The sequence below is a fragment of the Actinomadura sp. NPDC023710 genome, assembly GCF_040639875.1.
In the GTDB taxonomy this organism is placed as follows: Bacteria; Actinomycetota; Actinomycetes; order Streptosporangiales; family Streptosporangiaceae; genus Spirillospora; species Spirillospora citrea.
On sequence record NZ_JBFAGB010000007.1, the window covers coordinates 230,687 to 272,532 of the forward strand.

Below are 41,846 nucleotides of genomic sequence, written 5' to 3' on the forward strand. Positions count from 1 at the left end.
GAAGATCCAGCGGCACCGCCCGTCGTAGTGGACGGCGAGGTCGTAGGTCTCCGGGCGCGGCCCGACGAGGGTCATCTGGCCGCGCAGGACGTTCACCAGCTGGGGCAGCTCGTCCAGCGACCACCGGCGCAGGATCTTTCCGGTCCTCGTCAGGCGCGGGTCGCAGTTGGCGGTGACGGTGAGGCCGCCGACGCCCTGCCGCATCGTCCGGAACTTGTACATGGTGAACGGCCGCCCGCCCTGCCCGACCCGCGTCTGCCGGAACACGCCCGGCCCCGGGCTGGACAGCCGTACCAGCAGGTAGATGCCCAACAGCGGGACGCTGAGGAGCAGCAGCCCGGCGACCGCGCCTACGACGTCCAGCACACGGCGCGCGGTGGACGGGGGTACGCCGTCGGACGTGTCGACGGGACGGCTCGCGAACTCGGACATGATCACCCCTTGTCTTCGGGTGCGGGGGTCACGGGCACGGTCTTCCTGGCGCGCCGGAACCAGACCAGCAGCGCCGCCGTGGTGGCGACGAAGGAGACGGACGTGGCGACCGCGGCGCCGATCGCGCCGTGCGCGGGGATCAGGACCGCGCCGAGGACGACGACGACCGCGAGCCCGATGCCCTGCCCCGCGGACGCGGCGCCCGGCCGTCCGACCCCGTACAGGTAGGCCATGACGAGCCCGGTGACCCCGAACGTCACGACGCCGGCGAGCCGGATGTAGGTGGGCACGACCGCGTCGTCGAACACGTCGCCGAAGATCCAGGGCAGCGCGGTCCCGGCGATGAGGGCGAGCGGCAGCGCGGCCAGGGCCGACACGCCGAGCGCGGGCAGGATCAGGCGGGACGTCCGCCTGGTCGCGGTGTCCCGGTCGTCCTTGGCGAAGTCCGGATACAGGATGTAGTTGACCGCGAGCCCGGGAAGCTGCACGAGCTCGGCGAACTTGCTCGCGACCGTGTACACGCCGAGGACCTTCGGCCCGGCCAGCGCGCCGAGCAGCGCCATGTCGAACCGCAGTTGCAGGAGGTCGATGAGCTGGCCGAGGTAGCCGCGGAGCCCGTACCCGGCGATGGACCTGCCGAGCCGCCGGTCGGGACGTCCCCACCCGGCGAAGAAGCCGCGCCGCGCCAGCCGCCGCGCGATCCAGGCGGCGGCGGCGACGTCGGCGAGCACCAGACCGCTGATCAGCGCGCCGGGCCCGTACCAGCCGGTGAGGAGCATGAGGTAGATCGGCAGGAACACGAACTCCTCGACGGCGATGGCGAGGCTCGCGCCGGGCTGGTCGTCGGTCCCCTGCAGCAGGCCCTTGCCGACCGACACGAAGCCCTGCGTGAAGGACGGCGCGGCGGCGGCGACCGCGACCCAGAGTCCGAACGACTTGAAGAACACCAGGTAGACCAGCGGGCTGAGCGCCAGCCAGCCGACGGCGGAGATGGTCGCGCCGATCACGGTCAGCCACGCCAGCGTGGGCCGCACCCGGCTCTGGTCGTAGTCGCTCCGGGCGAGGAAGAACGGCGCGGCGCCCGGCAGCCCGGCGCTGGACAGCTGGCACAGCAGCCCCGGCAGGATCCGGACGAGCGTGAAGGCGCCGACGAGTTCGGGCCCGCCGATCCGCGCCACCAGGATCGTCGCCACGCCGAGCGAGGCGAGTGCGCCGACCCGCCCCGCCACGTTCCCCGCGACCAGTGCCAGCAGCCTGCGCCGCGCGCTCCTCGTCCTGCCTTCGGCCTCGGGCTCCGGTAGGCCGGCTCCGGAGGGCGGCGCGATGACCGCCGCGCCGTTCCGTTTCGCCAGGGGGCGCCGCACGGCCGATGGAACGGCGGACGCGGTCGCCTGCGGGCGGACGCGACGGCGGATGCGGGAGTCACCGCCGCGTCCGAAGAGTTCGAGCGCGGCGATCAGGCCGAAGATCGCCCAGCCGTGGCGGTAGTGCAGCGTCTCGTAGAAGAGGCCGGAGACGAGGAAGACGGCGACGAGCGCGCCGAACAGTTCGGGATGCGGGACGAGCCGCGCGTACTCGCCGGTCAGCGCGTTCCGGCGGGCGATCCGCACGCACTTCAGCAGGAGGACGAAGACCAGCACGACGAGCGCGACGCCCCCGAGGAAACCGCGCTCCAGGACAGCGGCGACGTAGTCGTTGTGCGCCTCCCGGACGTAGGTCTCCTGCCGCACCAGCATCTGCCGCTCGGTCTGGCCGGGCCCGATGCCCCACGGGTGCGTCTGGTCGCCGGTCATCTGGAGGGTGGTGGAGAGGACCGTGCCGCGCGAGTTCGTGCTCTCCCCGGTCGTCCGCCCGATGGAGTCGCGCAGGATCGGGGACGCCTGGCTCGCCTGGTCCAGGAACGGCTGGACGTCGACCTGGGTGACGACCGCGACGCCGGTCCCGCCCACGAACACGGCGAACAGGCCGACGGCGATCGCGTGGTGCGCCCTGCCCTCGCGGAACAGTCGGAACAGGTGGCCGAGCAGGACCCCGACGCAGAGCGCGAGCAGACCGCCGTTCGAGCCGGTGAGGAGCTCGGCCGCGAGCAGGATCCCGCAGACCGCCCACCGCTTCCCCCGGGCCTCCGGGTGACGGGTCGCGCGGGCGACGAAGAAGACGCAGATGAACCAGTTGGACGCGTAGTTCGCGTCGCCGAACGTGAACATCGCGCGCTCGCCGTCGATCTGCTTGCCGGACAGCGCCTCGATGCCGAGCACGAAGCCGACGATCATGACGGCGGCGTAGCACGTCCCGATCCGGACGAACGCGCGGAGCGCGACCCTCAGCAGCGCCGGGTCACGGCCGAGGTTGGCGATCCCCACCGCCCACAGCAGCACGAACATGTCCTTGATCAGGGTCAGCGCGCCGGCCTCGTTGACGACGGCGGCGATCCCGCCCGCGATGATCGTCATCAGGGTCGGGACGAGGAACGGCCACCGGACCGGGAGCCCGCGGGTGCCCGCCCACACCAGCGTCGTCGCGATGAGGCCGACCAGCGCGAGGTCGGGCGGCCCGGTGTTGCCGGGGCCCGGCGCGAGGCCGGCCGGCATCAGCATCGGCAGCGAGGCGATGCCCGCGACCAGCACGATGGCCGCCGGCCTCGGGCGGCGCCTCAGCGGCGGCGGCGCGGCGGGCGGGGCCTCGATCACCGTGGTCATGGGCGGCTGGAGTCGCCTCGGTAGGTCTCGTCCAGGACGGTCCCGAGGTACCCGGGCGAGAACCATGCGCCGACCCGGGCCCGGGCCCGCTCCGCCATCCGCGCGGCGGCGGACGGGTCGTTCAGCAGCGCCGACACAGCGGCGGCGAGCCCGTCCGGCTCCTCGGGCGGGACGAGCATGCCGGTCTCTCCGGCGAGCACGAGGTCCTGGTTGGACGGGACGGCCGTCGCGACCAGCGGGATCCCCGCCCCGATCGCCTCGACCAGCACGCAGGGGAGCCCCTCCCAGCGGCTCGCCATCGCCATGACGTCGAAGGCGGGCAGCACGTCGGCGACGTCGCCCCGGTGGCCGAGCCAGCGCATCCGCTCGCCGATGCCGAGCCTGGCGGTGAGCCTGTCCACCTCGTCCGCCATCGGGCCGCCGCCGACCCACAGGCCGAACACGTCGTCCGGCAGCCGGGCGATCGCCCTCGCGAAGATCTCCGGCCCCTTCTGGAACGTCAGCCGCCCGACCGACCCGACGACCTTCACGCCGAGCGGCAGGCCGAGGCGGCGGCGGGCCTGCGCGCGGGAGCCGGGCGCGGTCGCGTAGGCGTCCACGTCCACGGCCGGCCAGGACAGCCGGACCCGCTCCGGCGTGGTCAGCCCGAGCCGCAGCGCCGTCGTCACCGTCTCCGACCCGATCGCGAGGAACGCGTCGGTGCGCCTGGCCGCGATCCGTTCGAGGCCTATGTAGAGGTGTCGCCGCGCCCGCGACTGGAACTCGTTGAACGGGAATCCGTGCCAGGTGTGGACGATGCGGGGGACGCCCGCGCGGGCCGCCGCGATCCGTCCGAGCACGCCGCCCTTCGCGCTGTGGGTGTGGACGACGTCGTACCGTCCCTCCGCCAGGACCCGGGTCAGCGTCCGCAGCGCGGCGAGGTCGTCGCGCGGCGACACCTGCGGCACCAGCGGCCCCACCTGGACGATCTCCATTCCGGCCGCGTGGGCCTGCCGGGTGAGGTCACCGGCGGCGGCGTTGGCGACGGCCTCGTCCCCGCAGAGGACGCCGTTGCCGGTGGAGGAGGCCGTGCTGTCCATGCCGACGCCGCCGGTGACGATCGTGCGCTCGTAGCCGCCGTCCGGCAGCGCCAGCGCGCCGTTCAGCGCGACCTGGCCGGCGCCCCCGTTGAACCGGGTGATCACCGTGGCGACTCTGAGCTTGCGTGGGGTGCTCACGCGCACCTCGCAGACCGATGGGGACGGGGCCTCGCCCCGCGTCGTCGCGACAGGAGTCCTCGCACGGTCAGCTCCGGTTCCGCAGCGCCGCGGAGAGGGCGGCGACGACGCGTTCGACGCCGTCGGCCGACAGCCCCGGATAGAGCGGCAGCGACAGCAGCTCCTCGCCGACCCGGTCGGTCACCGGCACGCGCCCGCATTCTTCAGTGCCCAGGATCCGCTGGTAGGCCGTCATCTGGTTCGCCGGGATGAAGTGCACGGACGTCGCGACGCCCGCCGCCTCCAGCTCCGCGCTGATCGCGTCCCGGTCCGGCACCCGGACCTGGTAGAGGTGCCAGGCGTGCCCGATGCCGTCCAGGTTCCGCTGGGGCAGGACGAGGCCGGGCAGGGCCCCGAGCGCGGCGTCGTAGCGTGCCGCGATCTCGGCGCGGTCCCGCTGCCAGCCCGGCAGCGCCGCGAGCTGCGCCCGCCCGATCGCCGCCTGGACGTCGGTCATGTTGGCCTTCAGCCCGACCGTCTTCACGTCGTACCGCCAGCTGCCGCCGGGCAGGTACCGCTTCCACGAGTCCTTGCTCATCCCGTGCATCCGCATCGCGCGGACCCGGTCGGCGAACTCCCCGTCGCTGGACGCCACCGCGCCGCCCTCGCCGATCGGCATGTTCTTGGTGGCGTAGAAGGAGAAGCACGCCGCGAACGACTCCGACCCCACCGGTCTGCCGCCGCGTCCGGCACCGGGGCCGTGCGCCGCGTCCTCGACGACCTTCGTCCGGTCGAGGCCCGCCGCCGCGGCGAGCGCCGCGACGTCCACCGGGTAGCCGCCCTGGTTCTGAACGATCATCGCCGCGGGAACGGTGCGGCCGGCCGCCGCCCCGACCGTCCCGGGGCTCGGGACCAGCGTGTCCTCGTCGATGTCGACCAGCACGGGCCGGTGCCCCGCGTGCAGGATCGCGTTGATCGCACCGCAGAACGTCAGGCTCGGCGTCAGCACCGCCGAACCCGGGGGGAGGTCCAGTGCGCGCAGGCACAGCTCCAGCGCGGCCGTGCACGAGGAGACCGCGACGACGTGCGCGGCCCCCAGGTGGTCGGCGAACTCCTGCTCGAACGCGGCCGTCTGCGGCCCCGTCGTGATCCAGCCCGAGTCGAGCACCTTGACGACGGCGTCGGCCACCTCACCGGACACCGACGGAACCGTGAACGGAACGGACGAACTCATCTGGTCACCCCTTGATCTTCCGGGACGCGGCGACGACGCCGAGCAGCGGCCAGCCGGACGCGGCGACCAGGTCGCGGACGGTCTCCAGGCCCGCGGCCCTCGTCACCGGACCGACCACCACGACCACGCCGACCGCGTCGTCCGAACCCGGATCGATCTCCTCGAACGCGTGCACGTGGCAGAGCCGGTGCGCCGGGACCGCCTGACCGATCTCCGAAGGCGATATCTCGGACTTCTTCGTCATCACGGCGGTGCCGCCGCCGGCACGGGCCACCGCCGTGCCGCTCTTCCTTCCGCCGGACCCGCTGCTGTTGGGCGGCGGGCCGCCCTTGCCGTCGCCGTCGCCGTCCGGGTCGTCGTTTCCAGGGCGGGCCGTGACGACCTTCGTGCCGTCCCCGTACACGGCGGACGCGATCGAGGACACCACGCCGGGGGGCAGCGGGCCGGGCGCACCGACCACCGCGACCCGTCCGACCCCCTCCTTCTTCACGGCGAGCTGGACGCGCCGCCCGAGGTCCGCGAGCTGTTCGGGGCCCCGGTCGACCCAGCCGAGCAACGGCACCCCGAGCCGCCGCGCGACCCGCCGCTGCCCCGGGATCGTGGGACGCGCCGTCTCCGTCACCACCGCGATCAGGATCCCGCCGACCAGCCCGACCAGGCCCGCGATGGCCGCCGTCATCACGACCGGGTTCGTGCGGGGCGCCTGCACCGCCGGCTGCACCACCGACGCCGTCCCGGCCGACGACAGCTGCGTCTGCAGGTCCGACCGGTTGGACCTCAGGTCCGTGAGCTCCGCCTGCACCCGCTCGCGCTCGTTGGCGGCGCCGATGTCGGGGTTCGGCTGCGCGCCCGCCCGCCGCGACAGCGGGCCGAGACGCTTCTCCAGAGTCCGGACCCGCTTGTCGATGTCGTCCATCTGCTGCCGGATCGAGCCCTGGTTGGACTCGTTGATCTCCGTGACGACAGCGGCGCCGATCGCGTCGGCCAGCCGCCGCGCCACGTCCGGGTCGCGGTCCTTCACCGAGAGCTCCACCACGGTGGACGTCCCGAGCCCGGTCACCCCGATCGCCTTCGCCGTCTTCACCGTCGACCGGTCGAGGTGCTGCTGCCGCAGGACCCCGCCCAGGAGGTTCTCGCTGGTCGCGAACGCCTTCACCTGGCTGACCACGATGGACACGCCCGCGTCCCCGGGCGCCGCGTCGGTCGCCCTGCTGCTCGCCTGCAACCGCGTCCCGGCCGTGTACGGCGGCTCCCGCCCGCTCATGGCCAGGCCCACCAGCACCAGGGGGAGAACCGTCATGACCAGCAGGAGCGCCCAGTAGCTCCGGACCACCCGCGCTGCGACCTCGTCGATCTCCACGATCTTCCCTCCGGCTCCGTCATGGCGAGCGTAGGAAGCCGTTCCGCCGGAGGAATCACCCAAAAGACGACCCCGCTCTACGCCGTTTGCACCAGAGGGCGCTCCACGCTCAGTAGTCGTCCGAGGTGGGCCGCATGCCGGCGCGCATCGCGAGGGTGATCGCCTCAAGGGCGGAGTGCAGGTCGAGCTTGGCCAGCAGGTTCTGCGTGTGGGTGCGGACGGTGTTCGCCGACAGGCCCAGCCGCTCGGCGATCTCCGCGCGGCCGAGACCGTCCACCATGCACTGCAGGACCTCGCGCTCCCGCGGCGTCAGCTCGGCGATCCGCCCGCCGCCGCCGCCCTCCGTCAGCCTCCGCAGCACCTCGCCGAGCACGTCCGGGGGGATCCAGCCGCCCTGCCGCGCCGCGGACCGGATCACCCGGGCGACGAGGTCGGCGCTCTCGGTCTTCTCCACCCAGCCCACGGCACCGGTCCGGACCGCCCGCACCATCGCGTCCACGTCGCTCATCGCGGTCAGCATGACGACCCGGACGTGGGGGTACCGCTTGCGGACCCGCTCCAGGACGTCCAACCCGCTCTCGGTGTCCAGCGTCAGGTCGAGGACGAGCACCCGCGGGCGCTCGGCGGCGGTCAGCGCCAGTGCGCGCCGCACGTCGGCGGCGATCGGGAGGATCACCAGATCGGGTTCGCGCCCCAGCCGTGCCGCGAGGGCCTCGGCGAAGAGCGCGTGATCGTCCACGATGAGGACACGGATCGGTTCCATGGACCGACGATGACCGCTGCGCGGGCCCGGCGGATCCTGCAAACGCTGTACTTCGTTTCGGCCGTCCGATTGCCGGGGGCCCGATTCGCGGCCTCGCGGGACGACGGCTCCGGGGAAGGCTCGTGCGCGGACGCGGCCGGGCCCGGCCGGTTCACGCGCGTCCGGACCCGGTCAGCGCGAGCGCGAGACGTTGACCGCCCGCGGCGGCCTGCCCATCCTGTGGCTGGAACTTCAGGGGACGCACTGGCCTGCAGGGATGCCACATGAAAGTGCTGATCACAGGGGGAGCCGGCTTCATCGGCAGCACGATCGCCTCCGCCTTCGCCGAACGCGGGGACACCCCCGTGGTGCTCGACAGCCTCATCACCGGACAGCGGGACTTCACCGCCGGCAAGGTCTTCTACCAGGGCGACATCGGGGACGGGGACCTGGTCGACGAGATCTTCCGCGACCACCCCGACATCGCCCTGACCGTGCACTGCGCCGCGCTGATCGTGGTGCCCGACTCGATGACGGACCCGCTGCGCTACTACCGGGTCAACCTGTCCAAGACCCTCGATCTCGCCGGCCACCTGGTCCGCAACGGCTGTGATCGGATGATCTTCGCGTCCACCGCGGGGATGTACCGGCCCGAGGCCGACCTGTCGGTGACCGAGACGTCCGAGCTCGAACCGCAGAACCCCTACACCCGCTCGAAGATGATGGCGGAGCTGCTCCTGCAGGACTTCTGCAAGGCCTACGGGCTGCGCGTCATCTCGCTGCGGTACCTCAACCCGATCGGCGCCGACCCGCGGCTCCGCACCGGCCTGCAGAACAGCAAGCCCACCCACGCCCTCGGCAAGATGATCGAGTGCTACTCGCTGGGCGTCCCCTTCAAGATCACCGGGGTGGACTGGGAGACCCGCGACGGCACCGCGATCCGCGACTACATCCACGTCTGGGACATCGCGCGCGCCTTCCACGAGGCCGGCGCCCGCTTCGACTCGATCATCCCGCCGGCCGGCGACCACGCCCGCTATGAGGTGATCAACCTCGGCAGCGGCGACGGCACCACCGTCCGCGAGCTCGTCGCCGCCTTCCGCGAGGTCGTCGGCGACTCCTTCCTGGCCGAGGACGCCCCCGCCCGCCCGGGCGACGTCGTCGGCGCCTACGTGGACCCGGCCAAGGCATGGGAACTGCTCGCCTGGAAGCCCGAGTACACCATCGAGGACGCCATCCGCCACTCACTCCAGTGGGCCGACCGCCGCAGGAGATCGGACGTAGCCTGACCCACCGCCGCCGGTCCGTCCGGTCGCCCCACACCTTCCGCAGGGGCGACCGGACGGCCGTGCATCACCAGGCCCGCCGCCGAGTGTCAGTAGGTGGCGCGCGATGCGCGAGGCGTCGAGCGGCCGACTGGGCCCGCGCGGAGGCACCACATGCGGCACCCCCGACCGAACCGGCGCCGCCCCCGGTGCCCCTTCGACCTCCGCGGACGCGGCCCCGGGCGGCGCTCGCGCTGGGCGACATCCGGGCCAGGTGGTGGTGCGGGCGGGTGGTCAGCAGGTGGTGAGCATGTCGGTCAGGGCGCTCTTCTCAGCCGCGTCCGCGTTCAGGGCGTACCGCCACTTCACGTCGACCCAGCTTCTGGCGTAGGTGCAGTAGAAGGAGGTCAGGGGCGGCTTCCAGAGGGCAGGGTCCTTGTCGCCCTTGGACTGGTTGACGTTGTCGGTGACGGTCCACAGCTGGCTGCTCTCCAGATCGTTGGCGAACTGGCGGCGCCGGGCGGTCGTCCACTCGTTGGCCCCTGAACGCCAGGCCTGGGCAAGGGGGACCATGTGGTCGATGTCGAGATCCTGGCGATCGGTCCACACGCCCCCGTCGTAGGGGCTTTCCCACCGGCCGGAGGTGGCCCGGCAGGCGGCGTCGGTCACCACGTCCTGGCCGTCGCGCTTGAGGGCCGACTCGCGGGTGTCGCAGGTTCCCTCCACCGTGGCCCAGTGGGGGAACTGCCCACGGGAGTACCCCTCCATGGACCCCTCCGGCGCGGTTCTGAGCTCGGCGAGATGGGCGCGGGCGGTGGCCCCGTCCGGAGGGGGCGGCGGCAACAGCCGCACGGCCCGCTGCCGTGCCTGCCGGTCCGGGTGCGGGGTGTCCGCGGCGGCGGGCGCGACCAGGAGGCCGGCCGACGCGGAGGTGGCGATGAACGTGCAGATGGCGGTGGCCGGCCAGCGGCGCATGGATCTCTCCCCACGATCGATGACCACCGAAGATCGGTGATCACCTCAGCGTGACGATCTCCACGCCAACCGGCGGCGATGCCCGAGTGAAGATCATTCCCGCGACCGGGAAAGATCCGCCCACCCCGCCTCCGGACCCGTCGGCCCCGGCTGCGCCCCCGCCCGTGGCCTCGGCCGCACCGGAACGACGAGACCTGTTCGAGCCACCGGGTTCGCTCCGGTGGGGCTCGCTGTTCGCGTCACGGCCGGTGGGTCACCGGGTGCACGCGAGTTCGAACCGGGCGCCGATGCGATCCCAGATCGCGATGGACTCGCGGATCGCGGCGCGGTCACCGGTGAGCCGTCCCCTGGCCCGTGCCGCGCAAGCGGCCGCCCAGTCGTTCTCCCCGGCGATGCGCTCGGCCTGTTCGAGCCGCTTGTCGGCGTCGGAGAGACCGGCGAGCACCGCCAGCTCCGCGCCCGCGGCGTTCGCATAGGCCCGGTACCAGGGCTCTGTGAACTCCTCGAACGCGTTGTGCACCAGGTGGGCGGCGTCCGTCGTGCGTCCCGTGTGCACCGCGAGCCGGGCCTCGACGAAGGCCGTGCACGCGGCGAGGCTCGGCGACCGCCTCGGCTCGGTGACTCCGGCGAACTCCAGTGTCCGCGCCCGCCAGCGGCCACCGTCGCCGTCACCGCGCAGACCGGCCGCCAGCCCCAGCATCGCCACCGACGGTGAAAGCCAGGCCAGCAACGGGGCACCTGCCTCGCGCCACTCCGCGAACGCCGTCTCGCCGAGCTGGATCGCCTCGTCGAACCGGCCGGACAGCGTCAGCGGCGCCAGGAACTTGAGGCGGGACACGAACGGGTAGTCGCCGTTGACCGGGTCCTCCTCGGTGGCGCGCGCGGCGATCGCGAGCGCCCCGGGCAGGTCGCCGACCGCGAGCGCGCACATCGAGACGGAGTGGAACAGGTCGAACTTCTCGATGCCCTCGCCCGGCCGATGCCTTCCGAGCGTGGGCAGCAGATCCAGCCGTTCGCGCGCGATCCGGTACGCCTTGCGCAGCCTGCCCTGGCGCGCGGCCGCCACGTTGGCGCAGTCGAGGGCGCCCTGGATCAGGATCGGGTCGCCGGTCTCGTGCGCCGCCTGGATCGCCACGTCCGCCAGGTCCCGGTCGGGTTCGAGCCGATGCGCTCCGGCCTGCCAGGCTCGCGCGGCGGCCAGGAGCGCGGCGAGTTCGAGGTCGTCGTCGTCCCGGGTCCGGACGGCCCGCCGCAGCAGTTCCGCGCGGCGCGCCGCCGGAACGGGATGGCGGAAGTCGCCGGCGAACCGGTTCGCGAGGATCACCGCCAACGCCAGCATGACGGCTCGGTCACGCTCGTCGGCCGCGCGGTCGTGGCCGGCGAGCAACAGGTCGAACGCCTCGTCGCCGTCCGCGAGCGACTGCGCCGCCTCCGAAGCGCTGCGCAGGTCCCGAACCGCGGCGTCCGGCGTCGTCGCGCGCTCGGCCGCGGCGCGGTAGTGCGTGCGCGACTCGACGAACGAGCCGCGCGCGAACGTGAGGCGGGCGAGTGCCCGGCCCAGCCGGTGCGCGACGGGGTCCGGCGCCGGTTCGGTCCTGGCGAACGCGGCCCGCAGATCGTCCACGACCTCGTCGAAGCGCGCCGGCCAGTCGTTCTCATCGAGCCGGCCTTCCAGCTCCACCGCGATGCGGCCCGCCCACTCCAGATGCGCGTGCAGCACCTCCTCGCGCCCTTCGCTTTCGTTGAAGCGCTCCACGGCGAACGCCCGGACCGTCTCCAGCAGCCGCCAGCGGCTCCCCGGACCGGCCCCGAGTTGCTGTGTCACGAGGCTCTTCTCCACCAGCCGGCCGAGCAGATGCGCCACGGTGCTCGGCCGCTCACGGGGCGAGACCGCCACAGCCGCGTCGAGGCCGAAACCGGCCGCGAACACCGACAGCCGCCGGAACAACGCCCGTTCCGCCGGGTCGAGCAGGTCATGGCTCCAGCCGAGGACGTCCCGCAACGAGTGGTGCCGCGCTTCGCCCCCGCGCGCTCCGACGACCGCCTGCAGCTGGTCCTGGAGCGCGGTGAGCAGCCCGTCGATCCCGATGGCGGCGGCTCGCGCGGCCGCGAGCTCGATGGCGAGCGGCAGCCCGTCCAGCCGCGCACAGGCCGCGGTGACCAGCGCCGGCGCTGCCGTGAACGCGCGGTCGACACCGCGAGCACGGTCGTGGAACAGGGCCTCGGCATCGGACCCCAGAGGCAGCGGCGGGACCGCGTGCGCCTCCTCGCCGGCCACGCCGAGCCGTTCCCGGCTGGTCGTGAGGACGCGAAGCTGCCGGCCGGCCCGCAGCAGCGTCTCGACGAGCCCGCCGACGTCGTCGAGCACGTGCTCGCAGTTGTCCAGGACCAGCAGCATCGCCCGCCGCCGCACCCGGTCGGCGACGCTGTCGAGCAGTGGTCGCGGCGGGCGTTCGGTGACGCCGAGCACGCTCGCCACGGCCGGCACGACCTGGCCGGGGGGCACCGGCACGAGGTCGACGTACACCACGCCCGCGGGGAACCGGGTGGCCACGGCTCCCGCCGCGGTGAGGGCGAGCCGGGTCTTGCCCACTCCACCGGGACCGGTGAGGGTCACCAGCCGGCTGGTCGAAAGCGCCGCCCGCGCCGCCTCGATCTCGCCGACCCGGCCGACGAAGCTGGTCCTGGCCTCCGGCAGCGTCGCCTCATCGGGCGGCGGCTCCAGGTCCGCCGCCTGGCCCGCGAGCTCGGCCAGCTCGCGGCGATCGCATGCGCCGCTCTTGCGGAGCAGTGCCGACACGTGGCTCTCGACCGTGCGGACCGAGATGTGCAGCCGGTTCGCGATCTGCGCGTTGGTCTGATGCGCGCGGACGGCCGCCAGCACCTCGGCTTCCCGAGCGGAGATGTCGTCCCATGGCAGCGAGCCCATCCCACACATGATGTACGACCGGGCGCATCGGGGCCATCGGGGTCGTTCCGTGGTCGATCGGTGGTCAGCACGGATGTCGGCCTTCGCCGCCTTGGAGAGGCTCAGTGCATCAGAACCGCTCCACCAGGAGGCACGCCATGCGACGCATCATCAATTCCACCTACATCTCGGCCGACGGCGTCGTCGAGAAGCCGCACCTGTGGCCGTCGAGCGGGTCCGACGGCGGTGCCGGCGACGAGATCCAGACCGAACTGGCTCTGTCGTGCGACGCCCTGATCATGGGAAGGCGCACCTATGAGGGCTTCGCACCCGTGTGGCCGACCCGGTCCGGCGACCCGGTCAGCGACCACATCAACACCATGGACAAGTACGTCGTCTCGTCCACGCTGAAGGACCCGGAGTGGCACAACACGAAGGTCATCGACGATGACCCGATCGTGGCCATCGAGGCCCTGAAGGCGAAGCCCGGCAAGAACATCGTGCAGTACGGCGTCGGTCAGCTCACCCACGCGCTGCTGGGCCACGGGCTGCTGGACGAGCTCAGGCTGTGGGTGCACCCGCTGCTCGTGGGCAGCGGCGGCCCGCAGGACCTCCTGTACCGGGCCGGCCCTCTGACGCAGCTCAAGCTCGACGACGTGACCAAGCTCGACAACGGCATCGTGATCCTCTCCTACCACGTTCGGTGAAGCGGGGTAGGGCGCCCATCGCCGAGGCCCACCAGGGCCGTTCAGCACCGCTTGCGTGAGCGTCGGTGCCGGCGGGCCACTTCGGGCAGCGACAGGTCCACGTGCCGCTGGGCCGCGGCATGCTCGAACCGATGGCATCCGCCCGCGCCGCGGCAGAAGCGCACTGGGACGAACTCCTCGAAGCCCGCGAGTCGCACGACAAAGCCACCCGTCTCGCCCGCGCCGGACAACCCGCTGTCACCAGGAGCGACGACACGTAAGTGGTGGACGTCCGCCTCGCCTACTCCTCCAGATAGAGAAGTGCGGTGATGGCCTTCGTGCAGATGTCGCAGTGCATGGGAGCCTCCTCGGAGGCGAGGTCGCACTCGACGGTGGTAGCGCCAGTTGAACTGGAGGGAGAGCAGCGCGATGGGGAACGCGTGCTCGACCAAGCCTTGGGCCCAACGTTCGGAGACGTCGTCGATGTCAAGGCGAGACGCGCTCGTCGAGGCGCCGCCACATGCCGCTCTGGTCGTACTCCGTCAGTGTTTCAGCGAGGAGACGACGGGCGGCGGCGAGATTGTCGCAGCAAGGACCCCGATGGTTCCAAGTTGATTATCGGCAGCGGCGACTTCCGAATTCTTGTAGGCGTTCTGAAGAGCCTTTGAATGACGTCCTCAGACCAGGCTCTCCCACTGAGTACGTGCGGGGGGCGGGCTTCCAAAGTGGCCATGGCTGCCGGTTTGTGGCATACGACGCTGTGTGGGGCGTGCGCACGGCGTTAGTGTGGTCGCCCGGATCGGGAAGGTGTGGGTTTCGTGGGTGTCGCGCGTGCCAAGAACTGGGTGCCGAACAGGCCGGTGCAGGATTCCAGACTTGCATGGGAGGCAGGGGTGCCCGAGTTGCGCCGCCGGGCGAACCCCTGGTGGGCGGCGCCGTTGCGGATTCTCGGCGGGGCGGTTCCACTCGGGCCGAATCACCGGCACATTCCCGGCGGGTCCACCGGCCATGCCCGGGAGATCGGGCAGGAGGCGTCCAGCGGGCGGCTCAAGCGGTTCGCCGTTCCGGTCGATGTCGTGGCCGAACGGCTGAGTCCGGAAGAGCGGAAGCTCCTCCGGGCCGAAGGCGTGCTTCCCGACTGGTTCTTCGACGCCGTGGAAGAGGAGCGGCGCGCACGGAAGAGGCGGTGAGGCGAGCGGTCAGCGGGGGGTCAGGGCTACCGGGAACTCGGTCACGCCTCTGACGAAGGCGTTGCGGAGGATTCGTGGGCCTTCGTCGTCGGCCCACTGGGCGGTGTCCACGCGGGCTATGAACTCCTCGAAGAAGATCTGGAGTTCCAGGCGGGCGAGGGAGGCGCCCAGGCAGAAGTGGGGGCCGAGGCCGAAGGCGATGTGGTCGCCCGGACGGCGGGTCACGTCGAAGACGTCCGGGTCGTCGAAAACCGCCTCGTCGCGGTTGGCGGAGCCGTACATCAGCAGGATCTGGCCGCCCGCCGGGATCGTCACGCCGGCGATCTCGGCGTCGGTCGCGGCGACCCGGCACATGTTGAGGATCGGGGTCGTCCAGCGGACGAACTCCTCGACGGCGTCCGGGATCAGGGACGGGTCGTCGCGCAGCTTCCGCCACTGCTCCGGGTGCCGGATCAGGGCGTCCAGGGCCGTCGCTATGACCGTGCGGGTCGTCTCCGCGCCGCCGACCAGCAGGAGCAGCGCCTCGTGGGCCAGGTGCTCGTCGTCGTAGGCGGGCTGGTCCGGGCCCGCGTTCGACCAGACCGACAGCAGGTCGTCGGTCGGGCGGGCGCGGCGGTCCTCGGCCATCTCCAGCACCGCGAGTGCGTACTCCCCGGCGGCGATCGTCGCGTCGTCGGTGATGTAGCGGAGCCCGCCGCCCGCGTACACGGCCGTCGCCGACCAGTGGACGAGACGCGGCCACATGTCCTCGGGGAAGCCGAGCAGCCAGCCGATGACGCGGGCGGGCAGGGGCGCCGCCAGCGCCGGGACGGCGTCCACGGTGCCGGCCTCCAGGGCCGTGGTGATGCAGTCGACGGCGGTGGCCCGGATGCGGTCGGCGTAGCCGGAGACGCCGCGCGGGGTGAAGCGCTGGTAGACCATGCGGCGCCGGTGCGCGTGCTCGGGATCGTCCTGCCCGATCATCGACGGGTCGGACGGCAACTGCGGGCGGTACCCGCCCGCGTTCGTCCACACCTTGGGGTTCCGTTCCACGGCGAAGACGTCTGCGTGCCGCGCGACGCCCCACAGGTCGTTCTCCTCGTCGTGGTAGACGGGCGCCTCGGCGCGGAGCCTCGCGTAGACGGACCAGGGGTCGGTGGCGTACATCTCGCCGTCGAGAAGGTCGATGGCCATGGGCTCGCTCCTCGGGGCCGGAGAGGGAGACGCGAGTCCAGACTACCGTCTCACCCAAGCAAGCGGTAGGTCTATCGTGAATGGGGACGCGTCGCCGGTAAAGGGGCATACGCCCGGGATTTACGCATTCGGGGGCGATGTACGGAAGAATGGGAAACGTTCACGGCGAGGCGGGCCACGCGGAAGGGCAGGGCGATTTGAGCGGCGATGCGCGGTTCACCGTCACGCGGACGCTGAGCAAGGATCAGCAGGCGCGCCGCGAGCGCCTGATCGACTCGGCCCGCGAGCTTGCGCTGGAGGGCGGGTACCCGGCCGTCACCATGCACGACGTGGCCGACCGCGCCGGGGTCGCCCGCGCGACCGTCTACCGGTACTTCGCCACCAAGGACCACCTGCTCACCGAGGTGGCGGCGACCTGGGCGCACCATGTCACCGACGACATCGACGCACTCGCCGTCGGCGACACCCCGCAGGAGCGGCTCACCGCGCTGCTGGAGCGCATCGTCCACGTCGCGGCGGCGGAGCCGACCCTGACGTCGGCGATCATCCAGGCCGTGACCTCGGACGACTCCAGCGTCGACGACGCCCGCACCGTGCTGTTCCTGTTCCTGCGCGACCGGCTCTCGACGGCGATCGGCGACCCGGTGCCCGAGCGGGACGACGTCGAGATCGTCCTCGCGCACATCCTGCTCGCCGCGCTGATCAGCCTGGCGTCGCTGCGCCAGCCGGCGGAGGAGGTCGCCGCGATGGTCCGCACCGCCGGGCGCCTGGTGCTGGCCGGCGCGTTCGCCGCTCCCACCCCGGGCTGATTGGTCCACGTCGCCCGACAGGGATTGGATCTAGAGGGCGGACCATTCCGGCCCTAGCGTGCTCCCATGACGAACCCGCTGCTGTTCCTTCTGGCCGCCCTGACACTGGTCGCCATCCCGGGCCCGAACCACCTCTACATCACCGCACGCAGCGTCGGTGAGGGCCGTCGCGCCGGGATCGCGTCCGCGTTCGGTGTCGAGACCGGCACGCTCGTCCACATCGGCGCCGCCGCGGCCGGGCTGTCCGCGGTCGTCGCCGCGTCCGCGACCGCGTTCGGGTTTCTGCGCTACGCGGGCGCCGCATACCTCGTCTACCTCGCGTACCGAACGCTGCGCAGCCGCGACCACGCCGACGAGCCAGACCTCGAACCGCGGCCGCTTCGCCGCGTCTACCTGGACGGCGTGCTCGTCAACGTCCTCAACCCGAAGGTCGTGCTGTTCTTCCTCGCGTTCCTGCCCCAGTTCGTCGACCAGGACGCGGGCGCGGTGCCGCTGCAGATCGCGGTGATGGGGTTGGCGACCGCGCTGATCGGGCTGACCGGCGACATCGTGTACGCGGTCGCCGCCGGCTCGATCGGCGGGTGGCTGCGGGCACGCCCCTCGTTCCAGCGGCGGCAGCGGTACGCGACCGGGCTGATCTACCTCGCCCTCGGCGCCGCGGCCGTGTTCGCCGGCCCGAGTCCCCGCCGGGCGTGAAGTCGGCCGCGAGGCGGGATGCCCGCTTCGCCCGGCGCTCCCGCGGGGCGTGGTCTTGTCAGTTCGCTTACAAGGGGCGCAGCGCAATGCGTAACGCGTCGTGCAGCCCGCCCGGCCGGTCGTCGGTAGCTTCCAGAGCGGGAGGTGCAACGGTGACCACGAGCCTTGAGCAGCGCTCGCCGCTGAAACCCTGGGCCGGCGTCCCCCGCGAGCTGTCCACCGTGTTCCGGCCCCACCTGGACGCCCTCGCCGAGGAGATGATCGAGGAGATCCTCGCCGGGATCCCCGAGTACTCACGCCCGCAGGACGAGGAGTACGCGCGGCTCGTCCGGCTGGCCGTCGAGGGCGCGCTGCGCCAGTTCGTCGACCTCATCATGGACCCGGAGAGCTCCTGGGAGCCGGTCGCCGCCGTCTACCGGGAGATCGGCTGGGCGGAGGCGCGCGAGGGCCGCAACCTGGACATCCTGCAGACCTCGCTGCGGCTCGGCGCCCGCGTCGCCTGGCGCCGGCTCGCCGCCGAGTCCGAGCGGTACGACATCTCCCGCCGCACCCTCGCCGGCATCGCCGAGGCGATCTTCGCGTTCCTGGACGAGATCGCCCGCGCCGCCACCGAGGGCTACACCAAGGCCCGCGAGCAGGAGGCCGGCGAACTGGAGCACCGCCGCCGCCGGCTGCTCGACCTGCTGCTCGCCGAACCGCCCGCCGCCCCGCAGGCCGTCGCCGACCTGGCCCGCCTCGCCCAGTGGCGCGTCCCGCGCACGGTCGCCGCCGTCGTCCTCTACGAGCGGGGACGGCAGCCCTTCTCGCACCCGTCCCTCCCGCCCGACGTGCTCGCGGACGTCAACCGCCGCGAACCCTGCCTGCTCGTGCCCGACCCGGAGGGCCCGGGACGCGGCCGGATGCTGGAGTCGGCGCTGCGCGACTGGGTCGCCGCGCTCGGCCCGACCGTCCGCACCGAGGACGCGGCCAGGTCGCTGCGCTGGGCGCGGGAGGCGCTGCCGCTCGCGCGCCGCGGCATCCTGCCGTCCGACCGGCTGGTCCGCTGCGCCGAGCACATGCCGGCGCTCGTCGTCTTCAAGGACGAGGAGCTGGTCCGCGCCGTCGCCGAGCTGCGGCTCGCGCCGCTGAAGGAGGTCCGGCCCCGGCACCGCGAACGGCTCATGCGGACGCTGCTGGCCTGCCTGCAGAACGGGTTCAACGCCACCGAGGTCGCGAACCGGCTGCACGTCCACCCGCAGACCGTCCGGTACCGGCTGCACCAGCTGGAGGAACTCTTCGGCGAGCGGATGTACGAGCCGGAGCTGCGGCTGGAGCTGGAGATGGTGCTGACCGTCTGGCTCACCGCGCCCGCCGCCGCGGTCTCTCAATCAAGCGATTGACCGGGCGCGGTCCGAGCCCCTAGCTTGGGCAGATGAGCAGCAGCGATACCGGACGTGACCGGATCATCGAGGCCGCCACCCGGCTGTTCGCCGCGCTCGGCTACGACGGGACGTCCACCCGGATGATCGCCGAGGCCGCCGGGCTCAACGTCGCCACCGTGGCCTACCACGTCGGCGGCAAGCGCGACCTCTACCTCGTCGTCATGGAGCGCGCCCACCGGGCCGAGCGGCAGGTGCTGGAGAAGGCGCTCGCCGAGATCACCCCGGACGTGGAGGGCCTCCTCACCCTCGTCGACCGGTACGTCGAGTTCTGCATGGAGCGGCCCGAGATCCCCGCGCTGTGGATGCACCGGTGGCTCTCGGACGCCGCCGACGTCGCGCATCTGGAGGACGAGTACGTCCGGCCGCTGATGGAGATGGTCAGCGAGGCCGCCCGCAACGTCGTGGACGACCGGGTCGACCTCGACTACCTCGTGTGGACGGTCGTCTGGTGCACGCACGGGTTCGGCTCGGGCGGCATCCTCGACCAGGGCGGGAAGCGCCGGGGGGTGGACGACCCGCAGGCGGTCACCCGGTTCCGCGCCCACATGCGCCGGACGGTCGCCGCGGCGATCAGCCCGCCCGCCGGCAGCCCCGGATGACCACTGCGCTGCCCCGGCGGCGGCTCCTCGGCTACGGCGTCGGCTCGATCGGTACCGGCGTCTTCTCCTCGGTCCCCGGGCTGCTGCTCCTGTACTACCTCACCGACGTCCTCGGCGTGTCCGCCGCGATCGCCGGGGCCGTCCTCGTGGTCCCCAAGGCATGGGACGTGCTGCTCAACCCGATCGTCGGCGCCGCCAGCGACCGCGAGGCCGTCCGGACGGGCCGCCGCACCCGCTTCCTGATGCTGGGCGCGCTGACCCTGCCGGTCCTGTTCGCCGCGATGTTCGCCGTCCCGGCCGACTCCCCGGGGTTCGCGGCCGGCTGGGCCGGGATCATGTTCCTGCTGGCGGCCAGCGCGTTCGCGTGTTTCCAGGTGCCGTACGTGGCGCTGCCCGCGGAGATCTCCGGCGACCCGTCCGAGCGCGGGCGCGCGATGGCGTGGCGGGTCGTCTGCCTGACGGTCGGCATCCTCGTCGCGGGCGGTCTCGCGCCCGTCCTGACCGGTGCCGCCGGCGGCGGGCGCGCGGGATACGCCCTGATGGGCGGTGTGATCGGGCTCGTCATGGGCGCGGCCATGGTGGCGAGCACGCTGGCGACCCGCTGGATCCCCTCCCGTCCGGGGCCGCACCCGCTCGGGCTGGCCGCCGCGCTGCGCACCGCGCGCGGCAACCGCCCGTTCTTCCTGCTGCTCGGCGCGCACGTCGGGAACACCCTCGCCGTCGCGATCATGCTGGCGGGCGCGCCGTACATCGCGACGTACCGGCTGGACGACTACGGGCTCACCTCGGCGATGTTCGTCTGCATGGTCGCGCCGAGCGCGTTCGCGGTCCCGCTGTGGCGACGGCTGGCACGCCGGTACGGGGAGGTCGGCTGCTATGCGGCGGCGCTGGTGGTGTTCGCCGCGACCGGCGTCGCCGCCTACCCGCTCATCACCTCCACCGCCGGGGTCCTGGCCCTCAGCGCCCTGATCGGCGTCTGCTACGCGGCCGTGCAGCTGCTCCCGCTGTCGCTGATGCCCGAGACCGTCCACGCCGACGCCGGGCGGACGGGGCACGCGCAGTCCGGCGCCTTCACCGGACTGTGGACGGCCGCGGAGACGGGCGCGCTCGCCCTCGGCCCCGGCGTCTTCGCGCTGATCCTGGCCCTCTCGTCTTTCCAGTCCTCCGACCTGGACACCCCCGTCGTCCAGGAGGAGTCGGCCCTCACCGGGCTGACCGTCGGGTTCACGCTCGTCCCGGCCGCTCTGTTGCTGCTCAGCGTCCCCCTCCTGCTGGCCTATCGCCGGCGGGCCGCCGTCCACCGCCCGATCGAGGGAACACCGGAACATGCCGTCTGACCGCCTTCCCGAAGCCGGCCGCCCCGGCGCCGACCTGCTCGCCGAACTCGCCCGGCTGCGCGACGCCGACCTGCCCGTGCGCGGCGGCCAGGTCACCGCCTACGTCTACGACACCGGGCGGGACGCGGTGCACGACCTCGCCGCCACCGCCTACCAGGAGATGCTGGAGGTCAACTGCCTGGACCCGACGGCGTTCCCGAGCATCGTCGCGCTCGAACGCCGGATCGTCGGGTGCGTCGCGGACAAGCTCGGCGGCGGTACCGGCATCTTCACCAGCGGCGGCACCGAGTCGATCATGCTGGCGGTGAAGGCGGCGCGGGACGCCCGGCCGGTCGAGGGCACGCCCCAGATCGTCCTGCCGGCGACCGCGCACCCCGCGTTCCACAAGGCCGCGCACTACCTCGGCCTCGAAGTCGTGCACGTTCCCGTCGACGACGCGTTCCGCGCCGACCCGGCCGCGACCGCCGCCGCGCTCACGCCCCGCACGGTGCTGGTCGTCGCCTCGGCGCCGTCCTACCCGCAGGGCGTCATGGACCCGGTCCCGGAGATCGCCTCCATCGCCGCGTCAGCCGGGGTGCCGTGCCACGTGGACGCCTGCGTCGGCGGCTGGGTGCTGCCCTGGCTGCGCGACGCCGGACGGGACGTCCCGCCGTTCGACCTGTCCGTGCCCGGCGTCACGTCCCTCTCCTGCGACCTGCACAAGTACGGCTACTCGCCCAAGGGGGCATCGGTCGTGCTGTTCGCGGACGAGTCGCTCCGCCGCCGCGCCTACTTCGCGTCCGCGGAATGGCCCGGGTACACCGTCATCAACGCGGGCGTGCAGAGCAGCAAGAGCGCCGGGCCGCTGGGTGCGGCGTGGGCGACGCTCATGGCGGTCGGCGCCCGGGGCTACCGCGACCTCGCCGAGTCCGCGATGACGGCGGCCGAGCGGCTGGTCGCGGGCGTCGCGGAGATCCCGGGCCTGCGGGTCCTCGGCGAGCCCGCCGCCCCGCTCGTCGCCGTCGCCTCGACCGACCCGGCGCTGGACGTGTTCGTCGTCGCCGACGAGGCCCGCGCCCGGGGCTGGTTCTTCCAGCCGCAGCTGTCCTACCAGGGCATCCCGCCGAACCTGCATTTCACGCTCACCGGCGTCAGTGACGTCGACGCGCTCCTGGCCGCGCTCGCCGACGCGGTGAAGGCCGCCCGCGAGGCCGGGCCGCCGGACGTCCCGTCCGGCCTGGTGGACGCGCTCGCCGGCCTGGACCTCGACAGCCTCGACGACGCAGGGTTCGCGGGGCTGCTCGCATCGGTCGGCGTCGACCTCGCCGGCGGCGCGGAGCCCGAGATGGCCATGGTCAACGCCATCCTGGACGCCCTGCCGCCCGCCACCCGCGAGGCCCTGCTGATCCGCTTCCTGTCGGCCCTGTACGCCTAGCGGTGTCCCCCCGCCGTCCCCGCGCGCCTAGCCGAGGCGCGTCAGCCGCTTGACGATGGACGGGGACCGCCCCGTGCCGACCTCCACCGGCACCCGTGCGGCGCCCGTGTCCACGACCCCGGCCTTCGTGCCGCGCTCGGGCTCGGCGGGCGGGTCGCCGTCGTATCCGACGGGCACGGTGAGGCCGGGCCAGCCGACGACGTTCACCGGCGACGGGGCGGCCAGCGCCTTCCTGCCGCCGAGCCCGTCCTCGATCCAGGCGACCGTCTGCCCGGGGCGCGCCAGCGGCGCCACGACCATGGCCTGCTCGGCCGCGACGAGGATGCCCTCCGCCGTGTTGACGGCGTCCGCCGCGCTGGGGGAGCGCTGCCCCATCACCGCGCCCACGATCAGGGTCTGCGTGCCGCCGACGTTCCGGTGCGCGGCGAACACGAAGTTCCCGCCCGCCGCGTCCGTGTACCCGGTCTTGCCGGCGACCACGCCGTTGCGTCCCAGGATGAAGTTGCCGCCCTGCCGCGGGGACCCGCCGCCGTCCGGCACGTACATCCGGTTGTTCACGATCTCGGTGAACGCCGGGATCTGCATGGCCGCCCGCAGCAGCTTCACCTGGTCGGCGGCCGTGCTGACGGTCCCGGAGTGGTAGCCGCTCGGGTCGGTGTAGCGCGTGCCGGTCATGCCCAGCCGCTTCGCCGCGGCGTTCATCTTCACCACGAACGCCTGGTCGCTCCCGGAGTCCCAGCGCGCCAGCTCGTGCGCCACGTCGTTCGCCGAGATGATGAGCAGGGACTCCAGCGCCTTGCGCTGGGTCAGCCGCTGGTTCGCCGTGACGCCGAGCAGCGACTCGCCGCGCCGCTTGCGCGCCGGGATCTGCGCCGCCGCCTGCGGCGACACCGTCAGCACCGGCCCCGCCTCGCCGGACTTCAGCGGATGCTCGCTCAGGTACACGTAGGCCGTCATCACCTTGGCGACGCTCGCCGTGGGCGTCGGCACGGCGCCGCCCGACGAGCCCATCGTCCCGAGGCCGTCCACGTAGAGCACCGCCTGGCCCACCGCGGGCCACGGCAGCACCGGCGCCTGCCCGGGGAAGGTGTGGCTCGAAGCGATGGCCAGCCGCACCGTCGGGTCGGGCGGCGGCCGCAGCAGCTGCCCGGCCACGAGCCCGGCCACGAGGACCAGCATGGCCGCGACGACGACGGGCCAGCGCCGCTTGCCCTTCCGCTTCTCCGCCACGGCGGGCGCGGCCGGAGGCACAGGTTGGGCCGGTTGGGCCGGAGGCACCGGTGGGGCCGCACCGTCCCAGGGCACGCTCCACTGCCCGGAGGTCCGCGCCGCCGGAGCCGGAAGCGCGGCCTCCCAAGGCCCGCCCTCCGCCGACAGATCCGGCAACCGCTCGACCCGCGTAGGGCCGGCGGACGAGGGCGCGCCGCCACGGACGTCGCCGGGGGCCTCGGGCCACATGGCCGGTGCGGCCGAGCCCTGGGCGTGTTCGCTCTCGGGCGGCGTGGAAGGACGCGGCGGAGCAGGCAGTGCCCGGTCGGCACGTGTTTCGGGGACGCCGCCGGGGCGTTCCTGCGGTCGCGGTGGCTCGGGAGTCGTGCGAGGCGCCCCTTGGGGACGTCCCGTCTCCGGGGGTGCCGTGTGCCGTGAGGGGGCGGTCGGCGCCGCGCCGGCACGGGCGTCGCGGACGTTGCCGGGTGCGCCCTGCTGCGCTGCCGGCGCGGGCGCGCCGGGACGTTCGCTGTCGGGCGGCGCGGGTCGCGCCCGGTCGCCGCGCGTTTCGTGGACGTCGCCGGGGTGTTCCCGGTGTTGCGGCGGCGCCGGGGCGATGCGCGGGGCCGCGGCCCGAGGACGCTCGGTGTCGTGCGGCGCGCCAGAGGGCGCCGCGTGTCGTCGCGGCGGGGCGGGTGGAGCCGCGCCGGTACGGGCCTCTGGGGCATCGCCCGGCGTTTCCCGCTCTGTCTCCGGCTCAGGAGCGCCTTGGGGGTGTCCGGTCGCGGGACGTACCGCGTGGCGGCCGCTGGTTCGGGGCGTTGCGGCCGGTGGTGGCTCGTCGTCGGCCTTCGGGGGCGCGGCATGGCGCCGTGCCGGGGTGGTGCGCGCCTCGCGGGCCTCGTCGGTGCGCTCCTGCGTTTCCTGCGGCGTGGCGGCGGTGCGGTCCTGCTGGGGCGCGGTGGTCTGCGGGGTGCGGTCGTCCTCGGTGTGTTCTTCGGCCGGGGACTCCTGCGGCGGGGAGGCGGTGCGGCTCTCCTGGGCGGGCTCCTCGTCCTGGGCGGACGGTGACGTGGGGCGCCAAGGCTTGGTCTCCGGGGACGGAGGAGCGGCGGCGGGCGGAGCCTCCCGTTCCGGCTCCTCTTTCGGGGGAGGAGGCGTGAACTGGACGTACCATGTGCTGCCCGCCGGTTCCTCGGACGCCTCGTCGCCGGCCTCGTCAGCGGCCTCGTCAGCGGTTTCGTCAGCGGTTTCGTCCGCGGCCTCGTCCAGGTCCTCGTCCGTGGCCTCGTCCACGACCTTGTCGGTCTCGTCGCCGGGCTCGTCCTGCGGCTTGGCGGGACGGCGGACGGCGATGTCCGGACGGGTCAGGTTGACCTTCACCGGCACGCGGAACTCGGCGGTTCTGTTGCGCGCCGGTTCCGCGTCAAGCTCGGCGTCGTCGCCCACGTGCAGACCCCCTCTGCTCGTCCCCGACAGGCGGCGGAGCGGTCCTGCCGACAACCCCGTGCATATAGAGGATGCGCATTTTATCGGGAAGGTTCGCCGGGTTCCGTATCGGCGCGCGGTGTCGCCGTGAACCTGGGGCGCGGGTTGCGGAGATACATCGCTGACAACGTCCCCGCACGGGAAGGCCCGGTGCGCATGCCATGGTGGCCGCGATGACCGTTCCCCCGACGGCTCGGGAGTGCGACGCCGCTCTCATCGAGCGCTCGCTCGCCGATCCCGAGGCGTTCGCCGCGCTGTTCGACCGCTACTCGGCGATGCTCTACCGCTACGTCTCCCGCAGGCTCGGGGAGGCCGCGGAGGACGTCGTCGGGGAGACGTTCCTGGTCGCGTTCAGCAAGCGGCACCGCTACGACCTGGAGCACCGGGACGCGCGGCCGTGGCTGTTCGGCATCGCGACGAAGCTGGTCGCGCGGCACCACCGGGCGGAGGCCGCGCGCTACCGGGCGCTGCGGCGCAGCCCCGTGGACGGCCCGGTGGAGGGGCCCGACGACCGCGTGGCGGCGGGCGTGACCGCGTCGGCGACCCGTCCCGTGCTGGCGGCGGCGCTGTCCGGCCTGGCGCGCCGCGACCTGGACGTCCTGCTCCTGGTGGCCTGGGGCGACCTGTCCTACGAGGAGGCGGCGCGGGCGCTCGGCATCCCGGTCGGCACGGTCCGCTCCCGCCTCAACCGGGCCCGGCGCAAGGTGCGCGCGGCGCTCGGCGACACCGACCCGATGCGCGAGGAGGCGTGACCGTGGACGATCTGGACCTGATCCGCGGCCTCGGCCGCGACCTGGAGCACGAGCCGCCGCCGTCGCTCGCCCGGCAGCGGAGCCGGCTGCTGGACGAGGCGCGGCGCGGGCGCCGCGGCACGGTGCGCTGGACGGGCATGGTGCGGTGGACGGGCATGGTGCGGTGGACGCTGCTCGGCGTGGTCGCGGTGGTCACGGCCGCGGCGATCCTCGTCCCGGCGGTGGTGCTGCACGGGCGCGGCGCGAGGCCCGCGGCGACCGGCTCGACCGCGCCCACTACCGCCAGGGCGCTGAACGTGCTGGTCATCGGGCTGGACGCCCGCCACGGCGGCCTGTCGCGCTCGGACACCCTGATGCTCGTGCACGTCCCCGCCGATCGGAAGAGGCCGCAGGTGGTCGGCATCCCGCGGGACGTCCTCGTGCGGATCCCCGCCTGCGGCCGGACCCCGGCGCGGCAGGCGACGGTCAACACGGCGTTCCCGCTGGGCGGCGCCGCCTGCACGCGCCGGACGGTGGAGGCGCTGACCGGCGCCCGGATCGACCAGACCGTGACCATCGACTTCGGCGGGTTCACGCGAGTGGTGGACGCGCTCGGCGGGGTCGAGGTGACGCTGCCGAAGGCGGTCGACGACCGGAACTCCGGGTTGGAACTTCCCGCGGGCCGGCACTTGCTGAACGGGACGCAGGCGCTCGCCTACGTCCGGGTCCGGCACGGCCTCGGGGACGGCTCGGACCTGGACCGGGTCAAGCGGCAGCAGCGCTTCCTCGCCTCGCTGGCGCGACAGGCCAAGGCCCTCTCGACGCAGAACCCGCTGAGGTTCGCGCGCTTCCTCACCGTCGCGGCCGGTGCGGTCGAGAGCACGCCGAAGCTGGACCCCGGGGCGCTGCGCACGCTCGCGCGGGGGTTCGACGGGAGCGGCGGGGTCGCCGCGGCCACGATTCCGGTCCGTCCCGCGCCCTCGGACCCGAACCGGCTCGTGGTGGACGAGGCCGCGGCCATGAGGGTGCTCGCGCCGTTCCGGACGCGATGAGTGATCCCCCGTCTGCGGGGTAGGGCCGCATCGTTCCCGGCTACGACCCACGAGCAAGGAGTGAGCGATGGCCACGAAAGTCCGCGACATCATGACCGGCTCGCCGACGTCGGTGTCGCCGGAGCTCGACATCGTGACCGTGGCGCGTGCGATGCGCGACGAGGAGATCGGTGCGGTCCTGGTGGCGGAGGGCGACGACCTGAAGGGCGTCGTCACCGACCGCGACCTGGTGGTGCGCGGGCTCGCCGCGGGCGGCGACCCCACCCAGGCCAAGATCGGTCAGATCGCCAGCAAGGTGACCGCGACGGTGGGGCCCGACGACTCCCTCGACAAGGCCGCGCAGATCATGCGCGAGCGGTCCGTGCGGCGGCTCCCCGTCATGGAGGACGGCCGTCCGGTGGGCATCGTGTCCATCGGCGACCTGGCGATCGAGCGGGACGCGGCGTCTGCGCTCGCCGACATCAGCGCGGCACGCTCCAACACCTGACCCTGCCGACCTGGGCCGGCACGGACCCAGGGCAGCACGGACCTAGGCCAGCACGGACAGGAGCCGCTCCAGTTCCTCGTCGGTGTTGTAGTAGTGCACGGAGGCCCGCACGGCCGCTGGACGGGCGTGCGGGTCGTATCCGTGTGAGATCGGGTCGGTCACGTTGACGTTGACGCCCCGCTCCCTGGCCGCCGCCTTGACGGCGGCCGGGTCGCGTCCGTCCACGGTGAAGGTGACGATGCCGGACGGCCGCGCGCCCCTGTCCAGGACGGTGATCCCGGGCCGGGCGGCCAGTTCCTCCCGGAGCCGGGCGGCGAGGCCGAGGACGCGGTCCTCGATCCGCGCCGTCCCCAGGTCGGCCGCGTAGTCGGCGGCGACGCCCAGTGCGATCTGCCCGGCGACGTGCCGTTCCCACGTCTCGAACCGCCGGGCGTCCTCGCGCATCTCGAACCCGTCCGGCGCCTTCCAGTCGGCCGCCTGAAGGTCGAGGAACGGCGGGACGAGCGTCCGCAGGATGTCGCGCCGGACGTACAGGAACCCTGTGCCGCGCGGGCCGCGCAGGAACTTGCGCCCCGTCGCCGACAGGATGTCGCAGCCGATCTCTCCGACGTCCACCGAGAGGTGCCCCACCGACTGGCAGGCGTCCAGGAGGTACAGGACGCCGTGCGCACGGCACAGCCGACCGACTTCGGCGGCCGGGTTGATGAGCCCGTTGTGCGTGGGAATGTGGTTCAGCGACACCAGCCGGACGTCGCCCTTGGCCAGTTCGGCCTCCAGCGCGTCCAGAGAGAGTGTGCCGTCGGGCTCGTCCGGGACGACCTCCACGCGCGCGCCCTTGGCCGCGGCCACGTGCTGATAGGCGATCGCGTTGCTGGAGTACTCGCTCGTCGTCGTCAGGATGCGGTCGCCGTCCGCGAAGGGGATCGCGTAGAACGCCATGTCCCACGCCCGGGTCGCGTTCTCCACGAAGGCGATCTCATCAGGACGGGCCCCCAGAAGCCTGGCGACGGCGTCGTAGAAGTGCGCGATGGGCGCCTCGTTCTGCTCGGCGGCCTCGTATCCTCCGATCAGTGACTCCAGCTCGAAATGGCCGGTGACGGCGTCGATGACGGGGCGCGGCGGCAGCGCGGCCCCGGCGTTGTTGAGATGGGCCACCCGCGCGCAACCGGGAGTGTCGGATCGGACCTTGTCGATGTCCACAGGCGCCCTTCCTTCGCGGAACTGTCGTACCCCCGCGGGATCCTGGGATCCGGCGGCGACTTGACCTCAAGCTTTCTTGAGGTCGCATGCTTGCTGTTCCAGGCTAACGATCACAGGGGTCTCCATGGACATGGAAGTCACGGCGTGGATGTCGCTGCACCACGCCATGAACGCGCGCGACAGCAGGCCGTTCTCCCGGGCGACGCTGCGGCGCATCGGCCGGTTCGCCCGCCCGCACCGTGGCATCCTCACGGCCTTCCTCCTGCTCAGCGTGATGATGGCGGTCATCGCCGTCGCGACGCCCGTCCTCGCCGGATGGGTCGTCAACGCGATCGTCGACCATGACGCCACGTCCACGGTCGTGTGGCTGGCCATAGTGATCGCGGCTCTGGCGCTGGCCGAGGGCTCCCTCGGGCTCGTCAACCGGTGGCTGTCCGCGCGCATCGGCGAGGGGCTGATCCTCGACCTGCGCACCTCCGTGTTCGACCACGTCCAGCGCATGCCGGTCGCGTTCTTCACCCGGACCCGCACCGGCGCCCTGGTCAGCCGGCTCAACAACGACGTGATCGGTGCCCAGCGCGCGTTCAGCGACACCCTCTCCGGGGTGGTCAGCAACCTCGTGACGGTGCTGCTGACCTTCGCCGTGATGGTGCGCATCTCCTGGCAGATCACCTTGCTCGCGCTGGTCCTGCTCCCCGTCTTCGTCCTCCCGGCCCGCCGGATGGGCAGCCGCCTGGCGAAGCTCGAACGCGAGGCCGCGTCGCACGACGCCGCGATGAGCACGCAGATGACCGAGCGGTTCTCCGCCCCCGGCGCGACGCTGGTGAAGCTGTTCGGGCGCCCGGCGCGCGAGTCGGCCGAGTTCGCCGCCCGGGCCCGCCGCGTCCGCGACATCGGGGTCCGCACCGCGATGGTGCAGCACGTCTTCATCACGGCGCTCACCATGGTCTCGGCGCTCGCCCTCGCGCTCGTCTACGGCGTCGGGGGGTTCCTGTCCCTGCGCGGCCACCTCGACGCGGGCGCCGTCGTCGCCCTCGCCCTGCTGCTCACCCGCCTCTACGCGCCGCTGACCGCCCTGGCCAGCTCCCGCGTCGAGGTGATGAGCGCGCTCGTCAGCTTCGAGCGGGTCTTCGAGGTGCTCGACCTCAAGCCGCTCGTCGCCGAGAAGCCCGAGCCCCGCGACGTGCCGGAGGGCCCGGTGGCCGTCGAGTTCGACAACGTCACCTTCGCCTACCCGTCCGCCGACAAGGTCTCCCTCGCCTCCCTCGAAGAGGTCGCCACCCTCGACACCCGCGGCGGCGTCGACGTCCTGCACGACGTCTCGTTCCGCGCCGAGCCCGGCCAGATGGTCGCCCTGGTCGGCTCGTCCGGCGCGGGCAAGTCGACGATCGCGCAGCTGCTGCCGCGCCTCTACGACGTCGACTCCGGCGCCGTCCGGCTCGGCGGCGTCGACGTCCGCGAACTGTCGTTCCAGGCCGTCCGCGACACGCTCGGCATGGTGACGCAGGACGGGCACCTGTTCCACGAGTCGATCCGCGAGAACCTCCTGCTGGCCCGACCCGAGGCGGCCGAGGAGGAGCTCTGGGACGTCCTGCGCCGCGCCCGCCTCGACGCCCTCATCGAGGGCCTGCCCGACGGCCTCGACACCATCGTCGGCGAGCGCGGCTACCGCCTGTCCGGCGGCGAGCGCCAGCGCCTCACCATCGCCCGGCTGCTGCTCGCCCGCCAGCGCGTCGTGATCCTGGACGAGGCCACCGCGCACCTCGACTCAACGTCGGAGGCCGCGGTCCAGGAGGCCCTGACCGAGGCCCTCGAAGGCCGCACCGCCGTCGTCATCGCGCACCGCCTGTCCACTGTCCGCGCCGCCGACCTGATCCTCGTCGTGGAGAGCGGCCGCATCATCGAACGCGGCACCCACGAGGAACTCCTCGCCGCGGACGGCCGCTACGCCGATCTCTACCGCACCCAGTTCGCCGACGACCCGCCTCTGGAGCCCGTCGCCTGACCACCGCAGGGCGTCTCGCCGCCCTGCGCGGGGTCAGCGCAGGTCGGCGAGGAGGTCGTGCAGGGAGCGGAAGACGCCGGAGCGCCACCCGCTGCCCATGCCGCGGAAGGCGTGGGCGTTGACGGGGTCGTCCAGGTCGAAGCCCGCGTGCTCGACGAAGAGGCGGGTGCCGTGCCCTTCGGGGGCGAGCCGCCACGTCACCGTCGTGTCGAGGCCGCCTCCGCGCCAGCTGATGCGCAGCAGGCTCCCCTCCTCGACGTCGAGGACGCGGCACGCGATCGACCCGTCGAAGCCGATCGCCGGGATCGGCCCGGCGGTGAACGTGAAGCGGTGCCCGGCGACGGCCTTGAAGTCGTTCGGCATCAGCCACCGGGCCAGCAGGTCCGGCTCGGTGAGCGCCCGCCACACCTTCGCGGGCGGATGCGGCAGGAACTCGTCCACCTCGATCGAGGCCCGCTCACCGCTCATGTTCCCCCCTCTTCCACGTCGCACCCCGCGGAAACGGGCGACGGCGACGGCGACCGACACCAGGACGATGCCGGCGGTCCACGCCGGTGCCCGCCGGCCGGGCCCGCGCCTTCCCGAACCGCTTGACCAGGGCGGACGCCTCGCCGACAGGGGTCACAGGTCCTCCTCGTCCAGCAGGTCGCGCAGGTTGGCGAGCTTCTCCCGCCAGAACCGCTCGTACGGGGTGAGCCACTGCGAGAGCTCCCGCAAGGGCGCGGGTTCCAGCCGGTAGAGGCGCTGCCGGCCGTTGCGCCGCTCGCTGACCAGTCCGGCGTCGCGCAGCACCTTCAGGTGCTCCGACACGCTCGGGCGGCTCATCGCGAAGTGCGCCGCGAGCTCGTTGACCGGGCGCGGCCCGTCCAGCAGGAGGGCGGTGAGCTCCCGCCGGACGGGGCTGGCCAGGGCCGCGAAGACGTCCGACGTCAACGTGCGGCCAGCACGATGCCGTTGCCGTCGGGGTCGGTCAGCGTCGCCTGCCGCCCCCAGGGAAGGTCCTGCGGGCCCTCGACCCGGACCCCGGCGCTGCGCAGGTGCTCGCAGTCCGCGTCGAGGTCGGTCGTCTCCAGCATGAGCCCGTGCACGCTGCCGGGCGCCGCACCGGGCACGTGGTCCGCCAGGACGACGTTCGTCTCCGCGCCCTTGGGCGCCAGCTGGAGCCAGCGCATCGGGCCCGTCGAGCGGTCCATCACCACCTCGAAGCCGAGCTTGCCCGCGTAGAAGTCCTTGGCCGCGTCCTGGTCGGAGACCGGCACGGTCAGCAGCCGCACATGCGTGATGTTCATGGCCCCGAAGATACGTAGGGGATATCCTACCTGTCAAACGTAGGGAAGTTCCTACGCGTCGGCGGCGATGTTTGCCGGGCGGGCCGGGTGGCAGGTTGAGGGCATGCGTGCCGTCACCTATGGCTCCTTCGCCAGCGACAACTCGCACCTGCGGACCGGGGACGTCCCGGACCCGAAGGTCGGCCCGGGGCAGGTCCTGATCGAGGTCCGCGCGGCGGGGGTCAACCCCGTGGACTGGAAGGTCATGGCCGGCGGCCTGGACGGGATGATGGACGCGATGTTCCCCGTCATCCCCGGCTGGGACGTCGCCGGGGTCGTGCGGGGGAGCGGTCCCGACACGCCGGAGTTCGCGGACGGCGACGAGGTCATGTCCTACGCCCGCAAGGACGTCGTCGGCGCCGGGACGTTCGCGCAGTTCGTCGCGGTCACGGCGGACGACGTGGCGCGCAAGCCCGTGTCGCTCGACTGGAACCAGGCCGGCGGGCTGCCGCTCGTCGGGATGACCGCGCAGCGTTCGCTGGACCGCCTGGGGGTCGGGCCGGGCGACGTCCTGCTCGTCCACGCGGCGTCCGGTGGGGTGGGAAGCCTGGCGGTCCAGATCGCCCGGGACCGTGGCGCCCGCGTCATCGGCACGGCCTCGGAGAGGAACCACGAGTTCCTGCGCGACCTCGGCGCCGAGCCGGTCGTCTACGGGGACGGGCTGGCCGAGCGCGTCCGGGCCCTGGCGCCCGACGGGGTGTCCGCCGTCGCCGACTTCGTGGGCGGCCAGCTCGACACGACCCTCGCCGTCCTGGCCGAGGACGGGCGGCACGTGTCCGTCGCCGACAACACCGTCGAGGAGCACGGCGGCCACTGGATCTGGGTCCGTCCGAGCGGCGCGAAGCTGGCCGAGCTCGGGGCCATGGCCGACCGCGGCGCGCTCACGGTGGAGGTCGCCGGGACGTACCCGCTGGAGAAGGTGGGCGAGGCCTTCGACGCCAGCCGGGGCGGGCACACGCGCGGCAAGCTCGTCATCACACCGTGACCGCAGGACCGACCTGAGCCGCTAGATCGACTTGCGCGCCAGACCGGCCCGCCGGGCCCTCTCCCGGCGCTGGTGGTCGGCCTGCCGCCGGGCCTTGTCCTGCGCCGACCAGGTCGCGGGCTGCATGCACATCAGCTCACCCGTGCCCGGGACGAGGATCACTCCGCCGAACGGGTCGTCCCCGGCGAACCACACCCCGTTCTCGATCCCCCTGGGCCACCGGTCGGAGCACAGCGGCTCCCGGGCCGACATGCGCGGAGAACCGCCGGCGCCGAGGGTCAGGGACCGCACCCCGTTGCCGCGCAGGTTCGACTTCTGCACGGGGGAGCGGAACTCGAAGTCGTAGACCTTCAGTATCCGGGCGCATTTCCGCATGGAGACGATCTGGGGAAGCCAGAACCTCGTCCCCAGCAGCAGCGCCACCATCCCCGTGCCGACGAACGGGTAGAGGTAGTCGACGTCCACGGCGAGCGGTACGGCCACCATCGCGACGGAGACCACCGCCACCAGCAGGTACCGCCCGATGAGGATCTTGTAATGGTGCTTCACCGGGCCTTCGCGGTCCGTGCCGTCCGTGGCATAGGGGACGGCGGCGCCGAACGGCCCTTCGAGCAGCACATGCAGCGCCAGGAGCACCACGGTGGCGAGCCCGAGCATCCCGGGGATCGCGAGCCAGAAGAAGCCGTCGCTGAGGAGGGCGAGCACGAGCCCGTAGGAGATCGCGTAGCCCGGGACGAGCCAGGCCGCCCACCACCACCGGCCCCGCGGGCCGGGGTCGGCCCCCGGCCGCTCGTCCGTCGGCGGCTCTCCGCCCGAGGCGGCCGAAGGTTCCGGCATGCCGCTCCACCCCTTCCGTCCGCCACGTCCGAAAATCGCGTGATCGTCCAAGGTAGAGGTGATCGTCCCCGCATGGCCACCACGCCGGGACCGGAGGTGGTAACTTGGTACCATGGTAAATGTTGAGCGGGTGCAGACCGGCGTGCGGATCGAGCGCAACGTGCTCAAGGTCCTCAAGGCGCTGGCCGAGTACCTCGACCTGTCCCTGGGCGACCTGGTCGAAGGCATCGCCCTGCACGCCTTCGAGGGGAAGGCCCCCTTCTCGCCGGAGACGCTCGCCAAGATCGAGCAGCTCAAGGACGTCTACGGCCTGACCCTGACCGCGGCGGACGCGCACACCCTGGACGAGACGCGATGAGCGGCGCCCGGCACCGGCTCACCGGCCGCCTGACGGTCGCGCTGCCTCCCGGCGAGGCGCTTCCCCTGTTCACGGCGCAGGGCGAGCGGCGGTGGGTCCCCCATTGGGAGCCGTCCTTCCCCGCGCCCGTCGCCGACGACGCCGAGCCCGGGACCGTCTTCCAGACACCCGACCGCGACCAGACCACCACCTGGATCGTCGTGGACGCGACCCCCGGGCGGCGCATCCGCTACGCGCGCGTCACCCCGGGCGTCAGCGCGGGAACGGTCTCGGTCGTCCTGGAGCAGGCCGGCGACCACAGCAACGTGACCGTCACCTACGAGCTCACCGCACTGTCCGACGACGGAGCCGCCCACCTGCGCCGGTTCGCCGACGGCTACCCCGCCTTCCTGACGGGCTGGCAGGACGCCATCTCCCAGGCCCTGCACGCCGAGACCCTGGACAACGACGGCCAAGGCCCGACCGCCTGACCGGCGACCGACGCTCAAGGCGTGCACTCGGCCGGGGTGCCCTGATGGCCTCGTCCTTCGTCCCGAAGGCGGGCGGACGCGGCTGAACGCGGACGAGACGCCGGGACGGCGCCTCGCCCGCGCGGTGGGCCCGGATCGCGGCCCGTCGGAGCGGACGAGGCGCCATCTCCCCGCCGCGTCGTCTCCCGCGTGTGTGGGGACGCGGGATCGGACGAGACGGCGTCAGGACGGGCCCGGTCAGTCGACCAGGGCGCCGGCGGAGATGTTGACCTGCGTGGAGGTCAGGCAGGCGGCGTGGTCGGAGGCCAGGAAGGCGGCGACGCGGCCGACGTCGGTGAGCGTCGCGGTGCGCTTGAGCAGGGTGGCGTCCACCATCTGCTGCTTCACCGGGTCCGGCAGGCCGTCGCCGGGGATGCCGCCGGTGCGCATCGACAGGACGCGGACCGAGTGCGGCCCGAGCTCGCACGCCCACTGGCGGCGCATCGCCTCCACCATGTCGCTGCCGATCTGCACGGTCCCGAGGCCGGGCGCGCGGTTGGTGCCGTCGGACCCGCCGAAATGCAGGATCACGCCCGAGCCCTGCTTGACCATGTGCCGCGCGGCGGCCCGGGTGGTCACCAGGAACGAGCGCGCGACCTTCTCCATGGCGCGGCCGAAGTCCGCCGCCGGCATCTCGATCATGGGCCGGAACAGCGCGTCCTGGGAGATGAGGTTGACGGACACGTCGACGCTGCCGGCCGTCTCCACCACCGAGTCGACCCAGCCGTTCACGGCGTCCTCGTCCAGGGCGTCCACACGGGCCGTCTCGGCGAGGCCCCCCGCGGCCCGGATCCCCTCGGCGACGGCGTCGAGCCTGGCGGGGGTACGGCCCGCGAGGAACACCCGCGCGCCCTCGGCCGCGAAGCCGCGCGCCATGGCGCCGCCGATGTTGCCGCCTCCGCCGTAGATGACCGCGGTCTTGTTCTCGAGAAGCATCGTGGTTCTCCGTTCGTTCGAGGTGGCCACGACGCTACGAGCGCGGCGGGACGGCCCGCATCGGTCATCGAACGGGTGTTCAGGAGCGCAGGTCGGCGGGGGTGGACGGGGCCGAGGAGCGGCGCGGGTGGGGCGGGACCGGCGGGTGCGGCAACGGGCCTAAGTCATGTGTCCGATACCAGCCGGGCCAGCTCCACGCGGCGGGTGACGCCGATCTTCGGGTACGCCTTGTAGAGGTGGTGCCCGACCGTGCGGGGGCTGAGGTAGAGCTGCGCGCCGATCTCCCGGTTGCTGAGCCCGGCGGCGGCGAGCCGCACCACCTGGAGCTCCTGCGGGGTCAGCCGTTTCAGGGGGTCGGCGTCCCCGGACCGGGCCGCCGGACGGTCCCCGAGGACCTCCAGCTCGGCGCGGGCGCGCTCGGCCCAGCACTCGGCGCCGATCCGGGCGAACGCCTCCCGCGCCGCGGTCAGCTCCTCCCGGGCCTCGGTGCGGCGGCGCCGGCGGCGCAGCCATTCCCCGTACAGCAGCCGGGTCCGCGCGGTGTCGTAGACGCGGTCGCCGTGCAGGCCGAGGGCGGTGCGGTAGTGCTCGTCGGCCTCGTCCCCGGTGGCGAGCAGGGCGCGGCAGCGGGAGATCAGGGCCGTGCTCGACGTGGCCGCCGCCCACGTCTCGAACGCGGGAAGGTGGGTGCGGGCCAGCTCCGGGCGCCCGGCGCGCACGGCCGCCTCCGCGTGGTCCGGGACGGCGCGGATCAGCACGTCGTGCCGGGCGGGCCCGGAGCACACCGCGTCCAGCCGCTCCAGGGCGGCTCCGGCGTTCCCCTCGGCGAGGTCGAGCAGGCCGAGGCCCCAGGACGCGAGCGCGGTGTTGGTCGGGTGCAGGTCGGCGTGCTCGAGGACGCCCGCCGCCAGGGCGCGGCTGCGTCCGGCATCCGACTCCAGCCGCACCGCGATGCACCGCAGCGCGGTCACCTGCATGTCCATGCCGATGTCGGCGGCCAGCGACATGCCCTCGGCCGCCGCCGCGTCCGCGCCGCGCAGGTCGCCGAGCAGCACCCGCCCGATCGCGAGGGCCTCCAGGATGTAGGGGAGCCAGCCGAGCGCGCCCCGGGACCTGGCCTGCGCGGCCATCCCCTCCAGCAGCCCGGTCGCGCCGCGGTCGTCGGCCACGAGCAGGCCCATGAAACCGCCGATGATGCGCTCGACGACCTCCTCGACCTCGCCGCTCCGCGCGGCCTCGAACAGGGCCCGCATCGGCGGGACGGCCCCCGGCGCGCCGTCCGCCAGCCGCCCGTAGGCGATCAGCCCGGCGGTCACCGGCGCCTTCGCCGAGCCCGCGGGCAGCCGCACCGTCCCGAGCAGCTCGACGCTGCGCCGCACCAGGTCGTGGGCGCCCGCGTCCCGGGCGGCCCAGACGGCCTCCGTCAGCATGGACACCGCCTGCTCGGGGTCGCTCGCGGCGATGAGCGCCGCGCCCCGCAGCGCCAGCTCCGCGTCGGCCGCGGGCGAGGTGCGCTCGTAGGCGACCTGGGCGCGGATGAAGGTGGCCTCGGCGACGACCCCGTCCTGTTCGGTGAGGTGCTCGGCCTCCTCGGCGAGACGCGCGGCCTGGTCGGGCCGGCCGGCGTCGTAGGCGGCCCGCGCCGCGTGGACGAGCCGCCGGGCCTTGCCCTCCGGCTCGGTGCTGAGCCGCGCGGCGCGCTCGTACGCGGTGGCGACGGCGGCCGTGCCGCCGCGCAGCTCGGCGCGGTGCGCGACCCGTTCGAGCTCGGCGGCGACGCCCTCGTCGGGGCCGGTCGCGGCGGCCGCCAGGTGCCAGGCGCGCCGGTCGGCGTGCTCGTCGCCGGGCAGGGCGCGCGCCAGGGCGCCGTGGACGTCGATCCGCCGGTGGTGGGCCGCGTCCTGGTAGGTGACGGCGCGGATGAGCGGGTGGCGGAACCGCACCTCCCCTCCGTCCAGGACCACGAGCCCGGCCTCCTCGGCGGGGCCGAGGTCGGCGGGCGCGAGGCCGAGCGCGTCCCCGGCGCGCAGCACGATGCCGAGGTCGGCGGTGCTGTCGGCGGCGACCACCAGGAGCAGCCGGCGGGTGGCGTCCGGCAGCTCGGCCAGCCGGCGCCGGAACGTCTCCTGCACTCTGCCGCCGACCGGCAGCGGACCGGCGGGACGGGCGGGCCGCGACCGCAGGGCGTTCCCCAGCTCGATGAGCGCGAGCGGGTTGCCGGCCGCCTCGTCCAGCAGGCGCTCCCGCACCGGGACGGTGAGGCCGGGCGCGTGCGCCGCCACCAGGTCTTCGGCGGCGCCGCGGTCCAGGCCGGTCAGCCGCAGCACCTCCAGGCCGCGGTCGGGGAAGGGCCGGGCGCCGTCCCGGACCGTGAAGATCACGGCGATCGGGTCGGCGCCGAGGCGGCGGGCGGCGAACAGCAGCGCGTCCAGCGAGGCGCTGTCGAGCCACTGCGCGTCGTCCACCAGGCACGCCAGCGGCCGGTCGGCGGCCAGCTCGGACAGCAGGGTGAGGGTGGCGGCGCCGATCAGAAAGCGGTCGCCGGCCGGCCCGGCGGCGAGACCGAACACCGAGCGCAGCGCCGCCGCCTGCCGCTCGGGCAGCGCCTCGAAACGGTCGCGGTACGGATGCAGCATGAGGTGCAGCCCGCCGAACGCCAGCTCGCTCTCCGACTCGACGCCGGTGCCGCGAATGATCTGCATGTCCCCGGCGTCCGCCGAGATCCGGCCGAGCAGCGCGGTCTTGCCGATCCCCGCCTCGCCCCGGATGACCAGGGTCCGGCCGACCCCGGAACGGGCGTCCCCGAGAACCCCGGCGACGCGGTCCCTCTCACGGTCTCGCCCCATGAACACGCCGAAACACTACAAGCCGGGCCTCCCGCTCACCGGCCGGTCCATTCCAAGAAGAAGCGCCCCGGCGGCGGCTGGGAAGCCGCCACCGGGACGCCGATGTTCAGGTGGCCCTGGCAGGGGTCAGCTCTTGCCCTTTTCCTTCAGGGTCTGTGCCAGGTTCTCCGTGGTGTTGTGAAGGGAGGTCTGCGCGACCTTGCCGTTGTCGTCGACGATGTTGACAACGCCCGTGCCGCCGTTCGCCGGCGACTCGTCCCGCGCCATGTTGATGGCGGAGGTGGCGTTGGACTCGGGCGACTGGTCATTCTGGTAGTGGTAGTCCTTGTCCTGCTCAGCCATCTCGGCTCCCTTGTTTGGCGTGTTGGGTGACCTCCGTGCTGCCACCCCGCGGGTGATCGTTCCCGGCGAGACCGCCGCTGTCAAGGTCCGCACTTCGGACCAGGGATCCGGGGCGCGGCGGCCGTCCGGGAGGGGCGGGCGTGCGTCGCGCGAAAGCGCCGCGCGGGCGGCGGGACAGGTCCGCCGGGCGGGTTCGGGCAGGGCGACGCGGCGGAGGACGGGCGCCCGCGACCCCGGTTCATGTCGGAGGGGTTCCGTAGGGTGGGCGCATGTACTCGACGCGGGTGTCGCGGCACGTGAAGGCCCGGCCTTCGGAGGTCTACCGGGCGCTCATCGACGCGGACGCGATCATGACATGGCGGGTACCGGACGGCATGACCAGCACGGTGCACGAGTTCGACGGCCGCGAGGGCGGAGCGTTCCGGATCTCGCTCACCTACGACGCGCCGACCGGCACCGGCAAGTCGTCGGCGCACACCGACACCTACCACGGGCGATTCGTGGAGCTCGTGCCCGACGAGCGGGTGGTCGAGGTGTTCGAGTTCGAGGCCGACGATCCCGCCCTCCGGGGCGAGATGACGATGACCACGACGCTCACCGAGGTCGACGGGGGCACCGTCGTGCTCATCGTGCACGACGGCATGTCCGACACCGTGCCCGCCGCCGACAACGAGGCCGGCATGCGCATGGCCCTGGACAACCTGGCCGAGCTGGTCGAAGCGGGCTAGCCTTCGTCGAGGAGGCGGCGGGCGAGGATCGCCGCGCCCTTGACGGCCGCCTGGTCGTCCAGTCGCGTGCGCAGCACGCGGGGCGGGTCGCGGAACTTCAGGCGGGCGGCCAGGCGCGATTCGAGAGGGGTCAGGAGCGCGTCCCCGGCGCGGGCGAGACCGCCGCCCATGACCACGAGGCCCGGGTCCAGCAGCAGCGTCGCGGTGGCGAGGCCGTCGGCCAGGCAGTCGAGCGCCTCCGACCAGACCCGTCCCGCCTTCTCCTCGCCCCTCCCGGCCCGCGCGATCACCTCTTCGGCGGGGACGCCCTCGCCGTGGCGGCGGGAGACGGCGGCGGCGGAGGCGTAGGTCTCCAGGCACCCCCGGTTCCCGCAGGCGCAGGGCTCGCCGCCGGGACGGACGACGACGTGGCCGATCTCGCCGCTCCAGCCGACAGTCCCCGGGTAGGGGGCGCCGTTCAGGATCAGGGCGGCGGCGATGCCGGTCCCGATGGCCACGAAGACGAAGTCCCCCGCGCCGCGGCCCGCCCCCAGCACGGCCTCGGCCAGGCCGCCGGTGCGGACGTCGTGGCCGATGGCGACGGGGATGCCGAGGCGCTCGCGCGCCAGGCGCAGCATCGGCACGTCCCGCCACCCCACGTTGGCGGAGTGGACGGCCGTGCCCGTCGCCTCGTCCACGATGCCGAGCAGGGCGATGCCGGCCGCGCGGGCGGGAGAGCCCAGGGACGCGGCGCGGGCGGCGAGGTGGGCGGCGAAGTCGAGGACGCCGCCCACCGGGTCGGCCCGGTCGGTGGGTCGCGACTCGCTCGCCAGGACCCGTGAGTCCCCGTCTTCCCGCGCACTCTCACCGAACAGCGCGGCCTTCATCGTCGTGCCGCCCACGTCCAGGCCGATGAGGGTCATTTGACCGAGCCCGCCGTCAGGCCGCCGATGAGATAGCGCTCGATGAAGACGAACAGCACGACGACCGGGATGATCGCGATCAGCGAGGTGGCGAAGAGGTACTGCCAGTGCGCCTGGTACTGGGTCACGAAGGACGGGATGCCGACGGTGAGGGGGCGGCGGTCCGGGGACGCGGTGACCGTCAGCGCCACGATGTACTCGTTCCAGGCCGCGATGAACGTGTAGACGATCGCGGTGACCACGCCCGGCATGGAGATGGGCAGGGTGACGCGGGTGAGGGCGGCGACACGGCCCGCGCCGTCCAGGAAGGCGGCCTCCTCCAGTTCCTTCGGGATGCTGGAGAAGTAGCCGTGCAGGATCCAGATGCAGAACGGCAGGTTGAACGCCGCGTTCACCAGGATGAGCGACAGCAGCGTGTCGGTGAGGTCGAGCGCGACCATCTCCCGGTAGATGCCGATCACCAGCGCGGTCGGCGCGAACATCTGCGTGACCAGGACGAGCAGCAGGAACGCCCCGCGCCCCCGGAAGCGGTTGCGGGCCGTGTAGTACGCGGCGGGCATCGCGCAGGCGAGGGTGACCAGGGTGGCGGCGGCCGCGACGGTGAGGGAGACCCGCATGTACGTCCAGACGGGCGCGGCCGACCAGACGTCCGCGAAGTTCGACCACGTCCAGTGCGAGGGCAGGTAAGTGCCCGGCGACTCGGTCAGTTCGCGTTCGGGCTTGAGCGCGGTGACGAACATCTGCAGGTAGGGCAGCAGGAACGCCAGGGCGACCAGCCAGCCGACGCCCGTGAGGACGATCCGGCGCGTCATCGGACCTCCTCCCGCCAGCGGGCGGCGCGCAGGTACAGCAGAACCATCACGAGGATCAGGGCGAAGTTCACGACCGCCATCGCGCCGGACTCGCCGACGTTCTGGTCGTAGAAGGCGAGTTTGTACATGAAAGTGGTGGTGGTGTCGGTCTTGCTGCCGGGGCCGCCGCCCGTCATCGCCCAGATGATCGGGAACGAGTTGAACACATTGATCACGTTGATGATGGACGCGATGAGCACGGCGGGGCGCAGCAGCGGCAGCGTGATGGCGAAGTAGGTGCGCACGGGTCCGGCGCCGTCGACGCGGGCCGCCTCGTACACGTCGGCGGGGATCGTCTGGAGCCCGGCGAGGATGACGAACGAGGTGAACGGCAGCGACACGAAGACCGCCACCCACATCATCCACAGCATCGCCTGGCCCGGGTGGGCCAGCCAGTTCACCGGCTCGTCGATCACGTGCAGGTCGAGCAGCACGCGGTTGACCAGGCCGGAGTAGTTGTCCAGCATCCACTTCCAGATCAGCGCCGTCATCAGGACCGACGCCGCCCACGGGACGATGACGGCCCAGCGCACGACGCGGCGGCCGGGGAAGCGGGCGTTCAGCAGCTGGCCGAGGGCGAGCGAGAGCACCATGGTGATGACGACGACGCCGGCGACCCACAGCAGCGTCCGCAGCACGACCGGGACGAGGTCGTCCTCACCGAACAGGTCGGTGTAGTTGCCGCCGCCCCGGTAGCCGAGCGTGACGCCGGACGAGCTGATCTTCTGCAGCGAGGTGCGGACCATCTCGATGACGGGCCACAGCACGACGATCGCGATGAGCGCGAGGGACGGGGCGAGCCACGGCAGCGGCGCCAGGGCGCGTCCGGTCCGCCGGAGGAGGGAGGGGCGGGGGGCCGCCGCCGGGCCCGGTGCAGCTGGGAGCGCCAGTCCGTGCCGGTGGCGCGGTGGGAGAG

General features: G+C 73.2%; 38 protein-coding genes (1 of these 38 cut by a window edge). 17 read left to right on the forward strand and 21 right to left on the reverse strand.

The features are described from left to right. The 6 genes from AB0H37_RS11055 to AB0H37_RS11080 all read right to left on the reverse strand — a co-directional run. On the reverse strand, nucleotides 1-432 hold the 5' portion of the coding sequence (locus AB0H37_RS11055; protein WP_329086012.1) for a sugar transferase. Its footprint begins 318 nt before the window's first position; only the first 432 of its 750 coding nucleotides appear in the window; the start codon lies at nucleotides 430-432; its stop codon lies beyond the left edge, outside the window. A gap of 2 nt (nucleotides 433-434) precedes the next feature. Then, nucleotides 435-3,131, reverse strand: a complete 2,697-nt coding sequence (locus AB0H37_RS11060; RefSeq protein WP_360612267.1) for an O-antigen ligase family protein — start codon at nucleotides 3,129-3,131, stop codon at nucleotides 435-437. Beyond that, nucleotides 3,128-4,348 carry a glycosyltransferase gene (locus tag AB0H37_RS11065; RefSeq protein ID WP_360612268.1) on the reverse strand — a complete coding sequence of 407 codons (1,221 nt, stop codon included), beginning with the start codon at nucleotides 4,346-4,348 and terminating at the stop codon, nucleotides 3,128-3,130. Before AB0H37_RS11065 ends, AB0H37_RS11060 begins: the two co-directional genes overlap by 4 nt. Before the next feature lie 67 nt (nucleotides 4,349-4,415). Next, on the reverse strand, nucleotides 4,416-5,561 hold the full coding sequence (locus AB0H37_RS11070; protein ID WP_360612269.1) for a DegT/DnrJ/EryC1/StrS aminotransferase family protein: 1,146 nt from the start codon (nucleotides 5,559-5,561) through the stop codon (nucleotides 4,416-4,418). A 4-nt stretch (nucleotides 5,562-5,565) separates the two neighbouring features. Then, a complete protein-coding gene (locus AB0H37_RS11075) occupies nucleotides 5,566-6,921 on the reverse strand; it encodes a hypothetical protein (protein ID WP_360612270.1) in 1,356 nt (451 codons plus the stop codon). A 109-nt stretch (nucleotides 6,922-7,030) separates the two neighbouring features. Beyond that, entirely contained in the window at nucleotides 7,031-7,684 is a 654-nt protein-coding gene (locus AB0H37_RS11080; protein ID WP_360612271.1) for a response regulator transcription factor, read from the reverse strand. Between the two features lie 263 nt (nucleotides 7,685-7,947). Here AB0H37_RS11080 and galE point away from each other — a divergent pair, with 263 nt between their 5' ends. After that, complete coding sequence (galE, locus tag AB0H37_RS11085; protein ID WP_329086023.1) at nucleotides 7,948-8,952, forward strand: UDP-glucose 4-epimerase GalE; 1,005 nt, start codon at nucleotides 7,948-7,950, stop codon at nucleotides 8,950-8,952. A gap of 270 nt (nucleotides 8,953-9,222) precedes the next feature. Here galE and AB0H37_RS11090 read toward each other — a convergent pair whose 3' ends face one another. Both AB0H37_RS11090 and AB0H37_RS11095 read right to left on the reverse strand, forming a co-directional pair. Continuing rightward, on the reverse strand, nucleotides 9,223-9,903 hold the full coding sequence (locus AB0H37_RS11090; RefSeq protein ID WP_329086025.1) for a DUF1524 domain-containing protein: 681 nt from the start codon (nucleotides 9,901-9,903) through the stop codon (nucleotides 9,223-9,225). Between the two features lie 253 nt (nucleotides 9,904-10,156). Beyond that, nucleotides 10,157-12,832 (reverse strand): LuxR C-terminal-related transcriptional regulator, encoded by a 2,676-nt coding sequence (locus AB0H37_RS11095; protein WP_360612272.1) that lies wholly within the window; start codon nucleotides 12,830-12,832, stop codon nucleotides 10,157-10,159. Nucleotides 12,833-12,969: 137 nt separating this feature from the next. Here AB0H37_RS11095 and AB0H37_RS11100 point away from each other — a divergent pair, with 137 nt between their 5' ends. After that, nucleotides 12,970-13,518: a dihydrofolate reductase family protein gene (locus AB0H37_RS11100; RefSeq protein ID WP_329086029.1), complete on the forward strand. Its 549-nt coding sequence runs from the start codon at nucleotides 12,970-12,972 to the stop codon at nucleotides 13,516-13,518. Nucleotides 13,519-14,315: 797 nt separating this feature from the next. Then, entirely contained in the window at nucleotides 14,316-14,687 is a 372-nt protein-coding gene (locus AB0H37_RS11105) for a hypothetical protein (protein WP_360612273.1), read from the forward strand. A gap of 9 nt (nucleotides 14,688-14,696) precedes the next feature. On the opposite strand, the gene AB0H37_RS11110 is transcribed toward AB0H37_RS11105, so the two are convergent. Further along, nucleotides 14,697-15,860, reverse strand: coding sequence for a cytochrome P450 (locus AB0H37_RS11110; protein ID WP_360612274.1), 1,164 nt, complete (start codon nucleotides 15,858-15,860; stop codon nucleotides 14,697-14,699). Between the two features lie 149 nt (nucleotides 15,861-16,009). On the opposite strand from AB0H37_RS11110, the gene AB0H37_RS11115 reads away from it, so the two are divergent. The 6 genes from AB0H37_RS11115 (at nucleotide 16,010) to AB0H37_RS11140 (ending at nucleotide 22,136) form a co-directional block, all read left to right on the forward strand. Continuing rightward, nucleotides 16,010-16,669, forward strand: coding sequence for a TetR/AcrR family transcriptional regulator (locus tag AB0H37_RS11115; protein ID WP_360612275.1), 660 nt, complete (start codon nucleotides 16,010-16,012; stop codon nucleotides 16,667-16,669). A gap of 66 nt (nucleotides 16,670-16,735) precedes the next feature. Beyond that, nucleotides 16,736-17,365, forward strand: coding sequence for a LysE family translocator (locus tag AB0H37_RS11120; protein ID WP_329086041.1), 630 nt, complete (start codon nucleotides 16,736-16,738; stop codon nucleotides 17,363-17,365). A 152-nt stretch (nucleotides 17,366-17,517) separates the two neighbouring features. After that, complete coding sequence (locus AB0H37_RS11125; protein ID WP_229809987.1) at nucleotides 17,518-18,744, forward strand: PucR family transcriptional regulator; 1,227 nt, start codon at nucleotides 17,518-17,520, stop codon at nucleotides 18,742-18,744. Nucleotides 18,745-18,776: 32 nt separating this feature from the next. Further along, complete coding sequence (locus AB0H37_RS11130) at nucleotides 18,777-19,385, forward strand: TetR/AcrR family transcriptional regulator (RefSeq protein ID WP_329086044.1); 609 nt, start codon at nucleotides 18,777-18,779, stop codon at nucleotides 19,383-19,385. Further along, on the forward strand, nucleotides 19,382-20,722 hold the full coding sequence (locus AB0H37_RS11135; protein WP_360612276.1) for an MFS transporter: 1,341 nt from the start codon (nucleotides 19,382-19,384) through the stop codon (nucleotides 20,720-20,722). Before AB0H37_RS11130 ends, AB0H37_RS11135 begins: the two co-directional genes overlap by 4 nt. Further along, the gene (locus AB0H37_RS11140) at nucleotides 20,712-22,136 is read left to right on the forward strand and encodes an aspartate aminotransferase family protein (protein ID WP_360612277.1); all 1,425 of its coding nucleotides are present in this window, start codon (nucleotides 20,712-20,714) and stop codon (nucleotides 22,134-22,136) included. The genes AB0H37_RS11135 and AB0H37_RS11140 overlap by 11 nt, the downstream gene beginning before the upstream one ends. 27 nt (nucleotides 22,137-22,163) lie before the next feature. Here AB0H37_RS11140 and AB0H37_RS11145 read toward each other — a convergent pair whose 3' ends face one another. After that, nucleotides 22,164-24,794, reverse strand: coding sequence for a hypothetical protein (locus tag AB0H37_RS11145; RefSeq protein WP_360612278.1), 2,631 nt, complete (start codon nucleotides 24,792-24,794; stop codon nucleotides 22,164-22,166). Between the two features lie 212 nt (nucleotides 24,795-25,006). Here AB0H37_RS11145 and AB0H37_RS11150 point away from each other — a divergent pair, with 212 nt between their 5' ends. The 3 genes from AB0H37_RS11150 to AB0H37_RS11160 all read left to right on the forward strand — a co-directional run bounded on the left by AB0H37_RS11150 (nucleotide 25,007) and on the right by AB0H37_RS11160 (nucleotide 27,103). Continuing rightward, complete coding sequence (locus AB0H37_RS11150; RefSeq protein WP_360612279.1) at nucleotides 25,007-25,585, forward strand: RNA polymerase sigma factor; 579 nt, start codon at nucleotides 25,007-25,009, stop codon at nucleotides 25,583-25,585. Beyond that, entirely contained in the window at nucleotides 25,582-26,616 is a 1,035-nt protein-coding gene (locus tag AB0H37_RS11155) for an LCP family protein (RefSeq protein ID WP_360612280.1), read from the forward strand. The genes AB0H37_RS11150 and AB0H37_RS11155 overlap by 4 nt, the downstream gene beginning before the upstream one ends. Before the next feature lie 67 nt (nucleotides 26,617-26,683). Next, nucleotides 26,684-27,103: a CBS domain-containing protein gene (locus AB0H37_RS11160; protein ID WP_179837338.1), complete on the forward strand. Its 420-nt coding sequence runs from the start codon at nucleotides 26,684-26,686 to the stop codon at nucleotides 27,101-27,103. A gap of 42 nt (nucleotides 27,104-27,145) precedes the next feature. On the opposite strand, the gene AB0H37_RS11165 is transcribed toward AB0H37_RS11160, so the two are convergent. Beyond that, the gene (locus tag AB0H37_RS11165) at nucleotides 27,146-28,303 is read right to left on the reverse strand and encodes an aminotransferase class V-fold PLP-dependent enzyme (protein ID WP_329086060.1); all 1,158 of its coding nucleotides are present in this window, start codon (nucleotides 28,301-28,303) and stop codon (nucleotides 27,146-27,148) included. A gap of 124 nt (nucleotides 28,304-28,427) precedes the next feature. On the opposite strand from AB0H37_RS11165, the gene AB0H37_RS11170 reads away from it, so the two are divergent. Beyond that, nucleotides 28,428-30,308: an ABC transporter ATP-binding protein gene (locus AB0H37_RS11170; RefSeq protein WP_329086062.1), complete on the forward strand. Its 1,881-nt coding sequence runs from the start codon at nucleotides 28,428-28,430 to the stop codon at nucleotides 30,306-30,308. A 33-nt stretch (nucleotides 30,309-30,341) separates the two neighbouring features. On the opposite strand, the gene AB0H37_RS11175 is transcribed toward AB0H37_RS11170, so the two are convergent. The 3 genes from AB0H37_RS11175 to AB0H37_RS11185 form a co-directional block, all read right to left on the reverse strand. Then, nucleotides 30,342-30,776, reverse strand: a complete 435-nt coding sequence (locus AB0H37_RS11175) for an SRPBCC domain-containing protein (RefSeq protein ID WP_360612281.1) — start codon at nucleotides 30,774-30,776, stop codon at nucleotides 30,342-30,344. A gap of 153 nt (nucleotides 30,777-30,929) precedes the next feature. Then, nucleotides 30,930-31,241, reverse strand: coding sequence for a metalloregulator ArsR/SmtB family transcription factor (locus tag AB0H37_RS11180; RefSeq protein WP_360612282.1), 312 nt, complete (start codon nucleotides 31,239-31,241; stop codon nucleotides 30,930-30,932). Further along, entirely contained in the window at nucleotides 31,238-31,597 is a 360-nt protein-coding gene (locus AB0H37_RS11185) for a VOC family protein (RefSeq protein WP_329086067.1), read from the reverse strand. Before AB0H37_RS11185 ends, AB0H37_RS11180 begins: the two co-directional genes overlap by 4 nt. 103 nt (nucleotides 31,598-31,700) lie before the next feature. Between AB0H37_RS11185 and AB0H37_RS11190 the strand changes: the two genes are divergently transcribed. Continuing rightward, nucleotides 31,701-32,621 carry an NADP-dependent oxidoreductase gene (locus tag AB0H37_RS11190; protein WP_360612283.1) on the forward strand — a complete coding sequence of 307 codons (921 nt, stop codon included), beginning with the start codon at nucleotides 31,701-31,703 and terminating at the stop codon, nucleotides 32,619-32,621. A gap of 21 nt (nucleotides 32,622-32,642) precedes the next feature. Here AB0H37_RS11190 and AB0H37_RS11195 read toward each other — a convergent pair whose 3' ends face one another. After that, entirely contained in the window at nucleotides 32,643-33,458 is an 816-nt protein-coding gene (locus tag AB0H37_RS11195; protein WP_360612284.1) for a hypothetical protein, read from the reverse strand. A 112-nt stretch (nucleotides 33,459-33,570) separates the two neighbouring features. Here AB0H37_RS11195 and AB0H37_RS11200 point away from each other — a divergent pair, with 112 nt between their 5' ends. Both AB0H37_RS11200 and AB0H37_RS11205 read left to right on the forward strand, forming a co-directional pair. After that, nucleotides 33,571-33,816, forward strand: a complete 246-nt coding sequence (locus AB0H37_RS11200) for a hypothetical protein (RefSeq protein ID WP_179837330.1) — start codon at nucleotides 33,571-33,573, stop codon at nucleotides 33,814-33,816. Next, nucleotides 33,813-34,286: an SRPBCC domain-containing protein gene (locus tag AB0H37_RS11205; protein WP_329086074.1), complete on the forward strand. Its 474-nt coding sequence runs from the start codon at nucleotides 33,813-33,815 to the stop codon at nucleotides 34,284-34,286. The genes AB0H37_RS11200 and AB0H37_RS11205 overlap by 4 nt, the downstream gene beginning before the upstream one ends. Nucleotides 34,287-34,523: 237 nt before the next feature. Here AB0H37_RS11205 and AB0H37_RS11210 read toward each other — a convergent pair whose 3' ends face one another. From AB0H37_RS11210 to AB0H37_RS11220, 3 genes are all read right to left on the reverse strand, one after another. After that, nucleotides 34,524-35,261 carry an SDR family oxidoreductase gene (locus AB0H37_RS11210; protein ID WP_360612285.1) on the reverse strand — a complete coding sequence of 246 codons (738 nt, stop codon included), beginning with the start codon at nucleotides 35,259-35,261 and terminating at the stop codon, nucleotides 34,524-34,526. Nucleotides 35,262-35,425: 164 nt separating this feature from the next. Next, the gene (locus AB0H37_RS11215) at nucleotides 35,426-38,107 is read right to left on the reverse strand and encodes an AAA family ATPase (RefSeq protein WP_360612291.1); all 2,682 of its coding nucleotides are present in this window, start codon (nucleotides 38,105-38,107) and stop codon (nucleotides 35,426-35,428) included. A 126-nt stretch (nucleotides 38,108-38,233) separates the two neighbouring features. Continuing rightward, the gene (locus AB0H37_RS11220; protein ID WP_360612286.1) at nucleotides 38,234-38,449 is read right to left on the reverse strand and encodes a hypothetical protein; all 216 of its coding nucleotides are present in this window, start codon (nucleotides 38,447-38,449) and stop codon (nucleotides 38,234-38,236) included. Nucleotides 38,450-38,718: 269 nt separating this feature from the next. On the opposite strand from AB0H37_RS11220, the gene AB0H37_RS11225 reads away from it, so the two are divergent. Continuing rightward, complete coding sequence (locus tag AB0H37_RS11225) at nucleotides 38,719-39,177, forward strand: SRPBCC domain-containing protein (RefSeq protein ID WP_329086081.1); 459 nt, start codon at nucleotides 38,719-38,721, stop codon at nucleotides 39,175-39,177. Here the strand turns inward: AB0H37_RS11225 and AB0H37_RS11230 are convergent. Genes AB0H37_RS11230 through AB0H37_RS11240 form a run of 3 tightly spaced genes read right to left on the reverse strand, consistent with a single transcriptional unit; the run spans nucleotide 39,174 to nucleotide 41,697 of the window. Beyond that, nucleotides 39,174-40,079 carry an ROK family protein gene (locus AB0H37_RS11230; protein WP_360612287.1) on the reverse strand — a complete coding sequence of 302 codons (906 nt, stop codon included), beginning with the start codon at nucleotides 40,077-40,079 and terminating at the stop codon, nucleotides 39,174-39,176. The genes AB0H37_RS11225 and AB0H37_RS11230 overlap by 4 nt on opposite strands. Then, the gene (locus AB0H37_RS11235; protein WP_179837325.1) at nucleotides 40,076-40,891 is read right to left on the reverse strand and encodes a carbohydrate ABC transporter permease; all 816 of its coding nucleotides are present in this window, start codon (nucleotides 40,889-40,891) and stop codon (nucleotides 40,076-40,078) included. Before AB0H37_RS11235 ends, AB0H37_RS11230 begins: the two co-directional genes overlap by 4 nt. Further along, complete coding sequence (locus tag AB0H37_RS11240) at nucleotides 40,888-41,697, reverse strand: sugar ABC transporter permease (RefSeq protein WP_360612292.1); 810 nt, start codon at nucleotides 41,695-41,697, stop codon at nucleotides 40,888-40,890. Before AB0H37_RS11240 ends, AB0H37_RS11235 begins: the two co-directional genes overlap by 4 nt. Between the last annotated feature and the right edge of the window lie 149 nt (nucleotides 41,698-41,846).

What these genes read in the sequence shown, in the direction of transcription:
- AB0H37_RS11060 (WP_360612267.1), bottom strand. Translation starts at nt 3,131, where the DNA reads ATGACCACGGTGATCGAGGCCCCGCCCGCCGCGCCGCCGCCGCTGAGG.
- AB0H37_RS11070 (WP_360612269.1), bottom strand. Translation starts at nt 5,561, where the DNA reads ATGAGTTCGTCCGTTCCGTTCACGGTTCCGTCGGTGTCCGGTGAGGTG.
- AB0H37_RS11080 (WP_360612271.1), bottom strand. Translation starts at nt 7,684, where the DNA reads ATGGAACCGATCCGTGTCCTCATCGTGGACGATCACGCGCTCTTCGCC.
- galE (WP_329086023.1), top strand. Translation starts at nt 7,948, where the DNA reads ATGAAAGTGCTGATCACAGGGGGAGCCGGCTTCATCGGCAGCACGATC.
- AB0H37_RS11090 (WP_329086025.1), bottom strand. Translation starts at nt 9,903, where the DNA reads ATGCGCCGCTGGCCGGCCACCGCCATCTGCACGTTCATCGCCACCTCC.
- AB0H37_RS11095 (WP_360612272.1), bottom strand. Translation starts at nt 12,832, where the DNA reads ATGGGCTCGCTGCCATGGGACGACATCTCCGCTCGGGAAGCCGAGGTG.
- AB0H37_RS11100 (WP_329086029.1), top strand. Translation starts at nt 12,970, where the DNA reads ATGCGACGCATCATCAATTCCACCTACATCTCGGCCGACGGCGTCGTC.
- AB0H37_RS11110 (WP_360612274.1), bottom strand. Translation starts at nt 15,860, where the DNA reads ATGGCCATCGACCTTCTCGACGGCGAGATGTACGCCACCGACCCCTGG.
- AB0H37_RS11115 (WP_360612275.1), top strand. Translation starts at nt 16,010, where the DNA reads ATGGGAAACGTTCACGGCGAGGCGGGCCACGCGGAAGGGCAGGGCGAT.
- AB0H37_RS11120 (WP_329086041.1), top strand. Translation starts at nt 16,736, where the DNA reads ATGACGAACCCGCTGCTGTTCCTTCTGGCCGCCCTGACACTGGTCGCC.
- AB0H37_RS11130 (WP_329086044.1), top strand. Translation starts at nt 18,777, where the DNA reads ATGAGCAGCAGCGATACCGGACGTGACCGGATCATCGAGGCCGCCACC.
- AB0H37_RS11135 (WP_360612276.1), top strand. Translation starts at nt 19,382, where the DNA reads ATGACCACTGCGCTGCCCCGGCGGCGGCTCCTCGGCTACGGCGTCGGC.
- AB0H37_RS11140 (WP_360612277.1), top strand. Translation starts at nt 20,712, where the DNA reads ATGCCGTCTGACCGCCTTCCCGAAGCCGGCCGCCCCGGCGCCGACCTG.
- AB0H37_RS11150 (WP_360612279.1), top strand. Translation starts at nt 25,007, where the DNA reads ATGACCGTTCCCCCGACGGCTCGGGAGTGCGACGCCGCTCTCATCGAG.
- AB0H37_RS11160 (WP_179837338.1), top strand. Translation starts at nt 26,684, where the DNA reads ATGGCCACGAAAGTCCGCGACATCATGACCGGCTCGCCGACGTCGGTG.
- AB0H37_RS11170 (WP_329086062.1), top strand. Translation starts at nt 28,428, where the DNA reads ATGGACATGGAAGTCACGGCGTGGATGTCGCTGCACCACGCCATGAAC.
- AB0H37_RS11175 (WP_360612281.1), bottom strand. Translation starts at nt 30,776, where the DNA reads ATGAGCGGTGAGCGGGCCTCGATCGAGGTGGACGAGTTCCTGCCGCAT.
- AB0H37_RS11185 (WP_329086067.1), bottom strand. Translation starts at nt 31,597, where the DNA reads ATGAACATCACGCATGTGCGGCTGCTGACCGTGCCGGTCTCCGACCAG.
- AB0H37_RS11190 (WP_360612283.1), top strand. Translation starts at nt 31,701, where the DNA reads ATGCGTGCCGTCACCTATGGCTCCTTCGCCAGCGACAACTCGCACCTG.
- AB0H37_RS11195 (WP_360612284.1), bottom strand. Translation starts at nt 33,458, where the DNA reads ATGCCGGAACCTTCGGCCGCCTCGGGCGGAGAGCCGCCGACGGACGAG.
- AB0H37_RS11200 (WP_179837330.1), top strand. Translation starts at nt 33,571, where the DNA reads ATGGTAAATGTTGAGCGGGTGCAGACCGGCGTGCGGATCGAGCGCAAC.
- AB0H37_RS11205 (WP_329086074.1), top strand. Translation starts at nt 33,813, where the DNA reads ATGAGCGGCGCCCGGCACCGGCTCACCGGCCGCCTGACGGTCGCGCTG.
- AB0H37_RS11210 (WP_360612285.1), bottom strand. Translation starts at nt 35,261, where the DNA reads ATGCTTCTCGAGAACAAGACCGCGGTCATCTACGGCGGAGGCGGCAAC.
- AB0H37_RS11215 (WP_360612291.1), bottom strand. Translation starts at nt 38,107, where the DNA reads ATGGGGCGAGACCGTGAGAGGGACCGCGTCGCCGGGGTTCTCGGGGAC.
- AB0H37_RS11220 (WP_360612286.1), bottom strand. Translation starts at nt 38,449, where the DNA reads ATGGCTGAGCAGGACAAGGACTACCACTACCAGAATGACCAGTCGCCC.
- AB0H37_RS11225 (WP_329086081.1), top strand. Translation starts at nt 38,719, where the DNA reads ATGTACTCGACGCGGGTGTCGCGGCACGTGAAGGCCCGGCCTTCGGAG.
- AB0H37_RS11230 (WP_360612287.1), bottom strand. Translation starts at nt 40,079, where the DNA reads ATGACCCTCATCGGCCTGGACGTGGGCGGCACGACGATGAAGGCCGCG.
- AB0H37_RS11235 (WP_179837325.1), bottom strand. Translation starts at nt 40,891, where the DNA reads ATGACGCGCCGGATCGTCCTCACGGGCGTCGGCTGGCTGGTCGCCCTG.